The sequence below is a fragment of the Shewanella sp. UCD-KL21 genome (genome assembly GCF_001957135.1).
GTDB lineage: Bacteria > Pseudomonadota > Gammaproteobacteria > Enterobacterales > Shewanellaceae > Shewanella.
In genome coordinates this window covers 115,343-173,013 of record NZ_MPHK01000004.1, presented here as the reverse complement: position 1 = coordinate 173,013, position 57,671 = coordinate 115,343, and the positions used below count along the sequence as shown (strand labels likewise).

Annotated in this window: 45 protein-coding genes and 1 pseudogene (2 of these 46 running past the window's edge); 16 read left to right on the top strand and 30 right to left on the bottom strand. The window is 43.3% G+C overall.

All coding sequences use genetic code 11. The features are described 5' to 3' along the window. Positions 1-1,789 carry the 5' portion of a M14 family zinc carboxypeptidase gene (locus BM739_RS05605; RefSeq protein ID WP_175609490.1) on the bottom strand. 836 nt of this gene lie to the left of the window's left edge, so the window shows 1,789 of its 2,625 coding nt (coding positions 1-1,789); it begins with the start codon at positions 1,787-1,789; its stop codon lies beyond the left edge, outside the window. Between the two features lie 192 nt (positions 1,790-1,981). Between BM739_RS05605 and nfuA the strand changes: the two genes are divergently transcribed. Both nfuA and BM739_RS05595 read left to right on the top strand, forming a co-directional pair. Beyond that, positions 1,982-2,560, top strand: a complete 579-nt coding sequence (nfuA, locus tag BM739_RS05600; RefSeq protein WP_076538256.1) for a Fe-S biogenesis protein NfuA — start codon at positions 1,982-1,984, stop codon at positions 2,558-2,560. Positions 2,561-2,716: 156 nt separating this feature from the next. After that, the gene (locus BM739_RS05595) at positions 2,717-3,304 is read left to right on the top strand and encodes a type IV pilin protein (protein ID WP_076538254.1); all 588 of its coding nucleotides are present in this window, start codon (positions 2,717-2,719) and stop codon (positions 3,302-3,304) included. Between the two features lie 108 nt (positions 3,305-3,412). On the opposite strand, the gene BM739_RS05590 is transcribed toward BM739_RS05595, so the two are convergent. Then, positions 3,413-4,492, bottom strand: coding sequence for a PepSY domain-containing protein (locus BM739_RS05590; protein ID WP_076538252.1), 1,080 nt, complete (start codon positions 4,490-4,492; stop codon positions 3,413-3,415). Positions 4,493-5,037: 545 nt separating this feature from the next. Here BM739_RS05590 and BM739_RS05585 point away from each other — a divergent pair. Continuing rightward, positions 5,038-7,173, top strand: a complete 2,136-nt coding sequence (locus BM739_RS05585) for a TonB-dependent siderophore receptor (RefSeq protein WP_076538250.1) — start codon at positions 5,038-5,040, stop codon at positions 7,171-7,173. Between the two features lie 129 nt (positions 7,174-7,302). Here BM739_RS05585 and BM739_RS05580 read toward each other — a convergent pair whose 3' ends face one another. The 3 genes from BM739_RS05580 to BM739_RS05570 all read right to left on the bottom strand — a co-directional run bounded on the left by BM739_RS05580 (position 7,303) and on the right by BM739_RS05570 (position 12,690). Beyond that, entirely contained in the window at positions 7,303-9,255 is a 1,953-nt protein-coding gene (locus BM739_RS05580) for a S9 family peptidase (RefSeq protein ID WP_076538248.1), read from the bottom strand. 85 nt (positions 9,256-9,340) lie between these two features. Continuing rightward, positions 9,341-11,266, bottom strand: a complete 1,926-nt coding sequence (locus tag BM739_RS05575) for a S9 family peptidase (RefSeq protein ID WP_076538246.1) — start codon at positions 11,264-11,266, stop codon at positions 9,341-9,343. 86 nt (positions 11,267-11,352) lie between these two features. Continuing rightward, complete coding sequence (locus BM739_RS05570; protein ID WP_076538244.1) at positions 11,353-12,690, bottom strand: MATE family efflux transporter; 1,338 nt, start codon at positions 12,688-12,690, stop codon at positions 11,353-11,355. 9 nt (positions 12,691-12,699) lie between these two features. Between BM739_RS05570 and BM739_RS05565 the strand changes: the two genes are divergently transcribed. Then, positions 12,700-13,746, top strand: a complete 1,047-nt coding sequence (locus tag BM739_RS05565) for a polysaccharide deacetylase family protein (protein ID WP_076538242.1) — start codon at positions 12,700-12,702, stop codon at positions 13,744-13,746. Between the two features lie 1,122 nt (positions 13,747-14,868). On the opposite strand, the gene BM739_RS05555 is transcribed toward BM739_RS05565, so the two are convergent. Next, a complete protein-coding gene (locus BM739_RS05555; protein WP_076538238.1) occupies positions 14,869-15,924 on the bottom strand; it encodes a DUF5694 domain-containing protein in 1,056 nt (351 codons plus the stop codon). Positions 15,925-16,379: 455 nt separating this feature from the next. Here BM739_RS05555 and BM739_RS05550 point away from each other — a divergent pair. Beyond that, positions 16,380-17,549 (top strand): annotated as a pseudogene (locus tag BM739_RS05550) (methyltransferase domain-containing protein). A 176-nt stretch (positions 17,550-17,725) separates the two neighbouring features. Here the strand turns inward: BM739_RS05550 and BM739_RS05545 are convergent. The 3 genes from BM739_RS05545 to BM739_RS05535 all read right to left on the bottom strand — a co-directional run bounded on the left by BM739_RS05545 (position 17,726) and on the right by BM739_RS05535 (position 21,133). Beyond that, positions 17,726-18,973, bottom strand: coding sequence for an OprD family outer membrane porin (locus BM739_RS05545; RefSeq protein ID WP_076538236.1), 1,248 nt, complete (start codon positions 18,971-18,973; stop codon positions 17,726-17,728). 60 nt (positions 18,974-19,033) lie between these two features. Beyond that, positions 19,034-19,390 (bottom strand): cytochrome c3 family protein, encoded by a 357-nt coding sequence (locus tag BM739_RS05540; RefSeq protein ID WP_076538234.1) that lies wholly within the window; start codon positions 19,388-19,390, stop codon positions 19,034-19,036. A 69-nt stretch (positions 19,391-19,459) separates the two neighbouring features. Further along, positions 19,460-21,133 (bottom strand): FAD-binding protein, encoded by a 1,674-nt coding sequence (locus BM739_RS05535; RefSeq protein WP_076538232.1) that lies wholly within the window; start codon positions 21,131-21,133, stop codon positions 19,460-19,462. Positions 21,134-21,812: 679 nt separating this feature from the next. On the opposite strand from BM739_RS05535, the gene BM739_RS05530 reads away from it, so the two are divergent. Then, a complete protein-coding gene (locus tag BM739_RS05530) occupies positions 21,813-22,544 on the top strand; it encodes a FadR/GntR family transcriptional regulator (protein ID WP_076538229.1) in 732 nt (243 codons plus the stop codon). A gap of 205 nt (positions 22,545-22,749) precedes the next feature. Here the strand turns inward: BM739_RS05530 and BM739_RS20630 are convergent, their stop codons facing one another. The 6 genes from BM739_RS20630 to BM739_RS05500 all read right to left on the bottom strand — a co-directional run bounded on the left by BM739_RS20630 (position 22,750) and on the right by BM739_RS05500 (position 27,484). After that, positions 22,750-23,289, bottom strand: coding sequence for a prepilin-type N-terminal cleavage/methylation domain-containing protein (locus BM739_RS20630; protein WP_076538227.1), 540 nt, complete (start codon positions 23,287-23,289; stop codon positions 22,750-22,752). Between the two features lie 184 nt (positions 23,290-23,473). After that, entirely contained in the window at positions 23,474-24,106 is a 633-nt protein-coding gene (locus tag BM739_RS05520; protein ID WP_076538429.1) for an SCO family protein, read from the bottom strand. Between the two features lie 112 nt (positions 24,107-24,218). After that, positions 24,219-25,124: a heme o synthase gene (gene cyoE, locus BM739_RS05515; RefSeq protein WP_076538225.1), complete on the bottom strand. Its 906-nt coding sequence runs from the start codon at positions 25,122-25,124 to the stop codon at positions 24,219-24,221. Positions 25,125-25,138: 14 nt separating this feature from the next. Then, positions 25,139-26,119 (bottom strand): heme A synthase, encoded by a 981-nt coding sequence (locus tag BM739_RS05510; RefSeq protein WP_076538223.1) that lies wholly within the window; start codon positions 26,117-26,119, stop codon positions 25,139-25,141. After that, on the bottom strand, positions 26,119-26,673 hold the full coding sequence (locus tag BM739_RS05505) for a hypothetical protein (RefSeq protein WP_076538221.1): 555 nt from the start codon (positions 26,671-26,673) through the stop codon (positions 26,119-26,121). Before BM739_RS05505 ends, BM739_RS05510 begins: the two co-directional genes overlap by 1 nt. 67 nt (positions 26,674-26,740) lie before the next feature. Then, complete coding sequence (locus BM739_RS05500; RefSeq protein WP_368483150.1) at positions 26,741-27,484, bottom strand: SURF1 family protein; 744 nt, start codon at positions 27,482-27,484, stop codon at positions 26,741-26,743. A 10-nt stretch (positions 27,485-27,494) separates the two neighbouring features. Here BM739_RS05500 and BM739_RS05495 point away from each other — a divergent pair, with 10 nt between their 5' ends. Further along, positions 27,495-27,722: a DUF2909 family protein gene (locus tag BM739_RS05495; protein ID WP_076538217.1), complete on the top strand. Its 228-nt coding sequence runs from the start codon at positions 27,495-27,497 to the stop codon at positions 27,720-27,722. Positions 27,723-27,732: 10 nt separating this feature from the next. Here BM739_RS05495 and BM739_RS05490 read toward each other — a convergent pair whose 3' ends face one another. The 6 genes from BM739_RS05490 to lexA form a co-directional block, all read right to left on the bottom strand. Further along, complete coding sequence (locus BM739_RS05490; RefSeq protein WP_076538215.1) at positions 27,733-28,608, bottom strand: cytochrome c oxidase subunit 3; 876 nt, start codon at positions 28,606-28,608, stop codon at positions 27,733-27,735. After that, positions 28,605-29,168 carry a cytochrome c oxidase assembly protein gene (locus BM739_RS05485; RefSeq protein ID WP_076538213.1) on the bottom strand — a complete coding sequence of 188 codons (564 nt, stop codon included), beginning with the start codon at positions 29,166-29,168 and terminating at the stop codon, positions 28,605-28,607. The genes BM739_RS05490 and BM739_RS05485 overlap by 4 nt, the downstream gene beginning before the upstream one ends. 1 nt (position 29,169) lies before the next feature. Next, positions 29,170-30,774, bottom strand: a complete 1,605-nt coding sequence (ctaD, locus tag BM739_RS05480; protein WP_076538211.1) for a cytochrome c oxidase subunit I — start codon at positions 30,772-30,774, stop codon at positions 29,170-29,172. Positions 30,775-30,783: 9 nt separating this feature from the next. After that, positions 30,784-32,376, bottom strand: coding sequence for a cytochrome c oxidase subunit II (gene coxB, locus BM739_RS05475; protein WP_076538209.1), 1,593 nt, complete (start codon positions 32,374-32,376; stop codon positions 30,784-30,786). A 430-nt stretch (positions 32,377-32,806) separates the two neighbouring features. Continuing rightward, positions 32,807-33,313, bottom strand: a complete 507-nt coding sequence (locus BM739_RS05470; protein ID WP_076538207.1) for a cell division inhibitor SulA — start codon at positions 33,311-33,313, stop codon at positions 32,807-32,809. Continuing rightward, complete coding sequence (gene lexA, locus BM739_RS05465; RefSeq protein ID WP_076538206.1) at positions 33,310-33,927, bottom strand: transcriptional repressor LexA; 618 nt, start codon at positions 33,925-33,927, stop codon at positions 33,310-33,312. The genes BM739_RS05470 and lexA overlap by 4 nt, the downstream gene beginning before the upstream one ends. Positions 33,928-34,317: 390 nt before the next feature. Here lexA and plsB point away from each other — a divergent pair, with 390 nt between their 5' ends. From plsB to BM739_RS05445, 4 genes are all read left to right on the top strand, one after another. Next, positions 34,318-36,738, top strand: a complete 2,421-nt coding sequence (gene plsB, locus BM739_RS05460; RefSeq protein WP_076538204.1) for a glycerol-3-phosphate 1-O-acyltransferase PlsB — start codon at positions 34,318-34,320, stop codon at positions 36,736-36,738. Between the two features lie 11 nt (positions 36,739-36,749). Beyond that, a complete protein-coding gene (gene mtr, locus BM739_RS05455; protein ID WP_175609489.1) occupies positions 36,750-37,994 on the top strand; it encodes a tryptophan permease in 1,245 nt (414 codons plus the stop codon). Between the two features lie 368 nt (positions 37,995-38,362). After that, on the top strand, positions 38,363-39,160 hold the full coding sequence (locus tag BM739_RS05450; protein ID WP_076538200.1) for a VOC family protein: 798 nt from the start codon (positions 38,363-38,365) through the stop codon (positions 39,158-39,160). A 40-nt stretch (positions 39,161-39,200) separates the two neighbouring features. Then, on the top strand, positions 39,201-39,467 hold the full coding sequence (locus BM739_RS05445; protein ID WP_076538198.1) for a hypothetical protein: 267 nt from the start codon (positions 39,201-39,203) through the stop codon (positions 39,465-39,467). 126 nt (positions 39,468-39,593) lie between these two features. On the opposite strand, the gene BM739_RS05440 is transcribed toward BM739_RS05445, so the two are convergent. The 3 genes from BM739_RS05440 to BM739_RS05430 form a co-directional block, all read right to left on the bottom strand. Then, entirely contained in the window at positions 39,594-42,725 is a 3,132-nt protein-coding gene (locus BM739_RS05440) for an efflux RND transporter permease subunit (protein WP_076538196.1), read from the bottom strand. Between the two features lie 11 nt (positions 42,726-42,736). Further along, complete coding sequence (locus BM739_RS05435; RefSeq protein WP_076538194.1) at positions 42,737-44,848, bottom strand: efflux RND transporter periplasmic adaptor subunit; 2,112 nt, start codon at positions 44,846-44,848, stop codon at positions 42,737-42,739. A gap of 126 nt (positions 44,849-44,974) precedes the next feature. Then, complete coding sequence (locus BM739_RS05430) at positions 44,975-45,445, bottom strand: hypothetical protein (protein ID WP_076538192.1); 471 nt, start codon at positions 45,443-45,445, stop codon at positions 44,975-44,977. A 508-nt stretch (positions 45,446-45,953) separates the two neighbouring features. On the opposite strand from BM739_RS05430, the gene BM739_RS05425 reads away from it, so the two are divergent. Then, positions 45,954-46,517 (top strand): NapC/NirT family cytochrome c, encoded by a 564-nt coding sequence (locus BM739_RS05425; RefSeq protein WP_076538190.1) that lies wholly within the window; start codon positions 45,954-45,956, stop codon positions 46,515-46,517. 96 nt (positions 46,518-46,613) lie between these two features. On the opposite strand, the gene BM739_RS05420 is transcribed toward BM739_RS05425, so the two are convergent. Together BM739_RS05420 and rsmD are read right to left on the bottom strand one after the other, a co-directional pair. Then, a complete protein-coding gene (locus BM739_RS05420; protein ID WP_076538188.1) occupies positions 46,614-46,895 on the bottom strand; it encodes a DUF1145 domain-containing protein in 282 nt (93 codons plus the stop codon). 37 nt (positions 46,896-46,932) lie between these two features. Then, complete coding sequence (rsmD, locus tag BM739_RS05415; RefSeq protein WP_076538186.1) at positions 46,933-47,520, bottom strand: 16S rRNA (guanine(966)-N(2))-methyltransferase RsmD; 588 nt, start codon at positions 47,518-47,520, stop codon at positions 46,933-46,935. A gap of 178 nt (positions 47,521-47,698) precedes the next feature. Here rsmD and ftsY point away from each other — a divergent pair, with 178 nt between their 5' ends. From ftsY to rpoH, 4 genes are all read left to right on the top strand, one after another. Next, entirely contained in the window at positions 47,699-49,561 is a 1,863-nt protein-coding gene (gene ftsY / locus BM739_RS05410) for a signal recognition particle-docking protein FtsY (protein ID WP_076538184.1), read from the top strand. Positions 49,562-49,567: 6 nt separating this feature from the next. Continuing rightward, the gene (gene ftsE / locus BM739_RS05405; protein ID WP_076538182.1) at positions 49,568-50,260 is read left to right on the top strand and encodes a cell division ATP-binding protein FtsE; all 693 of its coding nucleotides are present in this window, start codon (positions 49,568-49,570) and stop codon (positions 50,258-50,260) included. Then, complete coding sequence (ftsX, locus tag BM739_RS05400) at positions 50,260-51,225, top strand: permease-like cell division protein FtsX (protein WP_076538180.1); 966 nt, start codon at positions 50,260-50,262, stop codon at positions 51,223-51,225. Before ftsE ends, ftsX begins: the two co-directional genes overlap by 1 nt. 255 nt (positions 51,226-51,480) lie before the next feature. Then, a complete protein-coding gene (gene rpoH, locus BM739_RS05395; RefSeq protein WP_076538178.1) occupies positions 51,481-52,344 on the top strand; it encodes an RNA polymerase sigma factor RpoH in 864 nt (287 codons plus the stop codon). 125 nt (positions 52,345-52,469) lie between these two features. On the opposite strand, the gene menE is transcribed toward rpoH, so the two are convergent. The 4 genes in view from menE to menD are tightly spaced (at most 11 nt apart) and all read right to left on the bottom strand, a layout consistent with a single transcriptional unit that may run on beyond the window. Next, complete coding sequence (menE, locus tag BM739_RS05390; protein WP_083698075.1) at positions 52,470-54,041, bottom strand: o-succinylbenzoate--CoA ligase; 1,572 nt, start codon at positions 54,039-54,041, stop codon at positions 52,470-52,472. Continuing rightward, positions 54,041-55,219 (bottom strand): o-succinylbenzoate synthase, encoded by a 1,179-nt coding sequence (gene menC, locus BM739_RS05385; protein ID WP_254843470.1) that lies wholly within the window; start codon positions 55,217-55,219, stop codon positions 54,041-54,043. The genes menE and menC overlap by 1 nt, the downstream gene beginning before the upstream one ends. 11 nt (positions 55,220-55,230) lie before the next feature. Continuing rightward, positions 55,231-56,001 carry a 2-succinyl-6-hydroxy-2,4-cyclohexadiene-1-carboxylate synthase gene (gene menH, locus BM739_RS05380; protein ID WP_076538176.1) on the bottom strand — a complete coding sequence of 257 codons (771 nt, stop codon included), beginning with the start codon at positions 55,999-56,001 and terminating at the stop codon, positions 55,231-55,233. Then, positions 56,001-57,671, bottom strand: the 3' portion of a protein-coding gene (gene menD / locus BM739_RS05375) for a 2-succinyl-5-enolpyruvyl-6-hydroxy-3-cyclohexene-1-carboxylic-acid synthase (RefSeq protein ID WP_076538174.1). 57 nt of this gene lie beyond the right edge of the window; the window shows 1,671 of its 1,728 coding nt (coding positions 58-1,728); the start codon falls outside the window, past its right edge; the stop codon is at positions 56,001-56,003. Before menD ends, menH begins: the two co-directional genes overlap by 1 nt.

Sequence of the window (57,671 nt, the reverse complement as noted above, 5' to 3'; positions counted from 1 at the left end):
CCTTGTAGTTGGGCTGGCGTAAGGGAATTTGCAGGCTACCCGCTGTGAAGTCTATTGCTGCTGACTTTTTGGCGTTAGGGCTGCGATCAGGCAGACTAAATGGCTTTTTAGCGAATTTTACCTGTACCCCTTGGCTGAGTAATTGCTGCAACATGGGCGCCGCTGCCGCCTGTTGCCAGTCAATAATAAAGGCCACATTGCTGGCGTTATCGAGTTGCTCAGTCGCCACTGCATTTGGGGTCTTATTGGTGAGATATTTGGGGCTGGGTTTAGCATTTTCACTGATGCTTAAGCCCAGAGCTGATTCAAAATTCCAAGTGGAAATATCATAAAAGGTTTCGTCTTTAAACTCAGTGCGCTTATCAAACAATGCTTGCAATAAGTCATGCTGTGGCTGACTTTGAGGAATGAACAGGCTGTTTGATGGGCCAAAGAGTATGTCATCGTCTTCCAGCTCACGGTTTAGGTATTTGAAGCTGATTTGGTGTTGCTGCAATATCGTTGCAAGTTCAGTGATATGGGCTTTACCGCCATGGGCTTTTACTAAGCGCCCCGTTTGTTTACCGTCTCGGGTACGCTTACTGTTGCGAGCAAAAAAATCGCTTTGGTATTTTATCAATTTTTTACGTAGCGCATGGGCACCTTGCAGGCTTGATAGTGAAGTGGAAAATTGATTATCAATACTATTTTGCAAGGTGACTACGCCATTAGGCGACTCTTGTGCTTGACCACGAGAGCTGGCTTGCTCAAACAAAATACCCACAGCGCCATTGATATCAGGGTAGGTTGAGCCTTTACCATAGAAAAAATCATCAAACATCTGCCCGCTAAAATACGGCTGCTTGACTTCATCTAACGCTTTACGGTGATAAGCCGCAAGCTCATTGGATAAAATTTGATTGTCAGGATTGGTCAGCGGATTGACCCTATCAGCCACTCCAGGTTGAAAGAAATAGGTTTGGTTTTGCCACATTTCGTGGAAATCACCCACGTAATGGGGCTGCCATTTATGGAAAAACGCCACTCGGCCTTGAGAGGCGGGATGGCGCAGAAATAGCCAGTCACGGTTTAAGTCTGCAAGATGATGGTTAAAGCGTCCACCGGGCCAAGCTTGATTATGCTCACGATGATTCGGATCGGTAATAATCACTTGGCCTTTATGGCTATTAGCCCAGCTCGCAAAGCGATCAAAACCATCGGGGTTTTGGGTCGGTGTCAGTAAAATAACCGTATTATTGAGTAATTCTTTGACCCAATCTTCATCAGATGCGGCAAGGTAATGGCTTAACGCTAGCGCCGCATGGGCGCCACTGGCTTCATCACCATGAATCGAATAGGCCAGCCAGATAATCAATGGGCTTTGCTGCAATGGACCTTGTTGTTTAACGCCGTATTTTACTTGGCTGCGTTGTTCGAGAATTTCAGCTAGTCGCTGTTGGTTTTTATCTGAGGTAATTACCGCACTAAGTTGCTGGCGTCTTTCATAGGAGTAACCGGCAGAATCTAAAGAAAACCGCGAACTTTGGCGGGCTAATAGTTGTAAATAGTGATTAATTTGATCATGTCTTAAATGCCACTCACCCAAGGTATAACCTAAATATTCAGCAGGTTGAGTGATTTTTGTATTAATTTTCTCAGCCCCGAGGCGCTGCTCAATGCGGGAGTCAGCCTGCGCCAAGGTAAATAATGGCATACAGATAATGAAGCCGAAAAAGCTGCCTTTAGCGAGACGAGTAAACAATGCATTGAAGCTAATCATATAAGAAACAAGATCATAAAAAGAAAACAATACAATCACCATAAAGTGATTAAGCTTAAATCGCCATTAAAAAGCGCAATTTCTCGGTGTTTTTTATGCAACTTGCTCACTGCAGGACTACAAAGCCGTCGCAACTAGGAGTATCATAGCGCTAATTCTTACTAAATTACTCAAGTACTATTTTTAGTACACTTTTAAGTACTATCTAACGGAGCAGTTTTTATGATCAACATTTCTGATACGGCTCAGGCGCATTTTGTTAAATTACTGGCCGATCAACCGGAAGGCACGCATATCCGTGTGTTTGTAATCAGCCCGGGTACTGCCCAAGCTGAGTGCGGCGTGTCTTATTGTCCACCTGACGCTGTAGAAGCGGATGACACTGAATTACCTTTCAACGGTTTCAGTGCCATGGTTGACGAAAAAAGCGCACCATTTTTAGAAGAAGCGAGCATTGATTTTGTTACTGACCAATTAGGTTCGCAGCTAACCTTAAAAGCGCCAAACGCTAAAATGCGTAAAGTGTCTTCAGATGCGCCATTAAAAGAGCGTATTGAATATGTGATTCAATCAGAGATTAACCCGCAGCTAGCAAGCCATGGTGGTAACATCATGCTAGTTGAAATCACTGAAGATGCTGTTGCAGTACTGCAGTTTGGTGGTGGTTGTAATGGTTGTTCTCAAGTTGATATCACTTTAAAAGATGGCATTGAGAAGCAATTACTGGAGATGTTCCCTGGTGAACTCTCTGGTGTTAAAGATGTGACTGACCATCAACATGGTTCTCACTCTTACCAGTAAATTTGAAAGCTTTTATTGTTGTAAAATACAGCAATAACTCATTCAATTTTTACATTAAACGCGGCCAATATGGTCGCGTTTTTTATTGGCCGTAACTTACGTTGGGTGGGAGCCTTGTGCTATAACTTAAGTATGAAAACGGAGTAGGGTATCTTCATGGCAGATAAAATAACTCAATTTAAGCCGTTAAAAATGCAAGGCTTTACCTTAATTGAGCTAATAGTGGTTATTATTGTATTGGCGATTCTAGCAGTAGTTGCAGCGAGTAAGTATGTCGATTTAAAGCGTGATGCGGCAATTAGCGATGTTAAAGCGACTGCTGCGGCTTATCAACAAGGGGTGACCTTTGTCCATCTTAGATGGCAAGTGTCAGGAGAAAGCGGCGCAGTAAATGATCTTGAAGGCTATATCGATAATATCCTTGATATAAACCCCTTGGGTTATCCATTAGGGATCGATAAAAATAGCCCAATGGGCAGTCCAAGTAACATTGGTAAAGGCATTCAAGGTTGTTTAGATTTATGGAACTCGCTACTTGAAAATCCGCCAACGGTTTCGAGCAGTAATGACGGCAGTGATTATCAAGCCTATCGCCATGAAGCCAGCCCGTCTACCGGAGATGTTACTCAGTGCACCTATGTACTGCGCACCTTAGGCGATACCCAAGGCAGACTCGATGCCGATATGAAAATTCTCTATGACTCTAATAACGGCACCGCAAGAGCAATAATCACTGATTTGTAAAATACGGGATTAGGCTAATGCGTTAATTTGAATATGAAGCGGTAATCGGGCATAAAAATAGCGACCATTGGGTCGCTATTTTTGTAATGATGAATTATCGATAACAGGTTACTTTTTATTTTTCGCTTTAAAAATACGGCGGTAAAAAGTCACTGCGCTAAATAACAAGATTACTGTGCCAATAAAGGCCACTATGGTAATAAACGCCACGTATTTAAACGGCATATTGAGTGCGTCATGCAGTGGTCTAACGAAGCTGGCAACTTGACCTGATAAGCTTCTATCGCTGTGCTTCAGGCTTGATACGATTTTGCCGTGCTGATGATCCATGGTGATACTGTCAGCTTGTCTAAGCCATACATCAGCGTGACCATCAAACTTGATACTGTAATTTAACGCTTGTGGCTTAGCGGCTTTTGGCGCGTCAGCAGCTGGCTTTCTTTGTCTTGGTTTATTAACAGACACTAATAAGGATTCAGGCCATAAATCTTGGGCGGTTTGTAGCTGGCTGTGCCAATCGTTAGCTTTACTGACTGGATAGCTAATTTCAGCCGTTGGCTTGTGCTTGAGCGCATCTGTCCATAAGCCTTTATAAGTAATCAAAAAGCCGGTAATACAGAGTAAAAACAGTGGCACTGATATGAATAAGCCTAATTGAATGTGGCTTTTCACTAGGCTACTTGACTTAGTGTTTGCTGGGATAGAGTGCTTTAGTCTAAAGCTCTTACGTACCCGCCACCAAAGGTAAATGCCCACTAAGGTAATAGCACCACCAATGAACGATGCCCATGCATTAACATATTTACCAATATCACCCAGTAAGAAGTTTCTGTGGAGCCAAAACATCGTGGTCCAAAGCGGGATATCTGACACTTTATGATGATGTATTTCATTGAACTCACTATCAAAAGCGATAGATTGGCCACGGGTTGCCGCTTCAAGGTAAGGGGTATGTTCGGTAGGAAAACGCACACTGCTCATTTCTGGGTAGTGTTCAAAAATAAATTCAGTAGCTTGTGCCTTTTGTTCAATGGTTAACGGCACATAGGTTTGGCCCTTATCATCCATTCTTTTTAGCATGTCCATAGCACCGAGATAGACACCGGTTGTTAGCACTATCAGCATACAAATACTAATGACAAAACCGACCCAATTATGGAACCACTTTAAAGCGGGTACTACTTTCATATTTACGTTCTCAGGTTAAGTATTTATGGATGACAATGACAAAAGTTAGCAGCTAACAATTATGACTGACACGCTATGTAGAGAATGATAATTAATCTCATTTGCAACTGCAATTAAAGAAATGTAAAGAGTGGCATATAAGTGTCATTGTGTTGTCGAGGTCACATTTAGGAGTTTAAATTTTCTTTAGAGCACGAAGTGGCAGTGAATAAAAATACGGTTATATGAATGAAATTAGCCAATACGCGATAAATAGAAGTGAACAATCTAAAGGTTAAATCAGATGATGGTTAATGTTGTCTGTTTGTTAATTTCTAATTTATATGGGTTTTATTTAAATGTGTAGATAAGGGGAGCTCTAAACTGATGAACAATAGTTAATGTGAATATGCAATAGCCATTCAAATATTTTCGCACGATTTACTTCCATTAGTGCTCTTGTTCACAGTTATTTACTTCTGTTACATAAATGGCTTCACTTTCGTCGTAATGCAAATGATAATCCATCTCATTAACGACTGCCGCCATTTAAAGGGCTACTTTGTATGAAAATCTCACCTATTGCATTTGCTGTTGTTGCCAGTTTAGCGTCAGCTTCATTAGCGGCTGAAGAAGCAACTAATGACACTGATAACGGCTTAGATTTTGAGTTGAACATTGAGCGAATTCAAGTAACAGGCATGAATTTTAATAATTACAAAGTAGGCTCGTCATCAGGCGCTATGCGTGGTGATATTGCTTTAATGGATACGCCGCAATCTGTGAATGTTATTCCTGATTTTGTGACCGATGAGCAGCTAGCTACCAATTTATCTGAAGTATTGGTCAATGACTCAAGTGTGACTGGCGGCAGTGAAAAGTGGAACCGCCAAGTATTCAATATCCGTGGCTTTGAATTAGATTCTGGTAGTGGCTTTTTAATCAATGGTCACCAGCAGTTTTCCCACTATGTGCAGCCGATTGAAACCTTGCAGCAAGTCGAAGTATTAAAAGGCCCATCAAGCATGCTTTATGGCCAATCAGGCCCAGGTGGCTTGATTAATATGGTGACCAAAAAGGCCACCTCTGAAACCATGTTTGACTTTGGATTCGATACCGATGAAAACGGCTCAACTCGCTTTCAGTTAGATGCTGGTGGCGCATTAAATGACGCAGAATCTATCCGTTACCGCACTGTATTAGTTAAGCAAGATACAAAATACTGGCGTGAATACCAAGACGGTGAGGGCGATGATTCTCAAGAGCGTGACCGTTTTTTAGGTTACTTAAATCTTGAATTCGATCTTCATGACGATGTGATGTTATCACTGACCTATGATTACACCGATGATAAAACCGGTATCGACCGAGGTGGCTGGTTAGATGATAACGGTGACTTAGTGGGCGATCGCGAAGATATCTGGGATATGTCGTGGGCCTTTACTGACAACGAAGTGCAAAACCTGGGTGCTGATGTAACTTGGTTTATTTCAGATGATTGGAAAATGACTACAGGTTATAACCATCAATCATTTACTCGTCAGCGTTTAGATTCGTCACCATCAATGGTGGCAGGCATGGATCCGACCACTGATGGTTACCAAATCAAGGCGTTTGATCGCCACGATGATTGGCAACTAAAAACCGCTTATATGGATTTCACCGGTACCATTGATGCCTTTGGTATGGAGCACCAAGTGTTAGTCGGCGCTAACATTTTGGATTATTACTATGGTCTGCAACGAGATTCAGGTGACGCGCAAATGGTTATGCCAGGCGATAACGTACCTAGACCGGATCTGGATTACAACAATGGCACTCATTCAGAATCGACTTACAAGCATTATGGCTTTTATGTACAAGACTTGATGACCATTAATGATCAGTGGCAAGTACTGGCTGGTCTGCGTTATGACGAGCAGAAAAAAGACGGTGAAGGCGAAAATAGCTATGCGGTATCACCAAAGTTTGGCGTGATTTACTCGCCAGCTGATAACGGCAGTATCTATGTAAACTACGCCCAAAGCTTTAACCCTCAGTCAATCGTTAACAGTGATAACGATGTGAACGACGGTATGAACTTAGACCCAGAGTACGGTGAGCAATTTGAAATTGGTACCAAATGGGAGCTGTATGATGGTGGCTTACTGTTAACCGGTGCAGTTTTTGATACCACAGTGACTAACGTGACAGTGCGCGAACAATTAGACCAACCAATTGGCGATCATGAGTACATCACCACCCAAAGCGGTAAGCAGCATCACCGTGGTTTTGAAGTGGGCGCTCAGGGGCAAGTCAGTGACAACGTATTCGTCACCAGCTCAATGATGTATCTAGATGCAAAATATGTTACGAGCAGTGAAGATACTGAACAGCTAGACGGTAAAACCCCAGTTGATGCACCTGAGTGGTCAGCAAATATCTGGACTCGCTATGAAGTAACCGATGACGTTGCGCTTAACTTTGGTGCTATCTATGTGGGTGAGCGCTTTGCCAATACTCAAAACACCATAGTTAAAGATGACTATGTAAGATTTGATTTCGGCGCAGCTTACTCATTTGCAGTACATAATACTGATATGAATGTACGCTTTAATATCAAAAACTTATTTGATACTGAATACCTAGATGGCGGTACCAACACCGATGTCACCGTAGGTGATGGCAGACATTTCAGCCTTGCATTTGAAGCTAAGTTTTAATTAGTTCTCTCGTTAAGAGCTTTAGTTAAATGATTTAACAGAGCTCTTGCGTTAAGTGCTTGAGTAAAAAGTTATAATTAAAAGGCCCGCACATATACAAATATGTGCGGGCCTTTTTAATTGTTTCAATTAAAGGTTTTTAGATAAAAAATTATCAATGGCCCTAAAGGTCATTAAGCGGTGTTGATTGTTTGATAAGTGGTGATTGGCATTATCGATTTCAACATATTCGACTTGTTTATCTAATGAAGATAATTTTCGATACATGTCTCGGCTTTGACTCACCTGTACCACTTTGTCATTGTCGCCATGGATTAATAAAATAGGCACATTAATTTTATCCGCATGATAAATCGGTGAGCGTTTATACAGGTCGTTATAGTCATCTCCTAACACCTTTTTAGTCATCTCATGACTAGTATAAAAACGCGATAACTTCACTAAATCTTCAGCGTCAGCAACCCCAGCAAAGCTAATTACACATTGGTATAAATCAGGGGTCATCGCCGCGCCCATCATGGCGGCGTAACCGCCATAGCTTGCCCCAACTATGCATATTCTTTTAGGGTCGGCGATACCTTGGTCGATTAAGTAGCGGGTGCCATCCTCTACATCGGTTTGCATCTCTTTGCCCCAGTTTTTATGCCCTGCAGTGGTGAACTCAAGTCCGTAACCAGCCGAGCCTCTAAAGTTCATTTGCAACACTGCATAGCCGCGGTTAGCAAAAAATTGTGCCCAATAATCAAACTCTTCACCCACATAAGAATGTGGCCCACCATGGGGGAAAATAATTGTTGGTAATGGTTTGTTTGGCGCCCCCTTAGGCAGTGTCAGGTAGCTGGGGATCTCGAGTCCATCTCTGGCGTGGTAGCGGATCGATTGTGGCTGAACTAAAAAATCAGGATTAAGCTGGGAGTATTTAGTGGCAATCACTTCTAGTCGATTGGCATCACGATCGCCGAATAAATAAAGCCCAGGCTGAGTCGGGCTGGTAGCAAAGACAATATAGCGGCGTTCATTTTTACTAAATTGAGTGAGGTAGTTTTGGGTGTCTGGTAAAGCGGCTTTTAAGCGCTTGATAAGCTTTTTATAATCATTATCCCAAAAGTGATACTCATTATCGATACCAGCAACAATGCCAATGGCCTCTCGAGTGATATTAGAGTGCAGCAATTGTGCATTAACGTCGCTGCTGTCTTCACTAAAAACCAATTCTTTATGCAGTGTTGGGTCTTTAAGATCCACTTTAAAAATAGCAAAGTAACCCTGATGGTAAGCTTTGACGTAGAGAATATTTGGGTTTACATCAAACCCAAGCGGAATAACGCTATCTTCAGAATAGGCTTCGTTTTTCCACAGTAAGCGTAAGTCACCATTGGCGTCATCTTGTACGTAAGTGCGATATTCAGTGGTATCAGGATCTCGATAAGTGGCAATACGCACCTTGTGTTGTTGATCGGTCATCCATCCGATAACGTGCTCTCGATAGTATTGTTCAGGGGAAACCCTACCGGAATACAAGTTAACTTTTACCACGCTATCTTCATTCACTCGCTCACTAAACCCGGCAACAGATAGCAAAATGTGCTGAGGATCCTTAGGGAGTAAATCGATAATGTGATGCTGAAATTGAGGATTAAATTTAAAACGTTTGAGGGCTTTTTTAGTTAATACGCTGCCCACATCACCGGTTTTTATATTGTACTTTATCAGCAAGCTTTCATTGGCATTTTTACCAAAACGTTTCGAAGGTATCGTGGCTGCAATGAGCAAGATTTCATCGCTGGCCCAGGTTAAATTAAAAATGGTATAGCGTTCATGGTCATTTTTAAGCGGTATATGAAACTGACCCGTTTCGGTATTAAACAGCGCCACAATCTTATGCGGCTCTTCGGCGCTATCATCCAAAATTAACGATGCTATGTGTTTACCGTTGGGTGACAGCTTTACAGTGCTGACATCGGGAATACTGGCAAAGGCTTCAACGGGGAGTTTAGGGGCAGTTTTTGGGGGAGTATTTTCGGCAGCCAAAGCTTGCTGACTTAGCACCAAAGTGGTGATTAGTATGGAAATCCATTTCATTGTTGATTATTTCTCTTAAACGTTTTTTTGATAAAAAATCAGTACCACAGTGTTCATTTACTGGGTACTGATCTGAATTTAAAGCTTAATGTAAATTTTGATGTAAAAACTTTTCAATGGCGATAAAGGTTTGGATCCGATGTTCATTATTACTTAAATAATGATCGCCGTTTTCAAGTTCGATATATTCCACAGGCTTTTTTAGGTCGTCTAACTTATCAAACATATCTTCACTGTGCTGCACGCGCACCACACGATCTTTATCGCCGTGAATAAGTAACACTGGGACATGAATGTCTTTAGCTTTGCTTAATGGTGAGCGCTCATATAGCGCATCATAGTCATCACCAATTTGTTTTTTAACGATTTCAAAATTAGTAAAACGTCTTGAAGACTTAACCAAATATTCAACGTCAGTTACACCTGCAACACTAACGGCGCATTGGTATAAATCTTTGGTGGTAGCAACGCCCATTAATGCGGCATAACCGCCATAACTGGCGCCGACAATGCATATTTTTTTCGGGTCTGAGATGCCTTGCTCAATCAGCCAGCGGGTGCCATCTTCAACATCGTTTTGCATATCCAAGCCCCAGCTTTTTAAACCCGCTTGCATAAAATCAAAACCATAACCTGATGAACCTCGAAAGTTCATTCTCAGTACGGCATAGCCTCGGTTAGCAAGAAACTGCGTCCAATAATCAAAGCTATTTGAGTCATAACTAATGGGGCCGCCATGGGGGAAAATAATAGTAGGTAGGTTTTTAGCTTCCTTGTTTTGGGGCGTCGTTAGAAAAGCTTCGATTTCTAAGCCGTCTCTGGCTTTATAGGTCAGGGTTTTAGTATCAGCTAATAATTCAGGGCTTAATTCTTTATAGCGGTATGCAATAGGGAGTAACTCACCGGCATCACGATCACCAAATAAATAAATACCTGCTTCTTTGGCATTGGTTGAGTAGACAATATAGCGGCGTTCATCGTCACTAAATTGGGTGATGTAATTACGATAGTCTGGTAACGCTTTATTTAGCCCATTAGCTAAGCGAACGTATTCCTCATCCCAAAATGTATATTCAGATTCGTCACTGTCATTAATACCGATGACTCTTTGTTTGAGGTTTGAGTAAATTAATGAGCCTTCAACGTCATAGGATTCTCTGCTAAACACCAATTCTTTAGTCAGTTTTGGGTCAGTTAAGTTAACCTTAAAAATAGCTAATAAATCATCATGGTACGCTTTTACATAAAGAATATTGGGGTCTTGCGCAAAGCCCATCGGCCAAACTTGTTCCTTAGCAAAGGCCTCAAACTCCCATAAAACACGTCTATCTTCACCTGTGTCAGCTTGTTCGTAAATTCTGAACTGAGTATCTTTGTGATAAATGCCAATTCTGACTTTATGTTGCCTATCAGTTATCCAGTCTTGGATATGTGGCTCTGCTGGTTGCACAAACTTGAAAGCTCCATTGTTCAAGTTGATGTTAATAACCGACTCAAAATTGGGCTTGTTACCTAAACCACTAATGCCCAGTAACAGTTTTTCTTTGTCTTTTGGTAAATAGTCGATGATGTTAGATTGGATTTGCGGCATCCATTTGAATTTTTTAAGCGAGCGACTGCTGATAGCACTAGAGGTTTTATTTTTACTGATAGAATACTTCATCAACCTCGTTTCTGTAGTTGGCGTGCCGTAGCGTACAGCAGGGAATTTAGCTTTGATTAATAGGACATCATCACTAGCCCATTGCAGTGATAAAATAACAAATTTTTCATTATCGGTTTGCAGTGGATAAAAAGACTCACGGCTATCAATATCAAGGATATTAATAATCGAGCCTTTCATTTCATTGGTATTTAAGCGGACTAAAGAGGCTATTTTTTTACCATTAGGTGACATGGTTACATGGCTAACATCTGGAATGCTGGCAAACGCTTCCAGCGGTAATTGTTGAGCGCTGACTGAAGCTGAACATAGCCAAAGCGTCACCAGCAAGCTAAAAATCCGTTTCATTAAAATCATCCTTATTATTGTTGTTAACTAGATGTTATCAGTCGTAAGGTTGATAAATCCACTGTTAATTCAATAATAAAGAGCATTTATAGTTGTTTAAAAACATGACTGTAGCGGTAATGCAGTGCTAACGAGAGACTGCGGCATAACATAAAGGCGCTCATGGCGGCCCACAGGGCATTATTGCCAAAGTCTTGCAGCAAATACCAACAAGGAAAAAACACCCCGAAGGTCGATAAAATCATGCTGTTACGCATCATTTTACCTTGGGCGGCGCCAATATAAACCCCATCAAATAAGTAAGAGCCAAAGGCCAATAACGGCATGAATACCAACCAGATTAAGTAATGCTCAGCTTGCTGTTGCACCAGTTCAATATTGGTGAGTAAGCCAATAATATTGCTACCAGCAAAATAAAATAACAGGCTAAAGCCTACGGCAAATAGCGCTGACCAAGTGGCGGCAAGGGTGACAGAGTCATGTAATAAGCTGAGATTTTTTTGCCCCACCGCGCGGCCCACTTCAGCTTCGGCGTAATAAGCGATGCCATCTAAGGCGTAAGATATTAGCATCAGTAAATTAAGCAGCACCGCATTAGCGGCAATGATGTCATCACCTAAGCCCGCACCGTAAAAAGTCATAAAGGTAAAGCTGGCTTGCAAACATAAACTGCGAATAAAGATATCGCGATTTAATTTTAATAAGCGTGAATAGCCTTTTAAGCTGATATGAACCAATAACTGGCTAAAGCGAAAATCTGCTTGTTGATATAGCGCCCGTTTAACGATAACGGCTGCAACGGTAAAGGCGCACATGTCTGCAATAACAGAAGCAAGCGCGGCGCCTTTGACATTCCAATCTAGGCCAATCACAAACACCACATCTAAAACGATATTGACGATATTGGCGATGATTAACTGCCACATTGCCGCCTTGGGCGCTTGTCTGCCCAGTAACCATCCCAGTAACACCAAATTTAAGAGTGCAAACGGCACCGACCAAATACGAATTTCGACGTATTCGCGGCAAAATTGCTGCACCTGCGCACTGGCTTGGCTTAAAGACATGGCAAAATCCAACAGCGGTTGCTGCAATAACACTGCCGCGCCACCAAACAGCAATGCAAGGCAAGCGCCTTGCACCAGCAATTTTTGCTGAGTTACGGTATCATTAGCGCCGTAAGCTTGGGCAACCAGTCCAGTGGTGGACATGCGTAAAAAGCCCAGCAGCCAGACAATTAAGGTAATAATTGTACTGCCAAGCGCCACCCCGCCTAAATAATAGGCCTCACTTAAATGACCGATGACTGCGGTATCGACTAAACCTAATAACGGAATGGTGATATTCGATAAAATCATCGGCAAGGCTAAAGCAAAAAGCTGCCGGTTTTTTTGGCTGTTAAAAAGTAATGCTTTTATGGACATAGGAATAATATGTTAAAACGAACTCTATTGGGGTTATTGTGGTTAATATCACTTAATGCCAATGCCGTGGTGATCTTGCAATATCATCATGTGTCAGAAACAACACCTGCAAGTACCAGTGTGACGCCAGCTCAATTTGAAGAGCAAATGCAATACCTTGCTGCAAACGAGTTTACCATCATTCCATTAACCCAAGCGGTAAATGCGCTAAAGAATAACACGCCATTAGCGGATAAAAGCATCGTTATTACTTTTGATGATGGCTATGACAGTATCGGTTTAGCCGCGGCGCCCATATTAGCTAAATATGATTTTCCTTATACCGTATTTGTGTCAGTGGAGCCGATTGAAAAAGCCTATCGCGGCATGATGAGCTGGGATGATATTAAAACGCTCACTGAAAAGGGCGCCACCATTGCTAACCATAGCTGGGCCCATGAACATCTAAATCGTAAGCTTGATGGTGAGTCGAAGCAGCAATGGCTTGATAGAATTGAAGCAAACTTGCTAGCGACAGAAGCTGAAATTAAAAAGCATACTGGTCAAAGCGTAAAAATGCTGGCTTACCCGTATGGTGAGTACAATGGCGATGTTGAAGACATTCTGAAAAAGCATGACTTTATTGGTTTAGGTCAGCAATCAGGCGCCGCGGGCAAATACTCAATACTGACTGCGCTGCCACGTTTTCCTGTGGCGGGCCCTTATGCCGATTTAGACAGTTTAAAAGTCAAGTTTACTAGCCTCAATATGCCGGTGGTTAAGCAAAATATAACCGATCCGCAGTTAAGCCAAGGTCAGTGGCGACCTGAGCTAATCATTGAGCTCGATACCAGTGATATTTACCCGCATCAGGTGATGTGTTTTGTTCAGGGCCAAGGCGCTAAAAAGCCAACTTGGGTTTCTGAAACTGAGTTTAGTATTCAAGCTTCAGCAAACTTGCCCGCAGGTCGAAGCCGTTATAACTGCACTGCACCGAGTAAAACTAAGTCAGGTTATTATTGGTTTTCACAAGCGTGGTTGAGACCGAATAATGATGGCAGTTGGCCGAAAGAGTAACGCTTTCTGGTTTAGTTTTGGTATTTCAAACGTTGTTTGGATTAACATCGCAGGATTCCATCCTGCACCGCGAAAGCTATGCTCACATCCATGTGAGTATCACGCTATTTTCTTCAACGTCCTCAATTCAAATTGAGTCTTATAGCTGATTAGGTTCTTATCTTTTTGCTTTTTATAATTGCCACAAATACAGTCAAATCGAAGAAGCAATAATCCCAGTGTAGATGCAGCAGCGAGCTTCCAAAACATGGACGTTTTGGCAGAGCTTACATGGACGTACTTGCAGCGTCTCGCAGTTGTATCTGCACATAAGGTCGCTTTTTCACATCCATGTGATCGCGACATTTGTATATCCTATACATCAGCTGCGGCAGGCAATGGATTAGATTGAAGTGATGGTCATCCGTGTCTGAGTTAATATAAATGAAGTATAAAGCTGGTGCTGGTAACTCGTTTTACTCCAAATCTAGTTTGCCATTTAAGACAAATCAACGTCGTGGCGCTTCGCCCACACCAGACCAAGAGGGTATCAACAGCAATACCCTCTTGGAGCACCCTGCCGCCCCCGACGAAAAATGCTGAGAAGCGCATGTTTTCAAGGGGAATTGATCCAGCTTTGGACTTCGTTTGTTGCTAACTTCGGCCTTATTCGAAAATGCTAACGCTTCCGATGGTGCATCCATGCACCGCGAAAGCTATGCTCACATCCATGTGAGCATCACGCTATTTTCTTCAACGTCCTCAATTCAAATTGAACATGCACGCTTTTAAACTTTATTGCAGATGAAGTTAAATCGAAGAGATGAAAATTCCGGTGTAAGCGCTCTGAGCGAGATATGGCCGTTTAATATGGATGTTATTTGTCATGGCCGAGCTTTCAGGGACCTTTTGATTTATATAAAGAGTGCAGCGTGTCACAGTCGTGCTTGCACATAAGGTCGCTCTTTCACATCCATGTGATCGCGACATTTGTATATCCTATACAGCACCTGCGGCAGGTAATTGGTTAGATTGCAGTGATGGTCTTTCGTAACTCAGCTAATATGAATAAAGTATTAAGCTGTTGGTTTTTAGTACATGCGTTCTGGCTGTGTATGGCATTGTAGCTAAGATTTATGGTGTTTATTTTGTTATATAGTCAGAGAAATGTACGACTTCCACCCCAATCATTTTTGACAGGTATTCTTCGAAAAACACCCTGTGTGAAGCGCCGACCACAATCACAATTCGTCCTCCAATCTCATTCGCTACCACTCTCATGATGTTAGACACCATATTTAGGTTTCTAACTTCCCATAAAGCGACTCTAGCTAATGCAGGTTCTACCTCTAAATCTTTATCAACAAACATGCTCCACTCTTGTCCAATCACTTGAGAGCTTTGTTCAGGGCTATTCAACCAAAGATATAAAGGCAGCCAATCTCCTGTTTGTATTGCGTGTTTTTGCAAGGCTTGAGGTTTAGTGATGAGCGTACTTTTTTGAAGTTCATTTCCTACTTGTGATTTACTATAAGATGGCATCAACCTTTTAACCATGTCTTGATACATATCTTTATCAAGATGGTCATCAATAGGGTAGATAGTATTTATGCCCTCATCTAAAGCTAAGTTAATTGCGATATTGCTTGTTTCATTATTTTTTGCAGCACGCTCACTGAGATAAGCTTTTAAACCTTTGGACAATTTCGAAGTGTCATTTTCTGTTAATTTTAACCAATGCAATGTTGCGGTATCAGGGTAGTAACCAGCAATAGATAGTCTTATAAGCTCAATTCGCTTTTCATTTGACAAATTATCTACTATTTCAAACTGATTCATTTTCGCTATTGCTTCAGTTGCAGAAAGTCCTAATGATGATTGTTCTTTTTTTGCGATACCAAGTAGCTCATCACCAACAAAGTTTGTTAAAGTTTCTTGATATTCAACAGAGCCATTAAGCATTGTTAAAATATCTTCACCTCGCAGTGATTCGACTGCAATAGCTGTTGGCTTAAATTTACCCAAATAAAGTCTAATTTCAGATAAGTTGATCTCTTCTTTAATACTGTTTAAATGCATCGTTCCTAAAACCATTACTTCAGTTTTCTGTTTAACACGTGCATTTAGACTTTGAATATCTTGCATTGCATTTACCAAGTTAGGTAATAAAACCAAAGCTGCAAAAATTATTCTTATCATTCTGTTGTCCTTAACCTTCAACTCACTCCAATAAAGAAAAATAACTTACCATAATTAAAAAATGTTTCAATTCTTTAAGGGTTTACCTGTATTTAGAATATGTTTTTCTTATTAATTTTCGACAAGGTGCTTAGATAACTCTGTTTTTTTATTTATTAAAAAAGTAATCACATTAAGAAAAGTCTATTTCGCAGACAATTTAAATATAGGTATGAGGGAAGGGTTATGGCTCAAACTTGGTTATGCCCCAAAATGTCTTAGATCAGAAACACATTCACAATCTGTTTATTTGTTTTGCTATATCTCAACTAATGCTAAAAACCAAAGGCAAGTTCTACTGCCAAACATTCTCTGGGTTTATGCTGTTTGATATCTTGAGCTAGATTTCTTATTGACCTGTCTATAGCTTTATAGTTTAAAGTACTTAACCATCAACGGATATAGGGCTTATCACTGTGTATCAGATATCTGAGCTTGCTGCGAAAGTAGGGCTATCACGAACAGCTCTAATTTATTATGAAAAGCAAAATCTTATCTCAGGCCGAAGGCTAGAAAATGGCTATCGTGTCTATAGTGATAAAGATTTACAACGGGTCCGTTTGATCAAGCAATTACTGGCTGGTGGGTTGACGCTAAAAGAGTGCAAAGTGTGCCTTGAGGCGAAAGTGGATAAGCAACTATTACAAAACCGCCTCAAGGCGCTTGATGAAGAGATCGCGCAAAAGCAGCAGTCACGCACTTTACTTGCTGCCATGCTAGGTGAGGGCGACCTTAAAGCGTGGCATCAAAGTTTAGATAAACTGGCGCCAGATGCGCATTTAGATTGGTTAATTAAGCAAGGTTTTAGCGAGAAAGAAGCTTTGCGACTGAAATGGTTATCAAAAGACATGAACGAACACGATTTATATATGGCTGACTTTATGAAGGTTTTTGAAACGCTAGAGCGTTGGGGACCTGGCAGTGAGACTGAAACACAAAAAGCACTGTCATTGGTGCCTACAGCGCCAACTAGCATTCTTGAAGTGGGCTGTGGCAAAGGGTTAGCAACCAAAGTGCTGGCTGAACATAGTGAGGCGAAAATTACTGCCATTGATAATGAGCAATCTGCACTTAATCGACTCGCGCAGCGATTTGAGCAACAAGGTATCTCGCAGCGGCTTGAAACCGTGTGTGCGAGCATGACGGAGTTACCTTTTTCCAAAGCAAGTTTTGACCTTATTTGGGCTGAGGGCAGTGCGTACATCATGGGCGTTGAAAAAGCGCTAACTCAGTGGAAACCACTCTTACGTGAGCAAGGTTATTTAATGATCAGTGACATGGTTTGGCGAACCGAGGATCCCAGCTGCGAGTCCATTGAGTTTTGAAGCCAAGAGTATCCAGATATTCAATTGGTACAAACACGGCTCGAGCAAATGGAGAAAGCTGGCTATCGAGTCATTGAGCATTTCAATCTGAGTGAAGAAGCATGGTTAAACTACTATGGCCCCTTAGGTAAGCGAGTGACTGAGCTTGAGCCTGAGATGGCTTGTTCTGCGGCAATAAAAGATATCAAACGTGAAGTAAAGCTTTGTACACAGTTTGCTAAAGAGTTTGGTTATCATATGTTTATCTTAGCGAAAAGCTAAACTGACAGGCATCATTTAAAATGGGTAACGGTCAGATAAAGTCTGAGCGAGTACAGTTAAGATTCTGATCTCTGTAATGAATAGGTCGATTAAGTAAAAAAAACCAGCTGGAATATCCAGCTGGCTTAATAAATAATCAAATTATTAAAAAGTGGGAAAAGTGATGATGAGAAAAACTAAATTTTGAACTTGTAGTAAACATAAAAGCGAGTGTCAGTTAAATCGTCGCCACTGGCGTAGTTAACGATTGCATGACGCGCTCTAACGCTTAGGCCATCAATATATTTAGCAAGGTCATAGCGTACAGAGAAGTCTGTTTCATCAATATCTCTGCTTGCATCCCCATCAATCTGGTAGCTGGCATAGTTCACGTATGCACTGACGCCATTAAGCGCTGAGCTTGGTGCAAAGTGATACGCTAACTGAGCGCCATATGCATCTTCATTAGCACGTGAAGACTGCACAACCTGTTGAATAATGACTTTGTCATCACCAAATGGTGCCACGATATCGCCATCTCCGGTTTTTACGTACTTCACCGTAGCGTCAAAACCGTTCCACTTCATACCAAGATGGAAACCCGCTTGATAGGTGTCGAACTGAGCGACAGATTGATCCAGTAATCCAGTTGAACCTTGCTTTAAATAAGAGGGTTTGAAGTACCAGTTAGTCGCACCTAAGTCACCGCTGATATCTAGCTTAAGATGGAATTGGTTGTACACGTCTTCCATGCTGTAGTACCACAAGCTTGATTTAGCCTTGATTGACTCGAATGGCAAGCTGTAGTCCAAACCGAATGCAAGCATTGGGTTATCTTCAACGTCGACCATTACGCCTTTGCGTGCAAACTCACCTTTTACACCTTCAGAAACACTTTTAAAGCCTTCTTCAGTCCAACCCATGTAATCAGTAATATAAAGAGCTGATATTGCAAGGTTTTCAACTGAAGTGTTTTTAACGCTCGCACCACGGTATGTGAACGGAATTGCCCGTAATGGGAATGGGTTCATCATAGGTGTGCGAAGCTCTTGAGCACCCACGGTAATTTTAGTGTCATACCAGTTGCCGGTAACAAAGTACTCTTGCAAACGGTTAACTGATTGACGCTCTGCTACTGATCCAGGCGCTCCGCCACCGACTAGGCCATAGATGCCATCGCTGTTTGAGTCCCAAATTGGGTTTGCAGAGGCAAACGAAGTACCAAAGCTGATACCATTGGCTTCACCTGAGCGCAGGTAAAACAAACCACCGAATGACGTATCATGTCTGTCTGTGGTTTCACCATCGAAGTCGCGTGCGAAATCAAATAGTTGAAGTTGACCTTTCAAGCTACCATCATTGAACAAATTGCTAATTGGGTCAGCAGCAAAAGCTGGACTAGCTGCTAAACATGCCGCCACTAAAGGCAGTAATCGTGTTTTCATCTTTATCATCCTTAAATCTAGAAATCTTTTACTTGAGATGTTTAAGCACTAACGAGTTGGCTAAGGCACGACAAAGTCGAAGCGAAGGTGACAGCTGCCACAGTAGTTTTCTGACTTCTCATGTACTTTGTGACAGTTGGCGCAGTCTGTTTCAGTGCCAAAGTGACGATTGTCATGGGGATTGGTAGGCTTAACGTCTTTGGTCTTTTTAGCCAGTTTTTCAGTGTTATGACATTTGACACATTTCATCATTGTCACAGGCTCGCGGGTTTCAGCTTTACCATGGCAACTCGCACATTTAACGCCTTTAGCTGCATGGGTTTGATCTAATAAGGTGTTGCTTGCAGCGATTGCACCGTTTGCGAAAAAGCCCAATGCAAGAGTCAGCATGATGTTACGCAGTGTTAATTTCTTCATTGTTTTATTCCATAATTTCATTTGGAAAGGTGCCCAAACCTCAGGCATCCATTGTTAATATTTTTCGCCCTATAGCTTGGCAACATATCTTCCGGCTAAATAACCGAAGGTGTAACAACGACCTAGAGACAGACCGAATACAGTCAATGGATAGTCAACACCACCATAGAAGCCGCCACCGAGGTTACCGATGACAAACAGGCCGCCAATCTTGTTACCGTCAGCATCAAGTGCCTGATGGTTCTTATCGACTAACATGCCTGAGCAAAGGGTTGAGATACGCATGCGACGGTGAATACCGTAGAAAGGAGGTTTTACGACAGGTAACATTTTCGATGATGGTTTACCGAAATCGTCATCCATACCGGTTTTGCAAAGTTCGTTGTAACGTTTAATGTTGGCAACAAAAGTCTTAGGATCACATTCCAGTTTTACAGCCAGTTCTTCTAATGTATTAGCTGAATAGGTGTTGGTTTGAGAGGCGTACACGCCTTTTTTAGGAGTAGGATCTTCAGGCATGTATATTTTCATTTCTTCAGGAGAATATAATTTGCCTGGCCAGTCTTTTGCTTGAGTCATGTAGTTTGAATCGAACACTTGCGAGTAGTGACCAGCATTTTGCTCATCACGCAGGTAGTTGTTCATTAGCGACATCGCAACCGTTTCGTTAACAAAGCGCTCACCTTTGCGGTTTACCGCTAAGAATGGCATGTCACACATTGATGCTGGACCCGCGTCAAAATCATGTAACATCTTAGTATGACCAACAGGTTCAATAACCCCGCCAGCCCAGTAAGCCATTGAGAAACCGTCACCAGTACGATCCATTTGCTTACGTTCAAAGTTTTTCAAATCAGGGATGAAGAAGTTACACATTGCTTCGTTATTTTGGTAATCACCCGCAGATAAGATCACGCCTTTTTTAGCCATGTATTTGTGGTATTTACCATCACGGTCTTTAGCAATAACCCCAATAACTTTACCTGTTACGTCTTGAATTAGTTGCTCAGCTGGCATATTGAAGAAGAACTTAACTCCCGCTTTTTCAGCCGTTTTAGCAAGATCTCGCATCCCGTCACCAGCTGTGTATGGTTTAGGACCAAAGTAAGAAGTCACAAAGTTAAGTTTGTGCTCAGTCACACCGCGAATACCGTGTTGTGGTTTAGTGCCTTGATCTACAACTTGTGCGCCACCTTTTTTCGCGCGATCAATCACCCAGTTAACAGCTTCGCCAGAGTTATAAGCCCACTCTCTTAATAATTCAGGGTGACAACGATGGGCGCTGTCAGCCATCAAGCGGTTTACCATTGCTTCAACGCCTGCTTTATCACAGTTGGCTAAATCAAGGCCAGATCCTGTGTTGCCTTGAGACACAACAATCGCTTGCTTTTGCAGTACAGCAACTTTAGCGCCGTTCTCTGCCGCCGAAAGCGCAGCCGGAACACCTGATGCACCCGCACCCACGACAACCACATCAAAAGTCTGGGTTGAGGCAATATCTCTATCTGAAATCTTTTTAGGTTTTGGCATGAAATCTAGTGTTGCACCGCCATCTGAACTCTTTGCTGATGTGCAACATGCTTCACCCGCAGTAGCTGTGCCAGCAGTTAACCCGGCAAACGCGACTGCACTGGTTCCCATTGCTGCACGAGTAAGGAAACTACGTCGTGAAATACCGTTTTGCAGGACATTGGCCGTGTATTGATCGATTACTTTAGGTTTCTGTGAATTGTCTTGACTCATTTTCATCTCCTTTTGCCCTCGTGGTTCACGGTGGATGCAACATCCTGACTAGCGATATTGGATCCGGTCATAACCCCATAGAGCTGCTGTGTTCTACTTGATTTAGAAAGTAGCTTCGCGGTAGCTATTTATTCAGTAAGGGATCTAGTTGCTGTGTGGTAATCGCTCAACATTAATCCAATACCTCTTTAGGGCTAATGTATGACATATGATGTTTGGTCGGTAGTGTTAGTTGTTACATATTTGCGGTGGATCTCAAAGAAAAGTTATTTTGTGATCTATTGGGTGAGTAGATTGTGAAATGCTAATATTGTTTTTAGTGACTATTTACACTTTTTCATTTTTTCATTTGTGGTAGTAGCTTACTGATAATGATAATCACTATATAAAGTGACCGTTATGCTAGCTTGCTTTGTACACTTTAGTGAGTTGTTACAGGGGAGGTATAATTAAAGCGCTTATGGTTATTGTCAGCTTTAAACAGAATGTCACCACACTGCATCACCGACAAAAATTAGCGTACCTATCGACTAAGTTAACTAATAGTGTTTAAAATCAGAATCTTGTATTTAATAAACTGCTAAATAAGCTTATAGGTAATTTATCCGCTGAAGTCGCTATTATGGAATTGAATGGGCTGATATGATTAGCGTCATTGTTAAATTTAGGACCAAGCGTAATGGACTTTAAGCCAGTCAAACAAGTAAAAGCATCTGATGAAATTAGTAAGCAACTTAAAGATGCTATTTTCCAAGGCCATTATGTTGCTGGCGATAAACTACCTTCAGAACGAGAGCTTGTAGAGTCTTTTCAGGTAAGTCGAACAGTAGTGCGTGAAGCCGTAAGGGGACTAGAAGCCAGTGGTCTTGTTGAGATAAAACAAGGGGCAATGGGTGGCGCTTTTGTTAAGAGCATTACTTTTGAGCGACTCATTAATGTTTGTCAAGAATTGTTCCTAATGGATCAAATGTCTTTTGTTGAAGTTTGCAATACCAGACAACTTATAGAACCTATGGTTGCTGGGTTAGCGGCAAGAAATTGTACGCCTGAAATGGCCGATAAATTGTTAGAAGCCTGTGCAAATGAGGTCCATATTCTGGACTATGCAGAAACAGTACAATTACGCCAAAACGTACATTACATTTTAGCTGATATGTCGGGTAATCGATTTTTAGCTGGGATAGTTAAATCGCTACTTAAAGTGATCGGTAGTACGGCTCAGCAATTTGAACCTGAGCATGATGACATGCACCCTGCTGGGCAGCATGAACTAATAGTGAAAGCTGTCATCGCCAATGATGAAGCTGCAGCTGAAGCTGAAATGCGTACCCACCTGTTGGATTTTACCGCCAGACTTGATCGGGTAGAAGAAAATTACCGTAAGAAATTAGCAGCCCAAAAACTATCATGATGACAGTTATGGTGTGTTATTAATGCCGAAACTATAAAAACTCACTAATTTTAGTGAGTTTTTTATTAAGGGCTTAACAATATCTTTTTGATTTACTCGGTTAAAAAGTCATTCAAAATTTGATATTTATAATGGTAGCAAGCACTTGTCGCTGCAGACGCTATTCAAAGTCATTAAAACAGGCTGGATAGTGAGCATTTAAACGTTAACAGTCAGTTGTCACGTATGTGACCGTTGGGGTTTGGCCTGAACTGGTGGCCGGATCGTAAAGTATATAGCAGCCACTATCACGTACTGCAGTTTGATTGATGTATTCGCCGGAGCGGCCTGCTAACGCGGCTGTTGTTAGCCAAAAACGTGTGTCCCCATAGGTTGTAGACCAAGTCCACTCGTTGGAAAAATCGCCTGCCATAATTTTCGAAATACTATTACTTCGACTAGCACTGGGGTAGCCATAGGAAACTTCGACATCATCAATTCCATCTGAATCTAAATCAATCGTTGTTTTGTCTATTTTTTCTACCCCTTGAGATAAGGATTTGGCATAGACCATTTTAGAGCTTGAGAGTATGGCTCCTCCCATTGCTTTAATTGAGGCTATATTCGCCTCGGTACTTAGGTTAATAAAACGCGGCGCGGCGATCACTGCAAGAACAGCTAAAATCAGCAACACAACGACCAATTCTATCAAGGTGAAACCAGAGGACTTGCCATTAGATGAAATGCTAAATGGAGTGAGAGACATAAATACCTTAATAATTATCAGCTAACAGCTTAATTTTTTTGAGATTGATATAAGCCTAAAAGGGTTAGTTTCTGTAAGTTGTTAGTGACGATACTTGGGAGCCACTTAGCTGTTTTCCAGTTGATGTCGCCAGACTAGTTTATTACATGAGTTGATTAAAAATACTAAGCTAATCGATAAAAAATCAAACATTATCAATAATCAATTTCAGATCCGCTATCAACTCTTTATTGAGTATTTGCGGTATTTTCCCTGGTTGGGCTTTAGGTTTAAACACTGCAGTTTTCTCTGCTTTTGGTGACACTAAAACGTAACTGGCACTGTGATCCACTTGGTAATCTTCGCCGTCTCCAACCATGGCGTAGGCAAAACCTAAATCACGGGTAAAAGGAAATAGCTGCGCGTGATCTGCAGTAACGGCTTTGAAATCGCGGTTAAAAAAGTTGATGTAATCTAAACGCTTGGTTTGGCTGTCTCTTGCAGGATCCACTGACACAAACACCACTTGAATATTGTCGCTTACTGCCTGCAACTCAGGGTAGGCGGCATTGAGTTTGTTAAGGGTTGTTGGGCAAACATCTGGGCATGAGGTAAAGCCGACAAACACCAAACTCCACTTGCCTAAAAGCTGCTCATTGGAGAAGGTATTCCCCAACTGGTCTTGCATGCTAAAAGGTGCCAGTGGTCTTGGGTTATCAAACAAATAACTTGTTTCAAGGGCCAAATCCGGCACAGATTTAGCAGCTAAGCCTATTGTTGCGGATGAACTTTTTTGGCTAGGAAAAAGCGTAGCAACAGCAACGCCTAAACCCAGCATAATGACCGCTAACCCGATAATTTTTTTCACTCATTCACTCCATTATGTTTAGCTTTAGGTTCACTGTTTTTATCTTCAACTTCACTATGACTATAAGCACTGATAAAGCGAGTTATACCCACAGATAGTGATCAACTAATAGCACCAAGAATAAAATCATTAAGTGATAAATCGAGAACTTAAACACATCCATCGCTAAGCCTTCTTTATCATGATATTTAAGTTGCCACGCTTTATAAATAAAGCCACAACTTAGAATGGTTGAACCCACAAGATAAACAGGGCCGCACATGCCAACCAGTACTGGCAATAAACAGGCAATCGCTAACAGTAAGGTGTATAGCAAGATACAGGTTTTAGTGAACTCAACCCCATGGGTTACTGGCAGCATTGGGACGTCGACTTTGGCGTATTCTTTTCTACGGTGAATCGCCAGCGCCCAAAAATGTGGCGGCGTCCAAGTGAAGATGATGATAACTAGCAATAGCGCATTACCATGCAATTCATTGGTGACTGACGTCCAACCTAATAGTGGCGGCATTGCGCCCGCTAAGCCACCAATCACGATATTTTGCGGCGTTGCACGCTTAAGATAAGCGGTATAGACCACGGCATAACCGATTAAGCTCGCAAAGGTTAGCCATGCGGTGAGCGGGTTAACTAAGGTATACAAAATAACAAAACCGCCTAAGCCGATAGAAGTGGCAAAGGCCATGGCTTTGATTGCCGAGACCTTGCCTTTTGGTAATGGGCGGTTATAGGTGCGCGCCATTAAGCCATCAATGCGGCGATCAATTAAATGGTTATAAGCCGCAGCTGCCCCCGCCATCATGGCGATGCCTATCATGCCAAAGATAAGTGGTTGCAATGGCACAGCGCCGGGCAATGCTAAGCACATTCCCACCAGTACCGTCAGTAACATCAGGGCGACCACTTTAGGTTTGGTCATTTCAAAATAGGCGCGCCAAGGTAATTGCGCGCTGCTGGTGCTTGCTGGTATAGACAGAGATTTAGCCATAATAGAATCCTTGCTTAAGCTTTACGCCACAGCGCGTAGTTGATGAAAATAACGGTAAGTAACAATAGCGCTGCGCCGCCGTTGTGCGATACAGCAATGCCTAAAGGCAAATGCATCACAATATTGCTGATGCCAAGGCCCACTTGAATGATCACTAGGGCAAATAACAGCCAAGCACTTTTACGTATAGTGCGAGAGTGTGCTTTAAGTAATTTAAATCCTAACAACACTAAACAGGCGGCGGTAATCACGCCCCAAATACGGTGAGTAACATGGATAGTCATGCGGGCAGGGTATTCCAATACGCCATATTCAAAGCTTGGATGTGTGCCCTGAAACGGTGAAAATGCATCAGCAAATTGCAGATTATCGACCCAGTTCCCTTCACATATTGGCAGGGCGGTGCAGGCTAATGCTGCGTAATTCGATGACGTCCAGCCCCCCAAAATAATCTGCAACACCAGTACAATTAAGCACACCATGGCAAAGGGGGCGAGTTTTCTGGCATAAGTGTCACCACCGGGGATCCGCAGTGGTCGGGTACGAAGATACAGCAGTAGCAGTAAAGCGAATAAACTAAAGCCACCAATTAAATGTCCCATGACTACGATGGGCATTAATTTCATGGTGACGGTCCACATGCCTAGGGCCGCTTGAAAAAGCAGTAGGGCAGAAATAAGTATGGGTAGCTTTTTGGGCGCATCGGCTCTTTTTAAGCAGATGATAAGGATGGTTAAAATCAGTAATCCAAGAGTGCCAGCGATATAGCGGTGGATCATTTCCAGCCACGCCTTGTCAGATTCTATTGTTTGATTGGGGAAGGCGGTTTCGACTTTTGCTAATGCATCAGGCGCGCTAGGCACCACAAGATGACCATAGCAGCCCGGCCAATCAGGGCAGCCAAGCCCTGCATCAGACAGGCGAGTGTAGGCGCCCATTAATATCACCGCAAAGGTAAATACCAAGGTAAATTTGAGCAGGTTTTTTATCACCATTAACCGACCCTCGACAGTTTAAGCATCTTGCGTAAATCGCCAATCATCGACTTACCTTGAGCAATATTTTCTTGCTCGCCCATAATGCCTGGGTATTTCATGACTAGGCTGCCAAGGGGATCGACAATAATCATTTGCTGCTCTGTCAGTAATGCGGCCATTGCAGGGCTGGCACTGGCTGTAGCAAACGGCACTTGCAGTGTAGTTAAAATTGCGGTGTCGCTATCTGGGGTGAGTAAAATAATTGGGCTGACGCGATCTTGATGTTTACCTAAGGCGATGTGGCTTTGATGCATGACATACAAACGTTGCTGACATTGCTCGAGGCATTGCTTTGGTAATAAATACACCAGCTGCCACATGTGCGGCTGCGGGTTGGCCATTGCCAAGTTTTGATAATTGAGTTGTGCGCCGATTAGCTCACCTTTGTTGGTGGCTGCGCCGTTATATAAATCTAGGCTCAATACTAATTTAGCCATGGCTACCGGTAAAATAAATACCAGCAGCAACAGATATAATGTCTTGTTACCTTTAGGTTTTGCTGGGGAGTTCATACTTGCTCCTCTTGTTACGACTCATTTTTGTTATCGGATTAGTGTGTTGTTATCTGTCTTGATAGCTTCAATCGGGCTTAACTTTTAACGACTTCCAAGCTAGCCAAAGCATCAAGGATAAAAAGACCGCGGCCATGGTGAACCATTGCAATGCATAGCCTTGGTGTTTCTGGGCTGACAGTGGAATAGGTGTCCAAGGTTTCGGTAAATTCATATTTGGTGTTACATCTGGCTGCAGTACTGCCGGTGCCAGTTGATGACCTATTTTCTCTGCTAAGGCCACGAGATTTAAATTTTGAAAACGGATCATTTCACGGTTTTCTACTGTAAATTGTTCCACATAAAGCTGGTCACTTAAGGGGTTAGTTTGGCGCTGATACACTCGGCCTGTGAGCTGATATTGCGCCGTAGGCAATGGCGTTAAATCGGGTAATATGCGGCGGTCTTTATTGGCAGCAACAAAGCCTAGTTCAACCATTAGCCATGGTTCTGTGGCCGATATGGCAAATACTTGATAAGCCAGATAACCCACTTGGCCGTTATACACTTGATTATCAAGCAGTAATATTTGTTCATTAACAGGCGTAGCCGTTACTTTAATGCGATAACCCGTTAGTGGGTCGCTGTTATCTAGCGCTAAAAAAGTGTGGTAATCCAATTCACTGGCCGCTTGCCTTTCACTTAAGGTGGCTTGCCAAGCTTGTTTTTGAATACCCCTATCGAGTTGCCATAAACCGAGCTTGACCAAAATAGAAAACACACTCACAGTAACAACTAGCAATAACCCAGTAGAAAGTCGCCAAACGCGCAAAGGAGAGCCCGTGGGAACCTTAGATACCTTAGTTATTTTCAAGCTTGTTTTAGTACTGCTGCTTGTATTCATATTATTTAATTTAGCCAGAGCCCTATTTATTATGGTTAAAGCGGAAAATAAACAATCTATGAGCCAATATTTAGGTCGTCGAGTGATCTTTTCTGCGTTAGTGATGTTGCTATTGTTACTGGCCTTAGGGTTTGGCTGGATAAGCCCAAACCCTAGACCGTACTAGCTTTACTGCTTTATAAGACGTACACGAAAATAAATAAGCATAACCACACCACATCAACAAAATGCCAATACCAACTTCCGGATTGAAAGGCGAAATGATTATCTGGGGTGAAGTGACCTTTTAGCACTCTAAAGAACAGAATTATCAGAAATACTGTACCTAAAGTGACGTGCATACCGTGAAAGCCGGTTAGCAAAAAGAAGGTGTTACCATAAATCCCTGAGGTGAGGGTTAGCCCCATTTCTTGATAGGCATGGACGTACTCTTCAACTTGTAAAAACAAGAAGCCGATACCCAGCAAAATAGTCAGCCCTAACCAAACCTTGAGCGCGCCGCGTTTTGATTTTTCTAACGACACATGGGCAAAGTGCAAGGTGACTGAAGAGGTCAGTAGAATGAGGGTGTTATACAGCGGCAATCCGCCCCAGCCCATGGCTTCAGTGGTGGTGCCATCTGGGGTTTTCACTAGCGGCCAAATGGCTTCAAATGTTGGCCACAATACCTCATGGGTCATGGCATTATTTGATGCACCGCCCAGCCAAGGTATTGCCACCATTCGAGCGTAAAACAATGCCCCAAAAAATGCCCCGAAAAACATGATTTCAGAGAAAATAAACCAGCTCATGCCTTGTCTAAAAGAGCGATCCATTTGCGCTGAATATAAACCTGACATTGACTCATCAATGATATTTTTAAACCAGCCAAACAGCATAAATATAATTACAGCAATACCCGCGATTAGGGTGTAGCCGCCAGAAGATTGTTCAGTTGAAAGTTGTTGGATGTAGGTACCTGCGCCAAATGCAATCAGAAATAATCCGATAGCGCCGGTAATTGGCCAGATGCTTTGTGCTGGCACGTAGTAGTTTTCATGTTTTGTTGTCATCTTGCTGCTCCTTGCTCTATGGCTGCAGTCTGCTTGTCTGTAATGTCATAGAGGGTATAAGAGAGAGTCAAAGTGTTAATGGATTCAGGTAAATCTGCATCCACGTAAAAAATTAACGGTAATTCAGCATCGGCCATTGCTGCTAGGGGTTGCTGATTGAAGCAAAAGCACTCGGTCTTATTAAAATAAGCCGCGCCTTGGCCGGGCGACACTGAAGGTATCGCTTGGCCAACGAGGCTATTTGAAGATAAGTTTTTCGCTAAAAACGCAGTACGGGTGAGTTCGCCGGGGTGAACCTGCATGCGGTTCACTTTGGGCACAAACTCCCATGGCATATTGCTTTGTACTTGGGCAATAAACTCAATGGTTACAGTACGGTCTTTATCAATCACCACCGCCTCGTAACTGCTGGCAGTGCTTTGGGGTTTTCCATTAATCCCCAAGGCATCGCACAGCACGTCATACAAAGGCACTAGCGCAAAACCAAAGCCGAACATACCTATTGAACCTAGAACTAGGCCAATAAGTAAATTACGGTTTGATTTTGTTGGCTGGCTCATATCATTTCACCTCAGGTGGGGTGGTAAATGAGTGATAAGGCGCAGGACTGGCAATAGTCCACTCTAATCCTTCAGCACCTTCCCATGGTTTATCCGCTGCTTTTTCGCCGCCCTTGATACATTTCAGTACCACAGCAAGGAAAATTAATTGCGATAAACCAAAGGCGAAACCACCAATGGAGACAATCTGGTTTACATCAGCAAATTGAATTGCATAGTCAGGAATACGGCGTGGCATGCCCGCAAGACCTAAAAAGTGCATTGGGAAAAACAGCACATTGACTGAAATCACGCTACACCAGAAATGCCAGCGACCTAAGGTTTCGCTATACATGTATCCTGTCCATTTCGGTAGCCAGTAATATGCTGCAGCCATAATGGAGAACACCGCGCCAGTCACCAGTACATAATGGAAATGCGCCACCACAAAGTAAGTATCATGGTATTGGAAATCCGCCGGGGTGATGGCTAGCATCAAGCCAGAAAAGCCGCCAATAGTGAACAAGATGATGAACGCAATGGCAAACAACATTGGGGTTTCGAAGGTGATTGAGCCGCGCCACATAGTTGCAACCCAGTTAAACACTTTAACCCCAGTAGGCACTGCAATTAACATGGTGCAGTACATGAAGAATAATTCTGCAAATACGGGCATCCCGGTGGTGAACATGTGATGTGCCCAAACTAGGAAGGACAAAATCGCAATACTTGAGGTGGCGTATACCATTGAGGCATAACCGAAGAGCTTTTTACGGCTAAAGGTGGGGATAATGGCGGAGATAATGCCGAATGACGGTAAAATCATAATATAAACTTCGGGGTGACCAAAGAACCAGAAAATATGCTGGAACATCACCGGATCACCGCCGCCAGCAGCATCAAAGAAGCTGGTGGCAAAGTATTTATCCGTCAGTACCATGGTTACTACGCCTGCCAATACCGGCATCACTGCAATTAACAAGAACGCAGTAATCAGCCAAGTCCAGACAAACAATGGCAGCTTCATCCAAGTCATACCCGGAGCACGCATATTAACAATGGTTACCACCACGTTAATTGCACCCATGATCGAGCTTATGCCCATAATGTGAATTGAAAACACAAATAATGCTGTGCTATCAGGGCTATAGGTTGTTGACAGTGGTGCATAGAAAGTCCAACCAAAGTTGGGCCCTCCGCCTTCCATAAATAGCGAGCTAAGTAAAATCGCAAACGCGAAAGGTAAAATCCAAAAGCTCCAGTTATTCATCCGCGGTAGTGCCATATCTGGCGCACCAATCATCATTGGAATGAGCCAGTTAGCTAAGCCGGTAAAGGCTGGCATGACTGCGCCAAATACCATAATCAAGCCATGGACCGTGGTCATTTGGTTAAAAAAGTTAGGTTCAACTAACTGTAAGCCGGGTTGGAATAACTCAGCACGAATGACCATGGCCATTGCGCCGCCGGTTAAAAACATAATGAAACTAAACCACAGATACATAGAACCGATATCTTTATGGTTAGTGGTTAAAACCCAGCGCATAATGCCTTTTGGCGCCCCATGATGATGGTCATCATGGTGATCGTCGTGAGCGGCTGGTGAATCTTGTGTAATTGTGCTCATTTTAATCCCTTACTTTCCGTGACCAACAACATCAGCAGCCTGAACTGCATCGCCAGAGTTATTACCCCAGGCATTTCGCTCATAAGTCACCACTGCAGCAAGCTGTTGTGGCGTAAGTAGCGAGTTAAATGCTTGCATTGCCGTACCAGGTTTACCATTGATGACAATATCAAGATGATCCGTCACTGGGCCGACGATAAGTGGGCTGCCCACTAATGAAGGGAACGCGCCAGGTAAACCAGTGCCAGCAGCTTGGTGACACGCAACGCAGCTGGTCATATAGACTTGCTCGCCCATGGTCATTAACTCATCCATCGTCAGGTCATCTAATACCACAGCTTTAACTTCTTCTACTGCTGGTGTTACCGCGTCAGTCACAGCTTGTGTTGCAGATGCTTCGACTTGTTCAGCTGAAGGTAAGGTCGCAGGTAAAGTCACAGGCGTTGCCGTGTCTGTAGTAGAAGCGGGTGTAGCACTTGAATTCGCCCCATTGCCACTCACATCAGCCGCTTGCACAGTATCACCAGAGTCATTACCCCAAGCATTACGCTCATAAGTGACTACCGCGGCAATTTCAGTTGCGGTTAACTGCTTAGCGAACGCTTGCATTGCTGTACCGGGCTGACCATTAACGACGATATCGATATGCCCAGACACTGGGCCTTTAATCATTGGACTGCCAATAAGGGAAGGGAAGACGCCTGGTAAACCCGCACCATTTGGTTGGTGACAAGCGGCGCAGCGACCCATGTAGATTTGTTCGCCCTGTGCCATTAACTCGTCAAAGCTAAGGGTTTGGCTAAGTGAGGCTTGTGCCGCGGCTTTAGCATCAACAGCGAGTTGCTTTTGCGCGATTAACCATTGATCAAAATCTGCTTCTGATACCGCTTCAACCACAATCGGCATAAAACCATGGTCTTTACCGCACAATTCGGCGCATTGGCCACGATAGGTGCCGATTTTATCAATTTTAGTCCAAGCTTCATTGATGAAACCAGGGTTGGCATCTTTTTTAACCGCAAATGCTGGCACCCACCAAGAGTGGATAACGTCATCCGAGGTCATTAAAAAACGCACTTTTCGGTTTATCGGTAAAACCAGCGGTTTATCAACTTCTAAAAGGTAGGTGTCGGTTTTATCTGCGGTGCCAGTAATTTGCTCTGCAGGGGTGGATAATAAACTGAAAAACTCAACATCTTCATTGAAATAGCTGTAATGCCATTTCCATTGCGAACCCGTCACTTTGATGGTCAGTTCAGCATCGCTGGGATCTTCCATCGCAATCAGCGTTTTTGTTGCTGGGATTGCCATGCCAATTAGAATTAGAAATGGCAATACTGTCCAAGCTATTTCAACCTTGGTACTGTCATGAAAGTCGGCTGCAACTGCACCCTTAGATTTTCTGTGATAGATCATGGAATAAATCATGATCCCAAAGACCACGACACCAATGGCGCAACAGATATACAAAATAATCATATGCAGGTCGTAAACCTGGCCACTGATCTCTGTTACACCTTGAGTCATGTTTAAGGGCATCTCTGCCGCTGTGAGTGGGGCTGCAAGCAACGCCACCATTAATCCGTACAACAATCGCTTCACAAGACTACTCCTCTGCTAATTGCGAATTGCAATTACAAAGAAAAGCCACACAGTAATACTCTGCTCTATGCAAACTTTTCATACCCGAAAAAGTTTGATCATTTCAAAGTACACGGTGGCTTTGAGCTTGAAAACTCAATTATGTTATTACGTTACGGTGCCACACTTGTACCTAATACTGAACTTATCAATTATATTTGACGCTTTACATTCAAGGCTTTCTATACCGCACGGTACCAGCTCAATCTTTTAATAGCGTTTGTATCTTTTTGACATTCATTCTCGGCAATACGATAAATTGTTACTGCCTTGTTAACTACATTACTTGGAGATTAAATATTGATCAAGATCACTTTATCATCTAATTCGCTGAAAAAAGTGCAAAAAAAAGCCCCTCAGCGTAGTGAAGGGCTTTTTTATTGATATTTTGCTAGTGAAACGAGGCAAGGTTTACCTGAGTCGGTACTGCTAAAGCTTGCGTTAATGGGTCGCCTTCGGGTAAGTGAGTATTTACATCTTCAATGATAAGCCCTTGGGCTAAGGCATTTTTGGCAACCAATTGAATGCGGCGATTATCTCGGGCATCTAATGGTGGTGTCCAAGTAATTACTGCACTTGAAGTACCGTTAGTGAGCGCTTTTTCCATTGCCCACAGGGTTTCGACTTCATCTTTGGTGTGAACTAACAATACTCTGTCCATACGCACACTGGCATTAGCAAGGATTTGCTTATAACCGATATGCGGTGGATTAATCAGTACAATCCAACGACCTTGCTGACTTAATATGGCTAACTGACTGCATAATTGAGTCAATTCAGTTAAGCCTTGGTTTTGGGTGCGCTTGGTTTCAATCCCTTGTTTAGTGGGTATCGAATCAGATGCCATATCTACCCATAATCCAGGGTGACGCGGTGCATTGCCTATTAATGTGTTCATAACCAACCTCCATTACGAATAACGCCAACAGCAAGCCCTTCAATCGTTAGGTTTTGGCAACTTAAATCAACTTTAATCGGCTCATATTCTGCATTTTCAGCATGTAAATAAATAATATTGCCTTTCTTTTCAAATCTTTTCACGGTTACATCGTCTTCAAGACGTGCCACTACAACTTGACCATTGGTGGCGGTTTGCATTTTATGCACTGCCAATAAGTCGCCCTCTAAAATACCAATGTCTTTCATACTGTCGCCACGAACACGTAGTAAAAAATTAGCATTGGGCTTAAACATTTCTGGGTCAACTTGGAAATACTGTTCAACATGTTCTTGAGCAAGGATAGGTTCACCTGCAGCAACTTGGCCGATAAGTGGCAAGCCTGCTTCAACTTCCTCTTCTACCTGCACCATGCGGATCCCGCGAGAGGTACCAGGAATAATTTCAATACAGCCTTTTTTTGCCAGTGCTTTTAAGTGTTCTTCAGCGGCATTGGCGCTTTTAAAGCCTAATCGAGTTGCAATTTCTGCACGAGTTGGCGGCATACCTGTTTCGGCGATATTACATTTAATTAGCTCTAATATTTCAGCTTGGCGTGGCGTTAAAGGTCTCATATTGATTCCTGTTTTTTTATACAGTGACTGTCATTATATACAGTATCGGTGGTCGCGCAAGTATTAACCAAATTAATTTAACTATTATCATCTAATTCTTGTTGGTTATATATGGGTGATAAGTTTAAGTTGCTGTAATTAAAGTTATTAATTTTATTTGGTTAATGAAGGGGAGTCAGATTTTTAAACCGATGAAATGGGCTATTTCTCACATCGTTTGTTTAAACAGTATATTTATACAGTACTGTTGATTGGAAAATAGGTTGGTTGTTACTCGGATATGACTATTTTTACTGAACAAATATTCTCTGTATAGACCCTTGTTAGTGAAACTGAATCATTATCTGGTATTCTATGGGCAATTAATTGATGTTGAATATGCGAACACTCATGTTAAAACCTGACTCAATCATTGCAAAATCATTACGTTGGATTCAAAAACTGATGGTACACACGGTTGTTGTGCCTGAAGATCCCTTTGCCGATCTGAACTTAGACCCTGATAAACCCGTGGTCTATGTGATGAAGACAGAATCACTCAGTGATATTGCGGCATTAAATGAAGTGACCGCCAAATATGGCTTGCCGAGTCCCTATGAGCGACTAGACGTTGATGGCTTAAATACCCCAAGAATTGTGTGTATTGAAGGTCGTAAGCCTTTATTTGGCAAGCGTTTAAGTGGCGATAAATTTGTCGATAACTTCACCAGCTTATTAGCCTTACATAAAAAAAATGATCAACTAGATATTCAATTGGTGCCAGTGAGTCTGTATTGGGGACGTATCCCTGGTAAAGAAGATGACACCATGACCGCAGCTGTGTTTGAGCGTGAAAACCCGACCTGGTTACGTAAATGGTTGATGATTTTGTTCTTAGGTCGCCATAGCTTTATTCAATTTTCAAATGCTATGTCGTTACGTTATATGGCTGACGAACACGGCACTGATGTCAGTATTGCCCATAAACTTATTCGTGTGGCGCGAGTGCACTTTAGGCGTCAACGTAAAGTGATGACAGGCCCACAACTGCCAAATCGTCAGGCAATGTTCAACTCATTATTAAAGTCTGATGCCATCGCTCAAGCGATAAAAGAAGAAGCGCTTAATAAAAAAATTCCTGAAGACAAAGCCCGCGAAAAAGCCATCCAGTATTTAGATGAAATTGCAGCGGATTACTCAGACAGCTTAGTGCGTATTGCTGAGCGCTTTCTCACTTGGCTGTGGAATAAGTTATACAGTGGTATTAGCATTAAAAGCGCTGAAAAAGTGCGTAAGCTACATCATGATGGCCATGAAATTGTTTATGTGCCTTGCCATCGTAGCCACATGGATTACTTACTGCTGTCGTATATTTTGTATTACCAAGGCATGGTGCCGCCGCATATCGCTGCCGGTATTAACTTGAACTTTTGGCCAGCTGGGCCGATGTTCCGCCGCGGTGGTGCTTTCTTTATTCGTCGCAGCTTTAACGGTAATAAACTTTATACCGCGGTGTTTCGTGAGTATTTAGATCAGTTATTTGCTAAAGGCTATTCGGTTGAATACTTCACCGAAGGTGGTCGTTCTCGTACTGGTCGCTTATTAGCACCTAAAACGGGCATGTTAGCGATGACTGTTAACTGTGTACTGCGGGGCATTGAGCGCCCAGTAACCTTAGTGCCAGTTTATCTTGGTTATGATCATGTGATGGAAGTGTCTACCTATCATAAAGAGTTAAGCGGTAAGAAAAAGCAAAAAGAATCAGTGTGGCAGGTCTTTGGTGCGCTGCGTAAATTAGGCAACTTTGGCCAAGGTTACGTTAACTTTGGTGAGCCTATCAACGTGCAGCAATTTTTAAATCAACAATCGCCAAATTGGCGTGAAGAAATTGCCCAAGATCCGGATCAAAAGCCATCATGGTTAACGCCAGCAGTAAATGTATTGGCCAATAAAGTGATGACTAACATCAATGGCGCTGCTGCAGCGAGTTCGGTGACATTAGCAAGTATGGCGCTGCTAGCTTCAGAGCAAAATGCCCTGCAGCGTAGCGAGCTTGAAACCCAGCTAGACCTCTACCTGAAAATCTTAAAGGATGTTCCTTATACTGAGTATGCATCAGTGGCCGAGGGCTCAGCCCATGACTTAGTGGAGCAATGTTTATCGCTGAATAAATTTACCTCAACCACAGATGCCATCGGCGAAATTATCGCAATTGAAGATAGCTCAGTGATCGCGATGAGCTATTATCGCAATAACATTATTCATCTAATGGCAGTGCCTTCATTAATCGCCAGTTGCTTGGTGCAATATGAAGAATTTAGCCGTGAAAAAATTCAGCAAATCGTTAATGATTTTTACCCATTATTAAAAGCTGAGCTGTTTATGGGCATTAATGATCTAAGCGCTTATGTGGATCAAGTGCTTGATTTGTTTGTTGAACAAAAGCTGATTTCCGGTAGCGATCACTTTGAAGTCAATCAAAGTAATGTCACCCAGTTAATGCTATTGTCCGCCACGGTCAGTGAGACCCTACAGCGTTACGCGATTATCTTTAATTTACTGGCTTACAAACCAGAAATTGAGCGTTCTGATTTAGAAAGCGCCAGCCATTTATTGGCTCAGCGTTTAGGTGCTTTACATGGAATTACCGCGCCTGAGTTTTATGATAAAAAACTCTACAATAATTTGAGTGTGAAATTAAAAGAATTAGGATATTTGTCGGGTAACGATAATCAATTTGAAGTCATCCGAATACGTGGTCATGCCAATGATATGCTGCGTTTATCTGTTCGAAAAACCATTGTTGATAGCGTCACAATGGAACATGGGTAATAACTAATTTTATGAGTTCGACACAATCTCAACCGCAAAATAAATCCTTATTGGGCGGTGCAATGATCATCGCCGGCACCACAGTCGGTGCTGGTATGTTTTCTTTGCCTGTGGTCAGTGCAGGCATGTGGTTTGGCTATTCATTAGTCATGTTAATTGGTATTTGGTTTTGTATGCTGGTGTCAGGTCTGATGCTACTTGAAACCAATTTACATTTTAAACCCGGTGACAGTTTTGACACCTTAACCAAGGTAACCTTAGGCCAGTTTTGGCGGATTATTAACGGGTTATCTATTGCTTTTGTGTTGTACATTCTGACCTATGCTTACATCAGTGGCGGTGGCTCGATTGTGAATCACACCCTTGCCGGTATGGGGATTAACTTACCTCAACCGATCGCAGGGTTAGTGTTTGCGGTCGTACTTGCTGCAGTGGTGATCATCAGTACCAAAGCGGTAGATCGCATTACCACCATTATGATTGGTGGGATGTTAATTACCTTTTTTCTCGCCATCGGAAATCTGCTAATTGATATTGATAGCGCAAAATTATTAATGCCAGATGGTGAGGCGAGTTTCTCTCCTTATATTTTAGCGGCGCTACCGTTTGGGCTTGCTAGTTTTGGTTACCACGGCAATGTGCCAAGCCTAGTTAAGTATTACGGCAAACAACCTAAAGTGATTTTAAAAGCCATCTTTATTGGTACTTTTATCGCCTTAGTGATTTATAGCTGCTGGTTAGTGGCGACCATGGGTAACATTCCTCGCAGTCAGTTCAGCGATATTATTGCCCAAGGCGGCAATATGGGCGTGTTAGTGGGCGCCTTGTCAGATGTGATGGCGAGTAAATGGCTTAATACTATGTTGACCTTGTTTGCTAACCTTGCGGTGGCATCATCATTTTTAGGGGTCACCTTAGGCTTATTTGATTACCTAGCTGACTTATTTGGTTTTGAAGAAAGCAATAATGGCCGCATTAAAACAGCTGCGATTACTTTTATTCCGCCGACAGTATTAGGTTTGTTATTCCCTAATGGCTTCTTAATTGCCATTGGCTTTGCGGCATTAGCGGCGACCATTTGGGCGGCGATTGTGCCAGCCATGATGGCATACAAATCGCGCAAAATGTTCCCTGATGAGAATAGCTTTAGAGTCCCGGGTGGCACGCCATTGATTGTGGTGATTATTGCATTCGGTGTCATCACCGGCGCATGTCATTTGTTGGCGATGGCTGATTTACTGCCAGTTTATAAATAATACTTTAGTTAGATAAAGCGGTGTTATAACACCGAAATGACCTCCAAAAAGCCCTTTAAAAAGGGCTTTTTTTATGGGCGCTTGCCAGCAAATAAGGATATAACGGTTAGCATTTTGACTAGAAACATGTGTAATTTACGACTTGTGACCGATAGTGACTAACCATGGCTTGTTGATATTGTTGTCTTCATAAGGCTATGATTTTAAGATGTATTTATTATTTTAATGTCATTTTTTACGCGAATAAGTAATCATTTTTGCCAACTCGACTTTAGCCTTAAAAGCGTCTTAACTTAAAGAGTGTTGTCATTTAGGTTTAGCTTAACGCTTTATTCTTATAAGTCATTATCAACAGCAGGGTGAGGTGTATGAAGGTGTCACACTATAAGCAAGGGCAACCTTGTTGGGTCGAACTTGCCAGTCACGATTGGTATGCCGCTAAAGCATTCTACCAAAGCCTATTTCAGTGGCAGGCTGATGATATGCCCATGCCTGAAGGTCATTACACCATGCTGCAGTTAGCGGGTGATGACATTGCGGCTATGTACCAAATGCCCAAAGAGATGGAGAGTTTGCCAACCCATTGGCAGCTTTATTTTGCCGTTGATGATGTTGAGGCGAGCATTAAAGCCATTAGGCTTGCGGGTGGACAAATTATTGCAGGCCCTCACTCTGTTGGTGATTCAGGTATTATCGCTGTGTGCCAAGATCCTGATGGCGCACGATTTTCAATCTGGCAGGCCATTAACCATATCGGCATTAAGCTCTCATTTGAGCCCAATACCTTGTGCTGGGTTGAATATATGTGCCGCGATCTGGCCACATCAACCGATTTTTATACCCAAGCGCTTGGCTTTGAGACTAACAGCCTTGATATGTCTGCAATGGGCATAGCTGATTACGTGCAATGGCTGGTGGATAAGCAAGCCATTGGCGGCATGATGGAAATGACCGCCGAGTGGGGCTATACGCCGCCCCATTGGATGCTCTATTTTAGTGTGCAAGATTGTGATGCTATGGCTCAAGATGCCCAAGCCTTAGGCGGGCGAATATGTGTTCCGCCAACGGATATTCCGGATGTGGGCCGCTTTGCGGTGATTGATGATCCCCAAGGGGGGACTTTTACAATTATTGCATTGACCGAGGTAGAGTCTGAAGTAGAATAATTTCTTTAAAGATACACTTTATTCTACTCAAGGAAGACTTATGACACTCACAAAGGATGAAAAGCTCGCCGCGATACAAAAGCAAATGCTGATGGTGGCAGTGATCGACTTTCCCGGCACTTTATTAATGGCTGCAGGTTTATATGGTTTGTTTGCAGGTTTTGATGCCGCGGCTTATCCACTATTAGCCAACCCAATGCTGATATTTGCCATGATTGGCATAGGCGGGTGCACTATGGCGTGGGGACTCGTTAAAATGCTTCAGCTGGCACGAGCAAAACAATTGCTATTGAGTGAGCAAGGTTAAAGCGAGTGGCATTGATTTAGCAATACCGCCTCTGTTTAATCAGTCTGTCGCGATTTAGTAAATCATTGTCTTGGCATTAAAAAAGGCGCTTTCGCGCCTTTTCTGTTTAGTACATGCTGATAAAAGCTAGTGACTAAGTTTACGGCCATAGATCAGTAAATAAATGGCAGGAATAACAAACAGCGATAGCAGCGGCGCAGTAACCATACCGCCCACCATAGGCGCGGCAATTTTTTGCATGACTTCGTTACCGGTGCCAGTACCCCACATAATTGGCAATAAGCCAAAAAAGATAGTCGCGACTGTCATGGCTTTGGGCCGAATACGCATTACAGCACCTTCAATCAATGCCTGACGTAAATCGCCTTTGCTATTGAGGTTATCTTTGCGTTTTCGATCTTTAATACTGTTATTGAGATACACCTGCATCACCACACCAAACTCAGCAGCCACGCCCGCAAGGGCAATCATCCCGACAGATACTGCAACCGAGAAGTTGAAATTAAGCAGATATAAAAACCATGCACTGCCCACTAAGGCAAATGGCAAGCTCAGCATTATCACCGATGCTTGGGCAAAGGAGTTAAAGGTTAGCATCAGTAAGATGAAAATCACTGCCAGCATTAATGGAATGACTAACTCCATCTTGGCTTCAACACGCTGCATATATTCATATTGACCGGCAAAACTGTAGCTATAACGTGCTGGCAAACTGATTTGTTGGTCTAAGGCTATTTGCGCTTGCTCAATATATTCGCCGATAGAAATATCCTTAATATCAACAAATACCCATGAAATTAAGCGGCCATTTTCACTGGCAAGCATGGGGGGGCCATCACTGATGCTGATGTCGGCTAAAACGCTTAATGGCAGATATTTACCGGTTTTGGTTAATACTGGTAAGTCTCTGAGCTTTTCGATGCTGTCACGTAACTCTCGTGGATAGCGAATATTAATTGGGTAGCGTTCTTGGCCTTGAATTGATTCCCCAACATTCATGCCGCCGATGGCGATTTGCACCACATCTTGAATGTCTCGCAGCGTCATTCCATATCGCGCTGCATTTTTCAGCTTGGGCTCGATATCGATATAACGGCCGCCGCTGCTTCGCTGGGCAAACGCTGAAGTCGTGCCCGGTACTTGGCTCATAACCGCTTCGATTTCAGCGCCAATTTTTTCTAACTCTGCCACATCTGACCCTGATATTTTTATGCCGACAGGCGTTCTAACCCCTGTTGATAGCATATCAATACGGGTTTTTATCGGCTGCACCCATGCGTTAGTCATGCCGGGCACTTTTACGGTTTGTTGTAGCTCGGCAATGATTGATTCAAGCGTCACGCCCTCACGCCACTCAGAGTGGGGCTTAAGCATTATGGTGGTTTCAAGCATGGTTAATGGTGCAGGATCGGTTGCTGTCATCGCGCGGCCCACTTTACCAAAGACCCTTTTGACTTCAGGGACGGTTTTAATCAGCCTGTCAGTTTGCTGTAAAATTTCAGCAGCTTTACCTGCACTGACACTGGGCAGGGTGGTGGGCATATAAAGTAAATCACCTTCAGCAAGTTCTGGCATAAACTCAGAGCCCATTTTTGTCATGGGATAGTAAGCACTGGCTAAAATGACCAGCGCGAATAAGATGGTGAATTTAGGAAAGTTAAGCACCAGTTTCAGTGCTGGCTGGTAAATGGCAATTAAAAATCGACTGATGGGGTTTTTACGTTCATCAGGGATATTACCGCGAACAAAATAGCCCATTAACACAGGAATTAAGGTGATGGCCAGTATTGCTGAAGACGCCATGGCAAAGGTTTTAGTAAACGCCAGTGGGTGGAATAAACGGCCTTCTTGGGCTTCTAATGCAAACACAGGAATAAAGCTTAAGGTAATGATCAGCAGGCTGAAAAACAATGCAGGCCCCACTTCAATAGAGGCTTCTTTGATCAATTGCCAGTGAGCTTCACCTTCGGGTGGTTTACCGTGCTCAGCCCGATAATGCTCTAAATGTTTATGGGCGTTTTCGACCATCACAATGGCGGCATCGACCACGGCGCCTATAGCAATGGCAATACCCCCTAGGCTCATAATATTGGCATTCACCCCCATAAAATGCATGATGATAAAGCTGCTTAATATGGATAATGGCAGGGTAATTATAGCGACAAGGGTTGAGCGAGCATGTAAGAGGAAGAGCAAGCACACTAGGCCAACAACCAGCATCTCTTCCATGACTTTATGCATCAGATTATCAACAGAGTTGAGGATAAGCTCGGAGCGATCGTAAGTGATCACTAGCTCAACGCCTTCAGGTAAGCCGCTTTCGATTTGCTTAATCTTTTGTTTTACATTGTTAATGGTTTCTAGGGCATTTTCGCCATAACGCATCACCACAATGCCGCCGACCACTTCACCTTTACCGTCAAGTTCAGCAATACCGCGACGGGCAGCAGGGCCTGTGCGCAGCTGCGCCACATCTTTCATCAATACTGGCGTGCCAGCATCTGATAACACCCCTAGGGGAATTTCAGCAAAATCGGCAATATTTTGTCGATAACCCGCTGAGGTGATCATGTATTCGGCTTCAGCCATTTCAATAACCGAGCCACCCACTGAACTATTAGAGTTAGTCAGGGCGTTTTTAACTGCCATTAAATCAATTTTGTATAGTGCGAGTTTATGTGGGTCGACCACGATTTGATAAGACTGCTCCATGCCGCCAATTGTGGCAATTTCAGAGACGCCTTCGACACTTTGCAGTTCAAGTTTTAAGAACCAATCCTGCAGTGATCTAAGCTGGGCTAAATCATGATTACCCTGTCTATCAACCAAGGCATATTGAAATACCCAACCGACACCGGAAGCGTCAGGCCCTAAAGTGGGGCTAACGCCCTCTGGGAGCTGATCTTGGGTTTGCGATAGGTATTCTAAAACCCGTGACCGAGCCCAGTAAATATCGGTATTATCTTCAAAAATAATATAAACAAATGAGTCGCCAAACATCGAAAATCCACGTACGGTTTTCGTCCCAGGTACTGCCAGCATCGCCGTTGATAATGGATAAGTAATTTGATCTTCGACTAATTGTGGTGCTTGACCAGGATATGACGTCTTAACAATCACTTGCACATCAGATAAATCCGGCAGGGCATCCAATGGAGTGGTGCGCATGGCTTGATAACCGATCACTGCCAGCACTAGGGTGAGTAATAACACCATTGCGCGTTGTTTTATCGAAGCACTGATTATTTTCTCTAGCATGAGAGTGCTCCTTAGTGGTTATGGGCTGCAGGCGCTTTATCTGCGCCGCTTAAGCGTAATAAACTGCCTTGGATACTGGCCTCTGAATCTAATAAAAACTGACCTGAAACCACCACATGATCGCCTTCATTAATGCCTGTAAGTATTTCAGCTTTGCCTTGGGCGATAATGCCGACTTTCACAGCGACAGAGGTGAAGCCGCTGTCGTTACGCTGCACCACCACCCGATTTTCTCGACCGGTTAAGATTAGTGCTTCGGTGGGAATGGTAATGATGTCGTGTTTAGGGCCGCCAAACAAAGACACATCCACTAAGGTGCCAGGTCTTAGGCTTTCATTGGGGTTTTCAAGTTTGACTCTGACGCGCATAGCTCGCGTGACGGCATCCAGTTCTGGATAGATATAATCAATGTCAGATTCAAGGGCAAATAAGCCTTGAGCCGAGGCAGTGACTTCTGCAGGACGGCCTTGCTCTAGCCAGCTTTGTTCATTTTCAAACACATCGGCAATGACCCAAACTGTGGATAAATCTACCAGTTCAATTAAGGTATTACCCGGTTGAATATACATGCCATCACGAATGTCCATTTGGCTGACAAAACCATCTTGGGGGGCATAAAAAGGCACTCTAAACACAGTTTCGCCGCTGGTTTCTAATTGCTTGATAATCCTTGATGACACCCCTAAAAGCGCTAAACGTTGGCGGGCTTTACGCTCCAGAACGCCGCCACGTTGATTATCTTGCTCCAAATAATCAAGGGCTTGTAAATAGTCATCTTGAGCATTAATCAGTTCAGGGGAGTACAACTCATACATTAACTGGCCTTTTTTTATTTTTTGGCCAACATTATTAATATGCAGTTTTTCCACCCAGCCGGTAACCCGAGCATGAACATGGCTAATGTTGTCTTGGTTATATTCTACTGTGCCGATGGTTTTGACTAGGCGCCATAAAGTGTCTTTTTCAGCTTGTTGAGTGCGCATGCCTAAGGCCTGCTGCATCCCACCAGATACACCCACCACGATTTCTTCAGTTGCTGCGCCCAGAGTGACTTTTTCTAAATTCATTCCGCAAATCGGGCAAGTGCCTTGGGTGTCAGACACAATATGCGGGTGCATTGGGCAGACATATTTAATGGTTGGCTCTGTGTCAGCGGTAATGAGGCTGGGTTTAACCGTATTAAACACTTTATCGGCAGCGCTATTGGTGGGTTGCACTGCGAGAGTTGCTAGCTGCTCATCTTGTGGATGCTGATGCTGGCTATGATCGACTTCTTCCTCTTCTTCTTTAACCACTAAAAACATATTGCACTTAGAGCAGCGATCGCCCTGTTGCTGGCTGCTAACTTCAGGATGCATGGGGCAGGTATAAGTGGTTTCAGCGCTATGGTCTTTGGCTATTTCAGGGCTGACTGCAGTTAACAACATATTGCACTTAGGGCAGCGATCGCCCTGTTGGTGGCTGCTAACCTCTGGATGCATGGGGCAGATATAAGTGGTTTTATCGTTATGGTCTTTGGCTATTTCAGGGCTGACAGCAGTTAAGAACATATTGCACTTAGAGCAGCGATCACCCTGTTGGTGGCTGCTAACCTCTGGATGCATGGGGCAGATATAAGTGGTTTTATCGTTATGGTCTTTGGCTATTTCAGGGTTGACTGCAGTTAAGAGCATATTGCATTTAGAGCAGCGATCGCCCTGCTGGTGGCTGGTAACCTCTGGATGTATAGGGCAGATATAAGTGGTTTCAGCGCTATGATCTATGGCTATTTCAGGGCTGACTGCAGTTAAGAACATATTGCACTTAGGGCAGCGATCGCCCTGTTGGTGGCTGCTAACCTCTGGATGCATGGGGCAGATATAAGTGGTTTTATCCTTATGGTCTTTGGCTATTTCAGGGTTGACTGCAGTTAAGAACATATTGCATTTAGGGCAGCGCTCGCCTTGTTGGTGGCTGCTAACCTCTGGATGCATAGGGCATGAATAGCTGGCTTTTTCTGCATCATGCTGATGCTTGTCAGTCGCAATATGACTATGTGTTGCTGCTGGTTGAGCAACGACTGGATTAGTGCATAACCCAGCTAGAAAACCCGCAATGGTGATCAATAAAATAGCGTGTTTCATAATAACCTCAAAATACGGCTGGCAAATAAAGCGAACCGTTTATAAAAACTGGAAATACTAGCAAGTAAAGGTATTCAGCTATGGCAAAGAGGACAGTGCTAGGCTGAAAATATTTTTGTTAGTGATTTAGCTAATTGGAGGTCGAAATGCTGGCAGGGGTTTATGGAAGAAAAAATGTGGCACTGCAGTGGCATCAGCCTTGCTGTTGACTGCTTTGGCGAGAAGGATATCAAATGTGAGCAAATGCCCTGTCATCGAGATAGTGATGCAGTGACCACAATCGATAGCGCAGCCATTTTGGCTGTCACAACAGCTTTGATCAGCTTTTTTCGATTGCAGCATCGAACTATCGTCACAACAATGAGTCGTTTTCTGCGGCGCTTGTTCTGTCATAGATGAATGACAATTAGGCTTCTCGGTACTCTTGGATTGCTTAAGATTGGTTTGGGATGTGTTGTCGTTAGACATTAACATCTCGGCTGGTGAGTGCACGAGAGGGTTAGCGACCATAGCGTAACCATTAGTTATCAACCCTTGGCCTAAGATGGCAAAGAGGGTGATAAAAACGATTAATTGGTGCGTTAACTTAGTGCTCATGCTTTTCCAAAGTGTGTAGCGATCAAGAAGAATTAAATAGCGCAATAATCTAGTGATAAATCAACAATCAAAGCCAAATTCAGTCGCTGGTACTCTGGCTTAATATAACCCGCAACAATATCTGCAGCAATAAACTGCTTCAGAATATTTATCCTCGCTCAAACTAACTAGTGGCGGAGGCTATAATGAGGCTATAGCACAATAGACCTGAGTTTTTTACAGTATATTGCAAAGGTAGGTTGATTGTCATTTTTGTGAAGACCATTTTGCGATATTGCTATAACTGTATTAAGTTTAAATGAGTTAAATTAATTATCATTAAGGCTCAATACTTAGATCTTGATCTCATTTTGAGCATATATTGGTAACTTATTAATTAAAACATGTTCTTAATTCGTTTTTTTATGGGCAAAACAACCTAGAATAGATTTACTATTTTTAGAACTTAAAATTTATATTTTAGAGTTTAAAAATTATAAATTATAAAACTGTTAACTGGAGATGTCCGATGAACTGGCGTGCACTATTTAAACCGAGCGCAAAATATTCAATTATCGCACTGATTGTAGTGGGTGTTGTTTTGGGTGTAGTGGGCTATTTCGCCACTCAACAAACTTTACATGCAACAAGTTCAGATGAATTCTGTATGAGTTGTCATAGCAATCACTCATTGAAAGATGAAGTACTAGCTTCAGCACATGGCGGCGGTCGCGCTGGTGTGACTGTGCAATGTCAAGATTGTCACCTTCCACACGGTCCTGTGGACTACTTGGTTAAAAAGATTATCGTATCTAAAGATTTATACGGTTTCGTAACCATTGATGGTTTCAACACGCAAGCTTGGTTAGATGAGAACCGTAAAGAGCAAGCGGATATCGCACTTAAGTATTTCCAAGCTAATGACTCTGCTAACTGTCAACATTGTCACACGCGCATCTATGAAAACCAGCCAGAGACTATGAAGAAAATGGCTGTAAGAATGCATGAGCGTAACGCTAAGCAAGAAGGCGACAAGAGAAAGACTTGTGTAGATTGTCATAAAGGTGTTGCTCACCCTTACCCTAAAAAGTAAGTGACGATTCATAATCAGGAGTGATGACCTGATTAAGTAAAAAAACCTCGCAATCGCGAGGTTTTTTTATGGCTGTGTTTCAATGACATCTAACTATTATTCAGCTTTATCAAGTTCTAGTACTTGTTGTCGGTACTCAAGTAAACCGAAAACCCCAAAAAAGTACACCTTAAGGTAATCAACTAAAGATAACTTAAGTAAGCTGCTAAACATGGTATGAAAAATAAGTAGTTGAAAGAAGTGCATTATTATTGTGATAAACAATAAGATATTCAACACTATGCTGACTTGGCCTTCAAACGGCATAAATACGTTATAAAACATCACTAACCACATGATTAAAGTTAAACTTTTACCACTGATAATAAAAAATTTCATGGGCTTCCTCTAAAGATTTGCTGCTTGTACGATGATGTTATTCATCAAGCTGATATTGAAATAAGCGATAAGTCACCTGACCGGCATTTTTTTGCTTGAGCTCAACCCAATGGTTTGGGATCGCTATCTGGGTTAAATCCGATTCAGTTTCTAGATAAATTAATGCATTCTCATTTAACCAGTTATGCTCAGCTAATAACGCCATAGTGGTATTGGCCAGTCCTTTACGAAATGGTGGGTCGACAAACACAATATCAAAGCCTTTATCGTCATTCAGACCTTGTTTTAGTAATGCCAAACTATCGCCACTGATGACATCGGCATTGTCACATTTTAAGGTTTGTAAGTTTTGCTTTAACTGTTTGGCGGCATTGCTCTGCAGTTCGCAAATACGTGCATAGCTGGCGTAACGTGATAACGCTTCAAGACTTAGGGCGCCACTACCAGCAAAGCAATCTAATACCCTTGCACCTCTGATATCGCTAGCAAGCCAATTAAACAAGGTTTCACGGACGCGATCAGTGGTTGGTCGTAACCCTTCTAAATCATGAATAGGTAGCTTTCGTGAACGCCATTGCCCTGAAATGATCCTGACTTGGCCGCTTGCGGACTTATTTTTGGACATTTTGCCCTCGTGATTTTGCCTGAACAAAGAAAGTGGTAGACTATGCAACCAATTAGAATACTCGATATTTTATACCAAACTGCCGTTTAAAGGTGAGGAATCCTTTTAACAAGTTTAGTATTGATGACTCGAGATAACTTCTCCGAATTTTATCGCTCATTTAGCATTGGTAGTAGACATGGCAAAGAAAGGTTTTTTTTCGTGGTTTCGTAAAGACAAAACCAAAGAGCAAGAGCGTGTTGCACAAGAGCAACGTATCGCAGAAGAGCAAGCTGCAGAGGCTTTGGCAAAAGAACAGGCCATTGCTGCTGAAGAAGCGGAGCGATTAGCTGAACAAGAACGCGCCGCAGAAGCTGAACGTATGGCTGAAGAGTTACGTCTTGCTGCAGCGGAAGAAGCACGTATTGCAGCAGAAGCTGAACATGTCGCTGAGCAACAGCGTTTAATTGAAGAAAGAAGCCTAGCAGAAGCCGAAGAAGCACATCTTGCTGCTAAAGCAGAACGTGAAGCCGAGCAACACCGTTTAGCGGTTGAACAGCAGAAATTAGCTGAAGAGCAACGCCTTGTCGAAGCAGAAGAGGCGCGTATTGCAACAGAAGCTGAACGTGTAGCAGAGCTGCAACGTGTAGAAGCTGCAGAACAAAGGTTAGCACAAGAGCAAAGCCTTGCAGAGGCAGAAGAACAAGCTCGATTGGCAGCAGAAGCTGAACGTGCAGCAGAGCAGCAACGTCTGGCAGATGAAGAACAAGCTCGATTGGCAGCAGAAGCTGAAGCGGCGCGTGTTGCGCTAGAAGCTGAACGAGCAGCTGAACGCGCAGCAGAGCAGCAACGTCTTGTTGAACAAGAGCAAGCTCGATTAGCAGCAGAAGCTGAAGCGGCGCGTATTGCACTAGAAGCTGAACGTGCAGCAGAGCAGCAACGTCTGGCAGATGAAGAGCAAGCTCGATTGGCAGAAGAAGCCGAAGCGGCGCGTATTGCACTAGAAGCTGAACGAGCAGCAGAGCAGCAACGTCTTGCTGATGAAGAACAAGCTCTATTAGCAGCAGAAGCTGAAGCCGCAGAGGTTGAAGAACTGCAACAGCAAGTGGATGAGCCTCAGGCTAAACCAGTAAAAGAGGGCTTATTTGCCCGCTTAAAGCGTGGATTACTGCGAACCAGTGAAAATATTGGTAGCGGTTTTATGGGGATCTTTCGCGGTAAGAAAATTGACGATGACTTATTCGAAGAACTCGAAGAGCAATTATTGATTGCCGATGTGGGCGTCGAAACCACCACTCGCCTGATTGATAATTTGACCTCGCAAGCATCACGTAAGCAACTTAAAGATGCCGAAGCGCTGTATGATTTATTACGTGACGAATTACAAACCATTCTCGACCCTGTGGCAGTCCCTTTAGTGCCTGAAAATGCAGACGGCCCATTTGTTATTTTAATGGTCGGTGTAAATGGCGTGGGTAAAACTACCACCATTGGTAAATTAGCAAAACAGTATCAAAAACAAGGCAAATCTGTCATGTTAGCGGCTGGTGATACCTTCCGTGCAGCAGCGGTTGAGCAATTACAGGTTTGGGGACAACGTAATGATATCCCAGTGATTGCCCAGCATACCGGCGCAGACAGTGCCTCGGTATTATTTGATGCATTACAAGCTGCCAAAGCGCGTAATGTTGACGTACTGATTGCCGATACCGCAGGGCGTTTACAAAATAAGAGTCATTTGATGGAAGAGCTGAAAAAAGTTGTTCGCGTCATGAAAAAATTAGACCCTAATGCGCCTCACGAGGTGATGTTAACGTTAGACGCAAGTACTGGGCAAAATGCCATTAGCCAAGCGCAGTTATTCCAAGAAGCCGTTGGGGTAACGGGGATCACCATAAGTAAATTAGATGGTACTGCAAAAGGTGGGGTTATTTTCGCCATTGCGGATAAGTTTAATATTCCGATCCGACACATAGGTGTTGGTGAGCAAATTGATGACTTACGTACTTTTAATTCCAGCGATTTCATCGAAGCATTATTTAGTCAGGAAAAGGCAGAATAGTCATTTATGATCCAGTTTGAGCAAGTCAGTAAGATTTATCCGGGTGGCCAAAAAGCACTCTCAGAAGTTAATTTTCACCTCCAACAAGGGGAAATGGCCTTTTTAACCGGACATTCTGGCGCAGGTAAAAGTACCTTGCTCAAATTGATCACTGTGATTGAGCGAGCCAGTGCCGGTAAAGTGTCGATTAATGGTCATGATATTGCCAAATTAGGCAAAAAACATGTGCCGTATTTACGTCGCAATATCGGCATGATTTTTCAAAACCACCACTTATTAATGGATAAAAGTGTATTTGATAATATTGCGCTGCCATTAGTGATTGAAGGCTTCTCCCACGGCGAGATCCGCAAAAGGGTTGCTGGCGCACTGGACATGGTGGGGCTGTATGGCAAAGAGCGTCATTTGCCCATCATGCTATCTGGCGGTGAGCAACAACGTGTTGGTATCGCCCGCGCCATTGTCAACAAACCGCCTTTATTACTGGCCGATGAACCCACAGGTAACTTAGATCCTAAGTTATCGATGGATATATTAAGGTTATTCGAAACCTTCCATGATTCTGGCACTAGCGTGCTGATCGCCACCCATGACTTAGGCTTGATTGCCCGGATGAAATACCGCACCTTAACCCTGCGTCAGGGCAAAATGCTTGGTAATGACGAGCTCTATTCTGCGACCACAGAAGGGCAAGTATAATGACCAGAAAAGTTAAAATTACCGCCAGTAAGCTGCCTTTTACGGGTCGAGTAGTGATGTTTTTTGTGCGCCACATTCAGCAAGCAATGGCGAGTGTGGGCGAGCTATGGCGCAACCCGGTGTCTTCTGTGATGACCATGGCGGTACTTGGGGTGAGCTTAAGCTTACCTGCAGCCTTGCAAGTACTGGTTAAAAATGCCGAGAACATCACCCAGTCATGGAATAACGCTGCCGAAATATCGCTATTTATTAACGAAGGCCGCAGCGAGCAATCGATTCAAAATTTAATTCGCCGTATTAATGTATACGCTGAAGTTGATGCGGTGGACTATATTAACCGCGAGCAAGCGCTAGAAGAGTTTCAGCGCTTATCAGGCTTTGGCGAAGCATTATCTTACCTTGATACTAACCCGTTGCCAGCCGTGGTGGTGGTCACACCTTTGGCGCGTCACTCGAGCCCTGAAGGGGCAAGACAACTATTAGTAAAGCTTGAGCGTGAGCCTGAAGTGAGCTTTGGCCGTTTAGATATTGAATGGCTTGAGCGCCTGCAAGCCATGGTCAGGTTAATTGAGCGCACGGTACTGGCCATTGCTGCGTTACTGGTATTAGCAGTGGTGTTAGTGATTGGTAATACTATTCGCTTAGCCATTATGAATCGCCGTACTGAAATTGAAGTCATGAAACTGGTCGGCGCCACAGAGTCTTTTATTCAACGGCCGTTTCTTTATACCGGTATTTGGTATGGGGTGATTGGCGGCGTGTTAGCTTGGGTTATTATCAATTTATTAGTCTGGTATCTTGATTCTGCTTTAGCTGAGTTGTTAGGCCTTTATGGTAGTCAGTTGCAAATTCAAGCCTTGAGTTTCTCTGAGCTGATTAAGTTAGTGCTGTTAGCTTCATTTTTAGGCTGGCTAGGTTCATACTTATCGGTAAGGCAGCATTTACGTGCCATTGAACCTTCTTAGGACTTGGTTGGTATCATTTAATAGCTTAGTTGATCGCGGCTTTGATGAACTTTGATGAACTTTGATGAATTTTTATTAACTTGTAATCGATGTGTTTTCAGTCGAGTATCAATTAGCACAAAAAATGTGCACCAACTAATCTAGTCGCTATGTTGACATATGTCGCTATATCATAGATAGTTCACAATCTATTGCCGCCAGCTAGCGCTATAATGAGCAATAGACCGTTTTAATGTTGTTAATGTAGGAGCGCCAATGGCCTTTCAATCGCAATCTATGTCACTTACTGTCCCTAGAGGTAGTAGCAGCTTAGAAGCTTATATGCAGTCAGTCACAGGCATCGAAATGCTTGGGGCCGAAGAAGAGCATGAGTTAGCCAAGCGTTTGCAAGAAACTGGCGATCTACAAGCGGCAAAAAAACTGATTATGTCGCACCTGCGCTTTGTGGTGCATGTGGCGAAAGGTTATTCAGGATATGGTTTGCCACAGGCGGATCTTATTCAAGAAGGCAACATTGGTTTGATGAAAGCGGTAAAACGTTTTGATCCCGGTGTTGGTGTGCGTTTGGTGTCTTTTGCTGTGCATTGGATTAAAGCTGAAATTCATGAGTACGTGCTTAAAAACTGGCGTATCGTGAAAGTTGCCACCACCAAAGCGCAACGTAAATTATTCTTCAACATTCGTAAAACCAAAAAGCGTTTAGGCTGGTTTAGTGATGAAGAAGTCGGCATGGTTGCCGAAAACCTTGGGGTGTCTAAAAAAGACGTCACCGAGATGGAGTCGCGCATGGCGGCTCAAGATCCTGCATTTGATTTAGCCAGCGACAATGATGATGACAGCAGCGTTGATTTTGCCCCTGTTCATTATTTAGAAGATCACTCTTCCGATGTTGCACTTGAAGTTGAAAATCAAAATTGGGAGTCAGACTCTCAAGCGCGTTTATTCTCGGCAATTAAAACCCTTGATGAACGTAGCCAACATATTTTAAGAGCGCGTTGGTTAGACGACGACAAGACAACACTACAAGAATTAGCCGCTACTTACCAAGTGTCTGCAGAGCGCATTAGACAGCTTGAAAAGAATGCCATGACCAAGCTTAAATCTTGTATGGAAATCTAACTTAGCCTCAGATTGATCCAGTTCAATCTCGCTAAAAACTAAAACCTGCTACGGCAGGTTTTTTTGTGGCTGAAAATTAGCTTTCAACTAAAGCTGTTATTGGCTGAAAGCCTTGATAACAAAGCCTAAAGTGAGTCGAGGTTATATTGGCTCTTAACCGCTGCAATGATCTGCTTGCGCGGTATTTTTAAACTGGCTGACTCAATGTTATCAGGCCAAGGGTAATAGTGACGTGGGCGCTTAAAGCGGGCGATAAGTTTTAATAGCAGCGCTTCAATGCTGCTAATAACCTCGGCTGTCAGCTGAGTTTGGGGAGCTTTAAATTGAATAATCGCTGCTGGTAACAAGCTAAATTTAGCATCATATTGGCCAAACACAATGGCCTGAGCAATATCAGGGTGGGCCCTTAAGGCGGCTTCAATTTCTTCTGGGTGAATATTTTCGCCGCCGCAGATAAACATATTGTCGACGCGGCCCAGCAAATGTAACTGACCTTGGTCATCAAACTGACCTTGGTCATTGCTGCAAAACCAACCGTCCTTATCAACGGGGCGCTCAAGTATGGGCTCAGCTTGCTGCTGTAAAGCGTTTAAGCTGCTATCTGGGCTCGTTTGTAAATAGCCTAAAAATAAACATGGGCCTTTAACCCAAATTACCCCATCAACGAGCTTTAATTGCCGCTGCGGCAGCGTTGTACCTAAATGATTAGCGCTATTAATGGCTGCGGTGGTGATTTGTGAGCTCATCTCTGACATGCCGTAACTGCAAAAAGCGCTGATGTGTAACTTAGCAAGCTGTTTTACCAGTTGCGCATCAATCGCGCCGCCACCGAGCAATAAGGCTTTTACATGTTTTAATACTGTCGCATCACTGTCTAAAATCTGGCTTAGCTGGGCTGATACTAACGACAAGTGGCTTAATGGCGTTTGGGCTAATTGCTTAACAAGAGGCTGCTCGGTACTGAGCACTATGGTGGCAGCGGCGATGGCGCAGCGATTAACAATGGCGAGGCCGCCAATATGAAATAGCGGCAAGGATAATAACCAGCTACCCCCTTTATCTAGGTTAATATTTGCAGCAGAACCTTTGGCGCTAGCAATATGGTTGTTAAGGCTATGAACCACTCCTTTGGGGGTGCCACTTGAGCCAGAGGTCAGAATCACATTCACTGGCTGGCTAGCGTCGATAGCGCAGGGCCTGAGTGGCTTACTGGCGTTTAGGTTAAGCTTAAATGTCACCTCAGTTGTGATAGCTTGCGGCTGTGCCGATGTGGCTAATACTGAGGCTAATTGCGGTGCTAAATCAGCCTCTGACCAATAGTAATTGATGTTAAAACGCAGGCATAGTTGAGCTATTTGCGCCGCAGGAAAACGAGGGGATATTGGAAAAAATAACGCCCCTAAATCTATACAGGCCCAATACAGGCAAATCATTTCCAGATTATTGCGGCTAATGCAGGCCAGTCGATGATGTTTAGCAACCCCTTGGCGGCTAAGTTGCTGCGCTAAGGCTAATACCAGCTGACTTAACTGAGCATAGCTAATGGCGGTTTGGGTATCGTTACTCGCAGTTGCTGCACTGGCGCTGGTATTGCTATTGGCTGCGCGCTCAGCCACGCTATTTGGCACGATAATAGCCACAGCATTTGGGTGATCAATAGCAGTTTGGTGCAGCGGCGATATCATGTTACTCATCATTAATGCTCGCTATCAGCAGCAAGGGCCGATGCTTGATTGACGGCTGCAGTTTGGGCGAGGTCAGTGTCTTGATTGAGCATCGCCTCAGAAATCGTTTCGCGTTGCAGTAGCACACAAACTGCTTTATTCAGTTGCCCTTGCTCATCAATAAGCGGCTCACTAAAGCTGGTTAGGGTATCGAGTCCTGGGGTTTCATCTGGAGTCAGCATATGGCTTAATTTCGCCAAGTCATTAATTCCAAGATTTGCCTCTAAACTTGAGCTTAAAATGCAGCGCACGCCATGGCTATTGGCCTTGGTTATTAAGCCTGATAATGTATTAATACTGCCAATGATGGTGGGTTTAATCACCAGCGCTGTTAGACCTTCAAGCATGTCAAATTGATACTTGCTGTCGTTTAAGCTTTCATCCAAAGCAAAAGGAATTTTAAGGGCTTGGTAAACAAGTTGGCTTTCTGCTGGGGTTTTACAGGGCTCTTCAATATATTCAATGGCCGCTTTTGGCAAACAGGCAAGAAACTCAATGGCCTGCTCAACACTAAAACCTTGGTTGGCATCTAAGCGAAGTTTAAGCTTTGGATTAAGCTCAAGTATCTGATGAATATATTTTATTTCCTGCTCGATACTGGCTTGGGCGACTTTTACTTTAACTGAGTAGCTGCGTTTATCTAATTGGGCCAGTTTTGCTCGTAACTTATTCAGATCTGAGTCTGGTTGATAATAGAAAAGGCCAATTTTACTTTGCATTGCTTGGGCATAGTCATATTGAGGATGATCAAACCCGCCATTAAGCTTAAGAGTTAATAAACTTAAGCCAAAAGCCGCGGATGGATAAAGCTGAGTTGCTGCTAAAAGGTCATTAATTTGAGCGACACTCTGGCCTATTAAGCGCGGCAGTAAGCGGCTGAGTTGTTCGATAACTGCATCAAGGGATTCATGACTAAAACCGCTGAGCGCCGCGCCTTCAATGTCAGTGCCTGACAGTGGCGCTATTTCAACAACGCCTTGCTGGCCGCTAGTTAAACTTGCTGCAATGACTAAGCCGTGGCGGACATTAATGCGTTGTTTAGCAACCGGTAAGTGGGGTGCTAAATCGATTTTATAACGGTATAACTCAAGCTGACTAATACGTGGGGCATTCATTAAAACCTGATTATTATGACTGTTAGCGGTTGCCATGAATGATGTCCTTAAGGGGTTAAAAGTTGGATGATCCTAGCTGCAAACATCTTAGGTTGCGCTTTATGGATATTGTGACCGCAATGAGCAATGGTGACTGTGTTAAGTTGCAGTTTTTGCTGCCACTGCTGGGCAAGTTGGCAGAACTTACTGTCTTGTTCTCCCACTAATAAGTAGGCGGGGCAGTGTAATTGCTTCAGCACTTTTTCGCCATTTTGTTGTAACCCTAGCGAGGTGCTTGTAAAGCAGTGCAGCAGTGCTTGGGGATTATTTTTACTGCGAATCGCAATGAGGTTTTTTCTTGCATCTGAGGTTAAATTAGCAAACACCGGCTGTTGATACCATTGCTCGAGAAAGTCTCTAATAGGCTCGACGGCGAGCTTGTCGGCCCACTTTTGGTCGTGCTTGAGGCGTGCTTGTTTGTCGCGGCTGCTGGTTAAGCCTAAGTGCGCTGACTCCAGCATTAAACTTAATACTGCTTTGGGGTAAAGTTTGGCAATGTGCAGCGCAATACGGCCACCTAATGAATAGCCTAACAAATGAAACTGGCGATAACCGAGCTGAATGACTTTATCGGCAATAGACTGCGCCGCCGCTTCAAAGCCAGGGGTTGGCAATTCTAGCTGATTGTCTCCATGGCCAGGTAAGTCGATACAGATACAGTGAAAGTGCTGACTTAAAATCTGTAAGCTTGCTTGCCAGTCTTCTTTTGAGCCCAAAAAACCATGCAATAACACCAGTGCTGGTAACTTGGTGTCTCCAAAACGATTAATGATTGGCATTAGTGCTGCCTCACCCATTGTCCGATGAGTTTAATTTGATCGCTGGCCTGAGTTGGGCTGACATTCACTTCAATGACTGAGGTGCCTGCATATTCCATCGCATCGGCGTAGGCTTCATTAAAACTCGATAAACTATCCACTTGATTATAGGGTAGATCAAACATGGCTGCTGCGTAGCCAAATTCTAAGCCATGGCTTAAGCGGTAATATTGCTCTCGAACGGCGTCATTGGGTACCGGCAATAAGTTAAAGATATTACCGCCGTCATTGTTTAAAATCACAATCACAAACGGGCTGTTAACCTGTTTGGTCATCGCCAGTGAGTTTAAGTCGTGCAAACTGGAAATATCCCCAATAAGCAAGGTGGTGGGCTGATTGTTGGCTAATGCCACCCCAGTTGCGGTAGCGATTAAGCCGTCAATACCCGATGCGCCGCGGTTAGTATAAATATCGGGTAGGTCGCAAATGATTGGTGCATACATATCGTATAAGCGAATTGGCAAGCTATTACCAATAAACCATTGATGTAAAGCGCTTTGCTGCTGTGCGATTTGACGAACCACTTGCGGCTCACCAAAACTACTTTGATCAATATGCTGCGTCAGTAATGCTTCAATGTTTTGATTGTGCTCAATTAAGCTTAATGCCCAATTAGCTGCAGAGGAACGAGGCCAATTGTTATTGCACATGGCAGTGATACTGGCTTGCCAAATTCGTTTTGATTGATGGTTTGGATCCAGTCGTTGCTGGTTTGCTAATACCTGCCAATAGCTATGCCATTGATGATGAGTAATAAAGCTGATTAAGCGCTTAGAGATAAAGCGGCCACCAAACACCAAAATGCGGTCAGCTTGTTCAATAAATTTACTGGCTTTAGGATTTAACAGCAGTTGATCGATATGGCCAATAACACTGGGGTGCTGTCTTAATTGTGATTGCGCATCGGCGACGATTGGCCAACCCAGTTTTTGCGCTAATTCAATAATTTGCTTGGGGTTTTCTTGGGGGGGTAAGGTTCCCGCCACAATGATCCCTTTACCGTGAGCAAAACGCATCATGGTGTCTTGGCTAGGCAGATTGGTTTGAGCTAACAGGCCGTAATCCGTGTAAGGGTGAGAGTGGTTTAACCATGGCGTAATTGGCGTCACATAATCAGTCATTGATTGGGCTAATTGCCCTAGGCTTTGAAGCTCTGTGGGATACAAAGGCTCTCGGTACATGCAATTTACATGAACCGGCTGGGTTAAATTTGCCACTGCTTCATCAATGGTGGTGAGCAAGGTATTAGGGCTAATGGCAAGATCTGGGGTTGGTAAATTCACTTGCTTAGCGTAATCAGCAAAAATGGCGGGCTGGTTAATGGCTTGGTTAGCGCCGCAGCCAATGAGCTCAGGCGGCCTGTCGCCAGTTAAAATAATCAGCGGCACTTGAGTTAACCAAGCTTCAATAATGGCGGGATACAGATTTGCCACCGCAGTGCCAGAAGTGGTGATAATCGCTACCGGGCTGTGACTGGCTTTGGCTAAGCCCAGCGCCATAAAACCTAGCCCACGTTCGTCAAAATGAAGGTGAGATTGCAAGCTTGACTGCGCCGCTGCAGCTAAGGTTAATGGGGTTGAGCGAGAGCCTGGCGCCATACAAACATGTTTAACACCCAGTCTGGCTAACTC

What these genes read in the sequence shown, in the direction of transcription:
- BM739_RS05440 (WP_076538196.1), bottom strand. Translation starts at nt 42,725, where the DNA reads ATGCTAGAGAAAATAATCAGTGCTTCGATAAAACAACGCGCAATGGTG.
- BM739_RS05510 (WP_076538223.1), bottom strand. Translation starts at nt 26,119, where the DNA reads ATGGTGATAAAAAACCTGCTCAAATTTACCTTGGTATTTACCTTTGCG.
- BM739_RS05590 (WP_076538252.1), bottom strand. Translation starts at nt 4,492, where the DNA reads ATGAAAGTAGTACCCGCTTTAAAGTGGTTCCATAATTGGGTCGGTTTT.
- BM739_RS20630 (WP_076538227.1), bottom strand. Translation starts at nt 23,289, where the DNA reads ATGTCTCTCACTCCATTTAGCATTTCATCTAATGGCAAGTCCTCTGGT.
- menE (WP_083698075.1), bottom strand. Translation starts at nt 54,041, where the DNA reads ATGATGAGTAACATGATATCGCCGCTGCACCAAACTGCTATTGATCAC.
- lexA (WP_076538206.1), bottom strand. Translation starts at nt 33,927, where the DNA reads ATGAGACCTTTAACGCCACGCCAAGCTGAAATATTAGAGCTAATTAAA.
- ftsE (WP_076538182.1), top strand. Translation starts at nt 49,568, where the DNA reads ATGATCCAGTTTGAGCAAGTCAGTAAGATTTATCCGGGTGGCCAAAAA.
- mtr (WP_175609489.1), top strand. Translation starts at nt 36,750, where the DNA reads ATGAGTTCGACACAATCTCAACCGCAAAATAAATCCTTATTGGGCGGT.
- BM739_RS05420 (WP_076538188.1), bottom strand. Translation starts at nt 46,895, where the DNA reads ATGAAATTTTTTATTATCAGTGGTAAAAGTTTAACTTTAATCATGTGG.
- BM739_RS05565 (WP_076538242.1), top strand. Translation starts at nt 12,700, where the DNA reads ATGTTAAAACGAACTCTATTGGGGTTATTGTGGTTAATATCACTTAAT.
- BM739_RS05535 (WP_076538232.1), bottom strand. Translation starts at nt 21,133, where the DNA reads ATGAGTCAAGACAATTCACAGAAACCTAAAGTAATCGATCAATACACG.
- BM739_RS05555 (WP_076538238.1), bottom strand. Translation starts at nt 15,924, where the DNA reads ATGATAAGAATAATTTTTGCAGCTTTGGTTTTATTACCTAACTTGGTA.
- rsmD (WP_076538186.1), bottom strand. Translation starts at nt 47,520, where the DNA reads ATGTCCAAAAATAAGTCCGCAAGCGGCCAAGTCAGGATCATTTCAGGG.
- BM739_RS05570 (WP_076538244.1), bottom strand. Translation starts at nt 12,690, where the DNA reads ATGTCCATAAAAGCATTACTTTTTAACAGCCAAAAAAACCGGCAGCTT.
- BM739_RS05505 (WP_076538221.1), bottom strand. Translation starts at nt 26,673, where the DNA reads ATGAACTCCCCAGCAAAACCTAAAGGTAACAAGACATTATATCTGTTG.
- menC (WP_254843470.1), bottom strand. Translation starts at nt 55,219, where the DNA reads ATGGCAACCGCTAACAGTCATAATAATCAGGTTTTAATGAATGCCCCA.
- BM739_RS05470 (WP_076538207.1), bottom strand. Translation starts at nt 33,313, where the DNA reads ATGAACACATTAATAGGCAATGCACCGCGTCACCCTGGATTATGGGTA.
- BM739_RS05540 (WP_076538234.1), bottom strand. Translation starts at nt 19,390, where the DNA reads ATGAAGAAATTAACACTGCGTAACATCATGCTGACTCTTGCATTGGGC.
- menH (WP_076538176.1), bottom strand. Translation starts at nt 56,001, where the DNA reads ATGCCAATCATTAATCGTTTTGGAGACACCAAGTTACCAGCACTGGTG.
- rpoH (WP_076538178.1), top strand. Translation starts at nt 51,481, where the DNA reads ATGGCCTTTCAATCGCAATCTATGTCACTTACTGTCCCTAGAGGTAGT.
- BM739_RS05425 (WP_076538190.1), top strand. Translation starts at nt 45,954, where the DNA reads ATGAACTGGCGTGCACTATTTAAACCGAGCGCAAAATATTCAATTATC.
- BM739_RS05450 (WP_076538200.1), top strand. Translation starts at nt 38,363, where the DNA reads ATGAAGGTGTCACACTATAAGCAAGGGCAACCTTGTTGGGTCGAACTT.
- nfuA (WP_076538256.1), top strand. Translation starts at nt 1,982, where the DNA reads ATGATCAACATTTCTGATACGGCTCAGGCGCATTTTGTTAAATTACTG.
- ftsX (WP_076538180.1), top strand. Translation starts at nt 50,260, where the DNA reads ATGACCAGAAAAGTTAAAATTACCGCCAGTAAGCTGCCTTTTACGGGT.
- BM739_RS05430 (WP_076538192.1), bottom strand. Translation starts at nt 45,445, where the DNA reads ATGAGCACTAAGTTAACGCACCAATTAATCGTTTTTATCACCCTCTTT.
- BM739_RS05520 (WP_076538429.1), bottom strand. Translation starts at nt 24,106, where the DNA reads ATGCTGGGTTTAGGCGTTGCTGTTGCTACGCTTTTTCCTAGCCAAAAA.
- ftsY (WP_076538184.1), top strand. Translation starts at nt 47,699, where the DNA reads ATGGCAAAGAAAGGTTTTTTTTCGTGGTTTCGTAAAGACAAAACCAAA.
- BM739_RS05585 (WP_076538250.1), top strand. Translation starts at nt 5,038, where the DNA reads ATGAAAATCTCACCTATTGCATTTGCTGTTGTTGCCAGTTTAGCGTCA.
- cyoE (WP_076538225.1), bottom strand. Translation starts at nt 25,124, where the DNA reads ATGGCTAAATCTCTGTCTATACCAGCAAGCACCAGCAGCGCGCAATTA.
- BM739_RS05530 (WP_076538229.1), top strand. Translation starts at nt 21,813, where the DNA reads ATGGACTTTAAGCCAGTCAAACAAGTAAAAGCATCTGATGAAATTAGT.
- BM739_RS05485 (WP_076538213.1), bottom strand. Translation starts at nt 29,168, where the DNA reads ATGAGCCAGCCAACAAAATCAAACCGTAATTTACTTATTGGCCTAGTT.
- BM739_RS05490 (WP_076538215.1), bottom strand. Translation starts at nt 28,608, where the DNA reads ATGACAACAAAACATGAAAACTACTACGTGCCAGCACAAAGCATCTGG.
- plsB (WP_076538204.1), top strand. Translation starts at nt 34,318, where the DNA reads ATGTTAAAACCTGACTCAATCATTGCAAAATCATTACGTTGGATTCAA.
- ctaD (WP_076538211.1), bottom strand. Translation starts at nt 30,774, where the DNA reads ATGAGCACAATTACACAAGATTCACCAGCCGCTCACGACGATCACCAT.
- BM739_RS05435 (WP_076538194.1), bottom strand. Translation starts at nt 44,848, where the DNA reads ATGAAACACGCTATTTTATTGATCACCATTGCGGGTTTTCTAGCTGGG.
- BM739_RS05595 (WP_076538254.1), top strand. Translation starts at nt 2,717, where the DNA reads ATGGCAGATAAAATAACTCAATTTAAGCCGTTAAAAATGCAAGGCTTT.
- BM739_RS05580 (WP_076538248.1), bottom strand. Translation starts at nt 9,255, where the DNA reads ATGAAATGGATTTCCATACTAATCACCACTTTGGTGCTAAGTCAGCAA.
- BM739_RS05575 (WP_076538246.1), bottom strand. Translation starts at nt 11,266, where the DNA reads ATGAAACGGATTTTTAGCTTGCTGGTGACGCTTTGGCTATGTTCAGCT.
- BM739_RS05545 (WP_076538236.1), bottom strand. Translation starts at nt 18,973, where the DNA reads ATGAAAACACGATTACTGCCTTTAGTGGCGGCATGTTTAGCAGCTAGT.
- BM739_RS05445 (WP_076538198.1), top strand. Translation starts at nt 39,201, where the DNA reads ATGACACTCACAAAGGATGAAAAGCTCGCCGCGATACAAAAGCAAATG.